Annotated in this window: 56 protein-coding genes, 1 other RNA gene and 1 riboswitch (2 of these 58 cut by a window edge); of the genes, 39 read left to right on the plus strand and 18 right to left on the minus strand. The window is 72.1% G+C overall.

The window, feature by feature from the left end:
* A protein-coding gene (paaD, locus tag CUC05_RS01910) for a 1,2-phenylacetyl-CoA epoxidase subunit PaaD (protein WP_157965106.1) crosses the window boundary here: on the plus strand, nt 1–67 show its 3' end. It extends 479 nt beyond the left edge of the window; the window shows 67 of its 546 coding nt (coding positions 480–546); its start codon lies off the left edge, out of view; its stop codon occupies nt 65–67.
* 21 nt (nt 68–88) lie between these two features.
* Here paaD and CUC05_RS01915 read toward each other — a convergent pair whose 3' ends face one another.
* Nucleotides 89–619 carry a redoxin domain-containing protein gene (locus CUC05_RS01915; protein ID WP_157965107.1) on the minus strand — a complete coding sequence of 177 codons (531 nt, stop codon included), beginning with the start codon at nt 617–619 and terminating at the stop codon, nt 89–91.
* A 154-nt stretch (nt 620–773) separates the two neighbouring features.
* On the opposite strand from CUC05_RS01915, the gene CUC05_RS01920 reads away from it, so the two are divergent.
* On the plus strand, nt 774–1,535 hold the full coding sequence (locus CUC05_RS01920) for a hypothetical protein (protein WP_157965108.1): 762 nt from the start codon (nt 774–776) through the stop codon (nt 1,533–1,535).
* Between the two features lie 7 nt (nt 1,536–1,542).
* Here CUC05_RS01920 and CUC05_RS01925 read toward each other — a convergent pair whose 3' ends face one another.
* Together CUC05_RS01925 and CUC05_RS01930 are read right to left on the minus strand one after the other, a co-directional pair.
* Complete coding sequence (locus CUC05_RS01925) at nt 1,543–2,457, minus strand: pirin family protein (RefSeq protein ID WP_108664404.1); 915 nt, start codon at nt 2,455–2,457, stop codon at nt 1,543–1,545.
* 3 nt (nt 2,458–2,460) lie between these two features.
* Complete coding sequence (locus CUC05_RS01930; RefSeq protein ID WP_108664405.1) at nt 2,461–3,096, minus strand: hypothetical protein; 636 nt, start codon at nt 3,094–3,096, stop codon at nt 2,461–2,463.
* Nucleotides 3,097–3,128: 32 nt separating this feature from the next.
* Between CUC05_RS01930 and CUC05_RS01935 the strand changes: the two genes are divergently transcribed.
* Nucleotides 3,129–3,881 carry a deoxyribonuclease IV gene (locus CUC05_RS01935; RefSeq protein ID WP_108664406.1) on the plus strand — a complete coding sequence of 251 codons (753 nt, stop codon included), beginning with the start codon at nt 3,129–3,131 and terminating at the stop codon, nt 3,879–3,881.
* A gap of 27 nt (nt 3,882–3,908) precedes the next feature.
* Here the strand turns inward: CUC05_RS01935 and CUC05_RS01940 are convergent, their stop codons facing one another.
* Nucleotides 3,909–4,598 carry an SIMPL domain-containing protein gene (locus CUC05_RS01940; protein WP_108664407.1) on the minus strand — a complete coding sequence of 230 codons (690 nt, stop codon included), beginning with the start codon at nt 4,596–4,598 and terminating at the stop codon, nt 3,909–3,911.
* 159 nt (nt 4,599–4,757) lie between these two features.
* Here CUC05_RS01940 and ftsE point away from each other — a divergent pair, with 159 nt between their 5' ends.
* The 5 genes from ftsE (at nt 4,758) to smpB (ending at nt 9,643) form a co-directional block, all read left to right on the plus strand.
* Nucleotides 4,758–5,444, plus strand: a complete 687-nt coding sequence (gene ftsE, locus CUC05_RS01945) for a cell division ATP-binding protein FtsE (RefSeq protein WP_108664408.1) — start codon at nt 4,758–4,760, stop codon at nt 5,442–5,444.
* Nucleotides 5,445–5,448: 4 nt separating this feature from the next.
* The gene (gene ftsX / locus CUC05_RS01950; RefSeq protein ID WP_108664409.1) at nt 5,449–6,327 is read left to right on the plus strand and encodes a permease-like cell division protein FtsX; all 879 of its coding nucleotides are present in this window, start codon (nt 5,449–5,451) and stop codon (nt 6,325–6,327) included.
* A 73-nt stretch (nt 6,328–6,400) separates the two neighbouring features.
* Entirely contained in the window at nt 6,401–7,732 is a 1,332-nt protein-coding gene (locus tag CUC05_RS01955) for a murein hydrolase activator EnvC family protein (RefSeq protein ID WP_157965109.1), read from the plus strand.
* Nucleotides 7,733–7,900: 168 nt separating this feature from the next.
* Nucleotides 7,901–9,139, plus strand: coding sequence for a S41 family peptidase (locus tag CUC05_RS01960; protein ID WP_157965110.1), 1,239 nt, complete (start codon nt 7,901–7,903; stop codon nt 9,137–9,139).
* Between the two features lie 36 nt (nt 9,140–9,175).
* On the plus strand, nt 9,176–9,643 hold the full coding sequence (smpB, locus tag CUC05_RS01965; protein WP_108664412.1) for an SsrA-binding protein SmpB: 468 nt from the start codon (nt 9,176–9,178) through the stop codon (nt 9,641–9,643).
* A 63-nt stretch (nt 9,644–9,706) separates the two neighbouring features.
* Here smpB and CUC05_RS01970 read toward each other — a convergent pair whose 3' ends face one another.
* Nucleotides 9,707–11,893, minus strand: coding sequence for an EAL domain-containing protein (locus tag CUC05_RS01970; protein WP_108664413.1), 2,187 nt, complete (start codon nt 11,891–11,893; stop codon nt 9,707–9,709).
* 182 nt (nt 11,894–12,075) lie between these two features.
* Here CUC05_RS01970 and ssrA point away from each other — a divergent pair.
* Nucleotides 12,076–12,430: a transfer-messenger RNA gene (gene ssrA, locus CUC05_RS01975) on the plus strand.
* 44 nt (nt 12,431–12,474) lie between these two features.
* Here ssrA and CUC05_RS01980 read toward each other — a convergent pair.
* A complete protein-coding gene (locus CUC05_RS01980) occupies nt 12,475–12,687 on the minus strand; it encodes an HNH endonuclease (protein WP_205712088.1) in 213 nt (70 codons plus the stop codon).
* Between the two features lie 391 nt (nt 12,688–13,078).
* On the opposite strand from CUC05_RS01980, the gene heR reads away from it, so the two are divergent.
* On the plus strand, nt 13,079–13,882 hold the full coding sequence (gene heR / locus CUC05_RS01985) for a heliorhodopsin HeR (RefSeq protein WP_157965111.1): 804 nt from the start codon (nt 13,079–13,081) through the stop codon (nt 13,880–13,882).
* Between the two features lie 24 nt (nt 13,883–13,906).
* On the opposite strand, the gene CUC05_RS01990 is transcribed toward heR, so the two are convergent.
* The 4 genes from CUC05_RS01990 to CUC05_RS02005 form a co-directional block, all read right to left on the minus strand.
* A complete protein-coding gene (locus CUC05_RS01990; protein ID WP_108664415.1) occupies nt 13,907–15,460 on the minus strand; it encodes a DEAD/DEAH box helicase in 1,554 nt (517 codons plus the stop codon).
* Between the two features lie 11 nt (nt 15,461–15,471).
* Entirely contained in the window at nt 15,472–16,158 is a 687-nt protein-coding gene (locus tag CUC05_RS01995) for a metal-dependent hydrolase (RefSeq protein ID WP_108664416.1), read from the minus strand.
* Between the two features lie 62 nt (nt 16,159–16,220).
* Entirely contained in the window at nt 16,221–16,853 is a 633-nt protein-coding gene (locus CUC05_RS02000) for a hypothetical protein (RefSeq protein WP_157965112.1), read from the minus strand.
* Between the two features lie 103 nt (nt 16,854–16,956).
* A complete protein-coding gene (locus CUC05_RS02005) occupies nt 16,957–17,835 on the minus strand; it encodes a thioesterase family protein (RefSeq protein WP_157965113.1) in 879 nt (292 codons plus the stop codon).
* A 133-nt stretch (nt 17,836–17,968) separates the two neighbouring features.
* Here CUC05_RS02005 and CUC05_RS02010 point away from each other — a divergent pair, with 133 nt between their 5' ends.
* From CUC05_RS02010 to CUC05_RS02030, 5 genes are all read left to right on the plus strand, one after another.
* Entirely contained in the window at nt 17,969–19,348 is a 1,380-nt protein-coding gene (locus CUC05_RS02010; RefSeq protein WP_157965114.1) for a sensor histidine kinase, read from the plus strand.
* An 11-nt stretch (nt 19,349–19,359) separates the two neighbouring features.
* On the plus strand, nt 19,360–20,421 hold the full coding sequence (gene selD / locus CUC05_RS02015) for a selenide, water dikinase SelD (RefSeq protein ID WP_108664420.1): 1,062 nt from the start codon (nt 19,360–19,362) through the stop codon (nt 20,419–20,421).
* A gap of 10 nt (nt 20,422–20,431) precedes the next feature.
* The gene (locus tag CUC05_RS02020; RefSeq protein WP_205712089.1) at nt 20,432–20,884 is read left to right on the plus strand and encodes a M67 family metallopeptidase; all 453 of its coding nucleotides are present in this window, start codon (nt 20,432–20,434) and stop codon (nt 20,882–20,884) included.
* A 73-nt stretch (nt 20,885–20,957) separates the two neighbouring features.
* Nucleotides 20,958–21,236, plus strand: a complete 279-nt coding sequence (locus tag CUC05_RS02025) for a ubiquitin-like small modifier protein 1 (RefSeq protein ID WP_108664422.1) — start codon at nt 20,958–20,960, stop codon at nt 21,234–21,236.
* A 25-nt stretch (nt 21,237–21,261) separates the two neighbouring features.
* Nucleotides 21,262–22,200, plus strand: a complete 939-nt coding sequence (locus CUC05_RS02030) for a PLP-dependent cysteine synthase family protein (RefSeq protein WP_240606179.1) — start codon at nt 21,262–21,264, stop codon at nt 22,198–22,200.
* Between the two features lie 13 nt (nt 22,201–22,213).
* Here the strand turns inward: CUC05_RS02030 and CUC05_RS02035 are convergent, their stop codons facing one another.
* The 4 genes from CUC05_RS02035 to CUC05_RS02050 form a co-directional block, all read right to left on the minus strand.
* A complete protein-coding gene (locus CUC05_RS02035; protein WP_157965115.1) occupies nt 22,214–22,687 on the minus strand; it encodes a hypothetical protein in 474 nt (157 codons plus the stop codon).
* A gap of 49 nt (nt 22,688–22,736) precedes the next feature.
* Nucleotides 22,737–23,645, minus strand: coding sequence for a MaoC/PaaZ C-terminal domain-containing protein (locus CUC05_RS02040; RefSeq protein ID WP_108664425.1), 909 nt, complete (start codon nt 23,643–23,645; stop codon nt 22,737–22,739).
* Between the two features lie 7 nt (nt 23,646–23,652).
* Nucleotides 23,653–25,002, minus strand: coding sequence for a 3-oxoacyl-ACP reductase (locus tag CUC05_RS02045; RefSeq protein WP_108664426.1), 1,350 nt, complete (start codon nt 25,000–25,002; stop codon nt 23,653–23,655).
* 151 nt (nt 25,003–25,153) lie between these two features.
* The gene (locus CUC05_RS02050; RefSeq protein WP_240606180.1) at nt 25,154–26,449 is read right to left on the minus strand and encodes an acetyl-CoA C-acetyltransferase; all 1,296 of its coding nucleotides are present in this window, start codon (nt 26,447–26,449) and stop codon (nt 25,154–25,156) included.
* A 148-nt stretch (nt 26,450–26,597) separates the two neighbouring features.
* Here CUC05_RS02050 and CUC05_RS02055 point away from each other — a divergent pair, with 148 nt between their 5' ends.
* The 7 genes from CUC05_RS02055 (at nt 26,598) to CUC05_RS02085 (ending at nt 36,424) form a co-directional block, all read left to right on the plus strand.
* Nucleotides 26,598–27,905, plus strand: coding sequence for an acyl-CoA dehydrogenase family protein (locus tag CUC05_RS02055; RefSeq protein WP_108664428.1), 1,308 nt, complete (start codon nt 26,598–26,600; stop codon nt 27,903–27,905).
* A 60-nt stretch (nt 27,906–27,965) separates the two neighbouring features.
* Nucleotides 27,966–29,174 (plus strand): acyl-CoA dehydrogenase family protein, encoded by a 1,209-nt coding sequence (locus tag CUC05_RS02060; RefSeq protein WP_108664429.1) that lies wholly within the window; start codon nt 27,966–27,968, stop codon nt 29,172–29,174.
* A 68-nt stretch (nt 29,175–29,242) separates the two neighbouring features.
* Nucleotides 29,243–29,372, plus strand: a riboswitch (cobalamin riboswitch).
* 117 nt (nt 29,373–29,489) lie between these two features.
* On the plus strand, nt 29,490–31,754 hold the full coding sequence (locus CUC05_RS02065) for a cell wall-binding repeat-containing protein (RefSeq protein ID WP_157965116.1): 2,265 nt from the start codon (nt 29,490–29,492) through the stop codon (nt 31,752–31,754).
* 17 nt (nt 31,755–31,771) lie between these two features.
* Nucleotides 31,772–32,839, plus strand: coding sequence for a hypothetical protein (locus tag CUC05_RS02070; RefSeq protein ID WP_108664431.1), 1,068 nt, complete (start codon nt 31,772–31,774; stop codon nt 32,837–32,839).
* 5 nt (nt 32,840–32,844) lie between these two features.
* Nucleotides 32,845–33,897: a CbiQ family ECF transporter T component gene (locus CUC05_RS02075; protein WP_108664432.1), complete on the plus strand. Its 1,053-nt coding sequence runs from the start codon at nt 32,845–32,847 to the stop codon at nt 33,895–33,897.
* On the plus strand, nt 33,894–35,588 hold the full coding sequence (locus CUC05_RS02080; RefSeq protein ID WP_108664433.1) for an ABC transporter ATP-binding protein: 1,695 nt from the start codon (nt 33,894–33,896) through the stop codon (nt 35,586–35,588). Before CUC05_RS02075 ends, CUC05_RS02080 begins: the two co-directional genes overlap by 4 nt.
* Complete coding sequence (locus CUC05_RS02085; protein ID WP_240606181.1) at nt 35,585–36,424, plus strand: ECF transporter S component; 840 nt, start codon at nt 35,585–35,587, stop codon at nt 36,422–36,424. The genes CUC05_RS02080 and CUC05_RS02085 overlap by 4 nt, the downstream gene beginning before the upstream one ends.
* 52 nt (nt 36,425–36,476) lie before the next feature.
* Here CUC05_RS02085 and CUC05_RS02090 read toward each other — a convergent pair whose 3' ends face one another.
* Together CUC05_RS02090 and CUC05_RS02095 are read right to left on the minus strand one after the other, a co-directional pair.
* Nucleotides 36,477–37,400 (minus strand): metal-dependent hydrolase, encoded by a 924-nt coding sequence (locus CUC05_RS02090; RefSeq protein WP_108664434.1) that lies wholly within the window; start codon nt 37,398–37,400, stop codon nt 36,477–36,479.
* Nucleotides 37,397–39,163, minus strand: coding sequence for an SDR family oxidoreductase (locus CUC05_RS02095; protein WP_205712091.1), 1,767 nt, complete (start codon nt 39,161–39,163; stop codon nt 37,397–37,399). The genes CUC05_RS02090 and CUC05_RS02095 overlap by 4 nt, the downstream gene beginning before the upstream one ends.
* Before the next feature lie 190 nt (nt 39,164–39,353).
* Here CUC05_RS02095 and CUC05_RS02100 point away from each other — a divergent pair, with 190 nt between their 5' ends.
* The 13 genes from CUC05_RS02100 (at nt 39,354) to CUC05_RS02160 (ending at nt 51,600) form a co-directional block, all read left to right on the plus strand.
* Nucleotides 39,354–39,644 carry a winged helix-turn-helix transcriptional regulator gene (locus CUC05_RS02100; RefSeq protein WP_205712092.1) on the plus strand — a complete coding sequence of 97 codons (291 nt, stop codon included), beginning with the start codon at nt 39,354–39,356 and terminating at the stop codon, nt 39,642–39,644.
* Nucleotides 39,645–39,700: 56 nt separating this feature from the next.
* On the plus strand, nt 39,701–40,183 hold the full coding sequence (locus tag CUC05_RS02105) for a hypothetical protein (RefSeq protein WP_108664437.1): 483 nt from the start codon (nt 39,701–39,703) through the stop codon (nt 40,181–40,183).
* A 129-nt stretch (nt 40,184–40,312) separates the two neighbouring features.
* Nucleotides 40,313–41,113 (plus strand): glutamate racemase, encoded by an 801-nt coding sequence (murI, locus tag CUC05_RS02110; RefSeq protein WP_108664438.1) that lies wholly within the window; start codon nt 40,313–40,315, stop codon nt 41,111–41,113.
* A 196-nt stretch (nt 41,114–41,309) separates the two neighbouring features.
* A complete protein-coding gene (locus CUC05_RS02115; protein ID WP_157965117.1) occupies nt 41,310–42,065 on the plus strand; it encodes an MBL fold metallo-hydrolase in 756 nt (251 codons plus the stop codon).
* Between the two features lie 68 nt (nt 42,066–42,133).
* Nucleotides 42,134–42,796 carry a ribonuclease PH gene (gene rph / locus CUC05_RS02120; RefSeq protein ID WP_170127900.1) on the plus strand — a complete coding sequence of 221 codons (663 nt, stop codon included), beginning with the start codon at nt 42,134–42,136 and terminating at the stop codon, nt 42,794–42,796.
* Complete coding sequence (locus tag CUC05_RS02125; protein ID WP_108664441.1) at nt 42,793–43,419, plus strand: XTP/dITP diphosphatase; 627 nt, start codon at nt 42,793–42,795, stop codon at nt 43,417–43,419. Before rph ends, CUC05_RS02125 begins: the two co-directional genes overlap by 4 nt.
* A gap of 11 nt (nt 43,420–43,430) precedes the next feature.
* On the plus strand, nt 43,431–44,930 hold the full coding sequence (locus CUC05_RS02130; RefSeq protein ID WP_108664442.1) for an AAA family ATPase: 1,500 nt from the start codon (nt 43,431–43,433) through the stop codon (nt 44,928–44,930).
* Between the two features lie 97 nt (nt 44,931–45,027).
* Complete coding sequence (locus tag CUC05_RS02135; protein ID WP_157965118.1) at nt 45,028–45,804, plus strand: sigma-70 family RNA polymerase sigma factor; 777 nt, start codon at nt 45,028–45,030, stop codon at nt 45,802–45,804.
* A 37-nt stretch (nt 45,805–45,841) separates the two neighbouring features.
* Entirely contained in the window at nt 45,842–47,128 is a 1,287-nt protein-coding gene (locus tag CUC05_RS02140) for a DUF5667 domain-containing protein (RefSeq protein WP_108664444.1), read from the plus strand.
* 51 nt (nt 47,129–47,179) lie between these two features.
* Nucleotides 47,180–50,209 carry an ATP-binding protein gene (locus CUC05_RS02145; protein ID WP_108664445.1) on the plus strand — a complete coding sequence of 1,010 codons (3,030 nt, stop codon included), beginning with the start codon at nt 47,180–47,182 and terminating at the stop codon, nt 50,207–50,209.
* 2 nt (nt 50,210–50,211) lie between these two features.
* Nucleotides 50,212–50,634 carry a roadblock/LC7 domain-containing protein gene (locus tag CUC05_RS02150; RefSeq protein WP_108664605.1) on the plus strand — a complete coding sequence of 141 codons (423 nt, stop codon included), beginning with the start codon at nt 50,212–50,214 and terminating at the stop codon, nt 50,632–50,634.
* Nucleotides 50,631–51,011 carry a DUF742 domain-containing protein gene (locus CUC05_RS02155; RefSeq protein WP_108664446.1) on the plus strand — a complete coding sequence of 127 codons (381 nt, stop codon included), beginning with the start codon at nt 50,631–50,633 and terminating at the stop codon, nt 51,009–51,011. The genes CUC05_RS02150 and CUC05_RS02155 overlap by 4 nt, the downstream gene beginning before the upstream one ends.
* Nucleotides 50,992–51,600, plus strand: coding sequence for a GTP-binding protein (locus CUC05_RS02160; RefSeq protein ID WP_108664447.1), 609 nt, complete (start codon nt 50,992–50,994; stop codon nt 51,598–51,600). Before CUC05_RS02155 ends, CUC05_RS02160 begins: the two co-directional genes overlap by 20 nt.
* Before the next feature lie 121 nt (nt 51,601–51,721).
* On the opposite strand, the gene CUC05_RS02165 is transcribed toward CUC05_RS02160, so the two are convergent.
* Nucleotides 51,722–51,940 carry a hypothetical protein gene (locus tag CUC05_RS02165; protein WP_108664448.1) on the minus strand — a complete coding sequence of 73 codons (219 nt, stop codon included), beginning with the start codon at nt 51,938–51,940 and terminating at the stop codon, nt 51,722–51,724.
* Nucleotides 51,941–52,079: 139 nt separating this feature from the next.
* Nucleotides 52,080–52,286, minus strand: a complete 207-nt coding sequence (locus CUC05_RS02170; RefSeq protein ID WP_108664449.1) for a hypothetical protein — start codon at nt 52,284–52,286, stop codon at nt 52,080–52,082.
* Nucleotides 52,287–52,448: 162 nt separating this feature from the next.
* Here CUC05_RS02170 and CUC05_RS02175 point away from each other — a divergent pair, with 162 nt between their 5' ends.
* The 4 genes from CUC05_RS02175 to CUC05_RS02190 form a co-directional block, all read left to right on the plus strand.
* Complete coding sequence (locus CUC05_RS02175; protein ID WP_108664450.1) at nt 52,449–53,732, plus strand: dihydroorotase; 1,284 nt, start codon at nt 52,449–52,451, stop codon at nt 53,730–53,732.
* 121 nt (nt 53,733–53,853) lie between these two features.
* The gene (locus CUC05_RS02180) at nt 53,854–54,336 is read left to right on the plus strand and encodes a hypothetical protein (protein WP_108664451.1); all 483 of its coding nucleotides are present in this window, start codon (nt 53,854–53,856) and stop codon (nt 54,334–54,336) included.
* A 96-nt stretch (nt 54,337–54,432) separates the two neighbouring features.
* A complete protein-coding gene (locus CUC05_RS02185) occupies nt 54,433–55,719 on the plus strand; it encodes a cell wall-binding repeat-containing protein (protein WP_157965120.1) in 1,287 nt (428 codons plus the stop codon).
* Nucleotides 55,716–56,578 carry the 5' portion of a GH1 family beta-glucosidase gene (locus tag CUC05_RS02190; RefSeq protein WP_108664452.1) on the plus strand. It continues 532 nt past the right edge of the window, so 863 of the gene's 1,395 nt are visible here — the first part of the coding sequence; its start codon is at nt 55,716–55,718; the stop codon falls past the right edge of the window. Before CUC05_RS02185 ends, CUC05_RS02190 begins: the two co-directional genes overlap by 4 nt.

Consider the following 56,578-nt stretch of genomic DNA (forward strand, 5'->3'; position numbering starts at 1 on the left):
GCCGTGCCGCTCGACCCACTCGTGCCGGTCCTGCAGGACCCCCTTCGACGCGATCAAGGACTTCTGACCGCGCCCGTCGGCGTGGCGATCAGCGGCCCGCGGGCGTCGTCGCGACCGAGAGCAGCTGCTCGACCGTCGGGTAGTCGCCCAGCCGTTCGCCGCGGTGCACCCAACGGACCGCGAAGTCGGGTTCGAAGACGGCCACTCCCGGGGCCTTCGTGGCGTCCCCGGTGACCTTCTGTGGACGCAGCCCCTTGCCCAGCAGCGCCCCGGCGTAGCTGGCCAGTCCCTTGCCGGACAGCAGCTGCGTGGCCGACAGGTCGCCCAGCTGGACCAGGTCGCGGACCTGCTGCTCAGGGTCCAGCAGCAACGGCATGCCGACACCCTTCTCCCGCTCCAGCCATTCGGCCTGGAAGTCCGCGGAGCCACCGACGGCCACGACGCTGGCGCCGGGTGGGAGCTGGTCGCGTGCTGCGTCGAGCTCCTGGACGAACGCCTGGCAGGGCAGGCAGCCGAAGTAGCGCACGAGCACGACCACGAGCGGATCGGCGGCCAGGTCGGCGAAGGGCACGGCGGTGCCGTCGTGGGTGTGCAGGACGATGTCGTCGATGTCGGTCATGCCGCCCACAACCCGGTCCTGCTGCGTTGTGTTCCCGAACCCAGGGAATCGCGCGTTCCACGAGAAGTCGTGCAGGAGTCCGGGCGAAGACCGCGAACAGGGCACCAGCGGGATCGGACGGGTCGGTCCCGACGACGAGGATGGTGGGACGTCTATGGCTGTTGGACGAACGATGCTGGCCGTGCTGCTCCTGACGGCCGTGGCGCTCCCGGCGGGGGCGGTGGCGACGAGCACGGCGACGATCGAGGACGACTGCGCGGGTGACCCGATCCAGGAGGGATGGACCGAGGTCGTGCTGGAGCCCGTCGACATCTGCGCAGGCACCCTGACGCTGTCCAGTGTCGACGGTGAGCTGGTGGCCGAGGTGGTCATCGACGTCGTCGGGGGGCTCGAGGCCGGGATGCCGACAAGCCACCGGTTCGGCTGGACCGGCGAGGACGGCTGCGAGCGCTACGTCGAGGTCCGTGACGAGGCGCCCACCGCCGACGGCAGCGCCGCCATCGCGAAGGTCGACTGCGAGCAGGACCTGCAGAACGTCGGCAGCACCACCCTGTCCCCGGACGCCTGCCCGGGCGTGCTGGACCGTCGGCGCGACTGCGTCGGTGACCCGGGCACCGTCGTGGCCATCGCCGACACCGCAGTCCAGCGCACCGACAGCCGCATCACCGTGACCTGGGACGTCACCGCGACCCTGCCCTCGACCGTCGAGGACGCGACCGTGGCCGCGTTCGCGCCCGGGGCGGAGCTCGCCGACCTCGAGGTGCGGGCCAGCCTGCGGGCCGGCCACGCCAACCAGCTCGGTCCGATCTCCTCGGGTTCGAGCTGCGTGCTCGGCTACTGCCACCGTCCGCAGGGCACCACCGACACGCTCACCTCGACCATCGGTATCGTCGTGCCCCAGCCCGAGGAGGGCTGACCGCGGGTCAGCGCACCCAGGGTGGCTGGGGAGCGTCGATGCGGGCCAGGTCGGAGGGGACCTCGGGGAAGCGGTCGGTGTCGTGGGCCTGCCAGTCGCGCCACGCCTCGGTGATCTCCTCGCGGGTGCGGGCGACGAAGTTCCACCACATGGTCACGGTCTCGAAGGGCACGCCGCCGAGCAGCAACATGCGGCCGCCGGACTCGCCGGCCTCGAGGTGCACGTGGTCGTTGCCCGGCGGGACGTAGCCCAGCCAGCCGGGCTCGACGATGGCGTCGCCGACCTTCACCGGCGTGTCGAGGGGCACGACGGCGTACTCGAAGGTCCGGTCGGCCTCCAGCTCCATCGCGCCGGCCCGCAGCGACAGGTCGATGCCCACCATCTCGCTGTCCCGTCGGGCCGGTGAGGTCTGTCCGAACATCGAGCCCATCAGCACCGTCGCCGGGCCGAGTGGCGTGTCGGCGACGGGCAGCTCGGCGAGGTGCTGGAACGCCGCGTCGCCGTGGCGGGTCTCCTCCGGCTGGGCAACCCACAGCTGCACGCCGCGGATGCCGGGCGCGAGCCCGAGCTCGGCGTGCGCGATGCCGGCGCCCGACGTCATCAGGTTGAGCTGTCCCGGGCGGATCACCTGCTCGGTGCCCAGCGAGTCGCCGTGCACCGCCTCGCCCTCGAACAGCCACGTGACCGTCGACAGTCCGATGTGGGGGTGCGGCCCGACCTCCATGGGGTCGGGATCCTCGGCGTCGGGCGGCAGCATGCAGTCCACGAAGCACCACGCCCCGACCGTGCGACGCCCCTTGGTCGGCAGCACGCGGACCACGTCGACGCCGGGCAGGGTGGCCCGTCGGCCCTCGCGGACCTCGATGCCGGTGTGGGGGTCCTCGGCCGGGACAACGTCCTGGGGCTCGACCGGTCCGCTCATGGCCTACTCCTGTTCGGGGGTGTCGGGGGTACCTCGTCGACGTCGAAGGTCGATGACCGCCCGGGGGTGGTGGGGGTCCTCCAGCACCCGACGCCGTTGCCCGACGTCGGGCACGTCGTCGGCCCCGACGGTCAGCAGCGCGGTGGCGACCCGGCCGGATGGGTGCCGGACGTCGACCTCGAGCACCTCGCGGGCGGCCTGCCAGGTGCGGTGCGTGCGCAGGTGCCGGACCGCGGTGACCGTGCCCGTCCACGACCGCCAGATGGGGTCGAGCGCCGCGAAGCCCTCCGGGTGCTGGACGGCCGCGATCCGGTGGGTGCCGCTCAGCCCACGGACGTACACGGCCTGCCGACGCGTCGCTGGGTCCAGTCGCCGTTCGGCGTTCTTGACCGCGATGGTCCGGGTGATCCAGCGCACCCCGATCCAGCCGGCGAACAGCGGGATCATCCCGGGGAAGAGGAGGGCCAGCCAGTCGCCGCCCGCCACCTGCACGACCGTGACGTAGCCGACCAGCACCGCGACCACGACGGGCACGGCGGTCAGCAGCGTCGTGGACCACCACCCCTGCCTGAGCTCGCCCTCGACCCGCTCGACGACCTCGGCTGGCGCGGGCGTGGTCACGGGCTGGGTGGCAGGCACCCGACCAGCGTAGGCGACCTACGATCGACGGCATGTTGATCGGTGCCCACATCTCGCCCTCCGACCCGCTCGCCACCGCCGAGGCCATCGGCGCGGACTGTGTGCAGGTGTTCCTCGGCAACCCGCAGAGCTGGAAGAAGCCGGCCCCGCGCGACGACGCGGCGGCGCTGCGGGCGGCCGAGCTGCCCATCTACGTGCACGCGCCGTACCTCGTGAACGTCGCGTCGGCCGAGAGCCGCATCCGCATCCCCAGCCGCAAGATCCTGCAGCAGACCTGCGACGCCGCCGCGGAGATCGGGGCCGCCGCGGTGATCGTGCACGGGGGCACCGTCACCGGTGACGAGGACGTCGCCGAGGGATTCGGTCGGTGGCGCAAGGCGTTGCAGCAGCTGGACAGCGACGTGCCCGTGCTGATCGAGAACACCGCGGGCGGGGACAACTCCGTGGCCCGGCAGGTCGAGTCGATCCGACAGCTGTGGGACACCATCGGCGACCTCGACCCCGGGTTCTGCGTGGACACCTGCCACAGCTGGTCGGCGGGCCTCGACGTCGTCGACGCGGTGGCGGCCTTCGCCGAGATCGCCGGGGGCATCGACCTCGTGCACTGCAACGACTCCCGCGACGAGCAGGGGTCCAGCCGCGACCGCCACGAGACCCTCACCAAGGGGCAGATCCCCGACGACCGGCTGCTGGAGGCCGTGCGCCTGGCCGACGCCCCGGTGATCTGCGAGACCCCCGGCGACACGGTCGCCGACGACATCGCCTGGCTGCGCGACAACCTGTAGCCGCGACGACGTCGATGTCGGACGAGGTCAGCCCTCGACCAGCGCGAAGCCGACCTCGACCGTCACCGCCACGGTGATCGGTTCGGGGTTGACCCGGACCAGCAGGGGTTCGTCCTCGTCCTGCCCGGCGCCGCCGCGCTTCATCGCCCGCGGTGACGCGGCCGACATCGTCTCGGGACGACCGATCCCGCCGGAGTCCCCACCGATCCGCAGGCCCGGCTCGGCGATCCACAGCAGCGAGCCGACGCGGCTGCCGAGGCCTGCGGCGTAGGACTCGGCCTTGCGGCGGGCGTCGCCGGCTGCTGCCTCGCGCAGGGCGTCGTAGCCCGGCGCGTCGGGGGCGATCGCCCAGCGCGGACCGTGGACCTGCACCTCCTCGATCTCCCCGACCTCCCGGAGGAAGGAGGTCAGCCCCTCGCCGTTGGGCTCGCACTCCACCTCCGTGGACCGGGTCGCGAAGTAGCCGATGAGCCGTCGGCCCTTCTGGCCGGAGTAGTCCCACTCCTGCCCGGTCCGGACCGAGTAGTCCACCGCCCCCCTGACGAGGGAGTCGCGCCGGCCGTCGACGGCGGCGTCGACGGTCCGGCAGCGGATGGCCGCGCGGTCGACCGCCTCGGCTTGCGTACGGGCCCCGGCGACCTTCACGGTGATGGTCATGTGGGCAGCGGTGGGGGCCAGCCTGGCTTCGGCCTGGCCCCGCACGAGGATGTCGGCCATGTCCGCAACGCTAGACCGCGTGCCCCTCGGCGGGCACCGGAACCGCAGAAGTTGCCGCCCGAGTGGCCAGTGCACGCCTCACTGCCGGGGGAGGGGGGCGGTGTTACGTTCGGCTGGCGGGCCGCTCTTCGCCTCCACCCGGGCGCTCCGTCCTCTCCGATGATTCGTTTCGACCACGTCTCGAAGACCTACAAGAAGACCATCCATGCCCTTGACGACATCTCCGTGGAGATCGGCAAGGGTGAGTTCGTGTTCCTCGTGGGGTCCTCCGGGTCCGGCAAGAGCACGTTCATCAAGCTGCTGCTCAAGGACGTCGACCCCGACCGCGGCGACATCTTCGTCGCCGGCAAGCGGGTCAACAGCCTGCGGTCGTGGCGCGTCCCTGCGCTTCGTCGCGAGCTCGGCTGTGTCTTCCAGGACTTCAAGCTGCTGGACAACAAGACGGTCTTCGAGAACGTCGCGTTCGCCCAGGAAGTGACCGGGCAGCCCCCGGCGCAGATCCGGGTCGACGTGCCCGACGCCCTGTCCGTCGTGGGCCTGTCCCACAAGTCCGACGCCATGCCCCACGAGCTGTCCGGCGGTGAGCAGCAGCGTGTCTCCATCGCGCGCGCCATCGTCAACCGGCCGCGGATCATGCTGTGCGACGAGCCGACGGGAAACCTCGACCCCGAGACCTCCGTGGGGATCATGAAGCTGCTGGACCAGATCAACCGCACCGGCACCACCGTGCTGATGGCGACCCACGACTCCCACATCGTGGACTCCATGCGCCGCCGCGTCATCGAGCTGCAGCACGGCCAGATGGTCCGCGACCAGGCCCGTGGCACCTACGGGTACGCGGGGTAGCGGCATGGCATCACGCTGGCGGTACCTGATCGGCGAGGTCGGCATCGGCCTGCGCCGGAACCTCGTCATGACCATCGCGACCATCCTCACCGTCACGGTGACGCTGACGATGGTCGGGACCAGCCTGCTCGTGCAGCGGCAGATCGACCTCGCCCAGCGCGTGCTGTACGCCGACGTGGAGGTCTCGATCTTCCTGACCGACACCATCACGCCCGAGCAGCAGGCGGCCCTGGAGTCCGACCTCCGCGACCAGGCGGTCGTGGCCGAGGTGCTCTACGAGTCCAAGGAGCAGGCGTTCGCCAACGCCCAGGAGATCTTCGCCGACGATCCGCTGATCCTCGACGGGTTGACCGCCGACGTCCTGCCGGCCTCGTTCCGCGTCAAGCTGACCGACCCGGAGGAGTTCGCGGTGATCTCCTCGTTGTTCACGGGTCGCCCCGGCATCGAGGACATCCGCGACCAGAGCGAGATCCTCGACGGCTTCTTCACCGTCATGGGCAAGATCCGCGGGTTCGCCATCGCGCTTGCGGTGGTCAACGCCATCGCCGCGGTGCTGCTGGTCGCCACGACCATCCGCCTGACCGCGTTCGCCAGACGCGAGCAGATCGGCATCATGAAGCTGGTGGGTGCCTCCAACACCTACATCCGGCTGCCGTTCGTGCTCGAGGGTGTCGCGGCGAGCTTCATCGGTGCGTCGCTGGCCAACCGCCTGCTGCGTGTCGGCATGGCGTTCTACCTGCCCGACCTCAAGGCCGAGGTGGCGTTCCTGCCGTTCATCGACGCCGGTGACGTGCTCGCGATCTACCCGTTGATGGCGATCGCGGCCGTGCTGGTCGGTGCCGTGACGAGCGTCGTGGCGATCCACCGGTTCCTGTCGGTCTGAACCCTCGACCCGTACTCGACCCGTACGTCGGTTCACCGCAGATGGGTGTCAGAAGGGTTACGGTTCGTACACCGTGACGCACCTTCCCCCCTCGCGTGCCGGTCGTGCCGTTGTGGCGCGCTGGCGTCTGCTCATGTCCCTGATGGCCGTGCTGGCCATCCTGGTCCCGACCGTCGTCCCCGGAACTGCCACCGCGCAGAGCCAGGACGACCGCCTCGACGAGATCGACGAGGAGATCGACCAGGCCGAAGACCGGATCGGCGAGATCGACGCCCAGGTCGACATCTCCCTCGAGGAGCTCGATCGGATCCTCGCCGACCTGCAGGTCCTGCAGGAGGAGCTGAACGCCCGTACCGCGGAGCTGCAGTTGTCGGAGGCCGAGCTCGCCGACCGTGAGCGCATCCTCGTCGCCACGACGACGGAGCTGGACCGGACCGCCGAGCGGCTGGAGGCCACCCGGACGACGCTGGACACCCAGCAGGCGACCTACGAGGCCCGGGTTCGCCAGTCCTACATCACCGCCCGGCCCGACCAGACGCTGCGGGTCTTCAGCTCCAGCGACGTCGCCCAGTTCACCCAGGCCAGCCGTTACGTCGAGGCCATCGTCGAGCGCGACCGTGCCGACTTCGAGCAGATCGACGTGCTGCGTCGCCAGATCGAGGCCGACGAGGCCGAGCTCGAGCGCCTTCGTGGCCAGCAGGCCAGCGACCGCGAGGCCGCGGAGTCCGAACGCAACCGGGTCGCCGACCTCGTCGCCCAGCAGGAGTCCCTGGTCGCCCAGGTCGAGTCGCGTGCCGCCGACAAGCAGGCCGTGCTCGAGGGCCTGGAGGCCGACCGTGGTTCTGCCGAGGCGCTGATCGCCAACCTGCAGGCCGAGTCCGACCAGATCGAGGCCGAGCTGCGCGCCGCCGCCGAGGCCGCCGCGGCCCGTGCCGCTGCCGAGGCCGCCGCCGCGCAGGCAGCGTCGGGATCGTCGGGGTCCTCCGGTTCCTCGGCGTCGCCCGCGCCGGCCGTCAGCGGGTCGGGACGGTTCATCTACCCCGTCAACGGCCGGATCTCCTCCAACTACGGCTACCGCGTCCACCCGATCTCGGGTGCGCGTCGGCTGCACGCCGGCATGGACATCGCCGCCGGCACCGGCACCCCGATCGGGGCGGCCGGCAACGGCACCGTGATCTTCGCCGGCTGGCGTGGCGGCTACGGCAACTGCATCATGATCGACCACGGTGGCGGGATCGTGACCCTCTACGGGCATCAGAGCAGCCTGGCCACGAGCGTCGGCCAGTCGGTGTCGACGGGGCAGACGATCGGCTACGTCGGCTCGACCGGTTACTCCACCGGCCCGCACCTGCACTGGGAGGTCCGTGTCAACGGCTCCCCCGTCGACCCCCGCGGGTACGTGTAGGGCGTCAGCCCGTGTAGCGCGAAGCGCGTCCAGGGCGTCAGCCCGTGTAGCGCGAAGTGCGTCCAGGGCGGCAGCCCGTCCAGCGCGAGCAGCGGTAAAGAGTCCTTCAACGATCCCGCGGGTCCGCTCGTGGATCGCCGAGGGCTGGCAGGCTGGGAGATCCACCTCATGGACGTACTGCCCTCCACCCCAGCCGACGCGCCGGTCACCCCCGACGCCCCTTCCGCCTCCACGGACTTCCTGCGGCAACCCGGACGGTTCACCACCGTCCTGGCCATCGGGGTCGCCGCGCTTCTCATCGCGGCCACCGGCATGGCGGGCTATCGGCTGGGCTCCGACAGCGCCGTCCGTGGCCTGCCAGAGGAGTTCGCCAACGTCGAGCTGCTGTTCGACGCGGTCGGCAACGACGCGGTGGACAGCCCCGATCCGGACGCGCTGGTCACCGGCGCCATCACCGGGCTGCTCGCAACCCTCGAGGACCCCTACGCGGTCTACTACGACCCGGAGCGGTACTCCGCACTCACCGCCGACCTCGACGGCGAGTTCGTCGGCATCGGCGTCACCATCGAGGAGCGCACCGACGGCATCTACGTCATCGGCGTCGTCCCCGAGTCGCCGGCGGAGGAAGCCGGCGTCATGGTGGGGGAGCGCATCACCAGCGTCGACGGGGTCAGCGCCCTCGACGGGGCCACCTCGCGCGACGTGGTCGACATGATCGCCGGTGAGGAAGGCGGCATGGTCACCGTCGGCTTCGACATGGGCGAGGACGGGCCCCGCGAGCTGACGCTGGTCCGCCGCGTCCTGAACCTGCCGGACGTCCGGTCGCGCGTGCTCGACTCCGGCCATGCCTACGCCCGGATCTCCCAGTTCTCCCGCCAGGTCGACACCCAGCTGCAGGAGCAGGTCGAGGACCTGCTCGCCTCCGAGGACGTCAACGGCCTCGTGCTGGACCTTCGAGGCAACCCCGGCGGCCTGCTGTCGGAAGCCGTGGAGGTCGTCAGCCTGTTCGCGGAGGAGGGGCTGGTGGTGCGGGTGGACTCCCGTGACTCCAGCGTGGAGCGGGAGGTGTCGGGCGAGGCACCGTTCGCCGACATCCCCCTGGTCGTCCTCGTCGACGGCAACTCGGCCTCGGCCAGCGAGATCGTGGCCGGCGCCCTCCAGGACCTCGGGCGGGCCGAGGTGGTCGGCACCCAGACGTTCGGCAAGGGGACCGTGCAGACGATCCGCGACCTCGACCTCGGCGCCGGGGTCAAGTTCACGACCGCGGAGTACTTCACCCCGAGCGGTGACTCCATCGAGGGGGTCGGTGTGACACCGGACGTGCCGACCGACGAGGATCCGGAGGCCCAGCTGGCCGCGGCCGATGACCTCCTGACCCAGCTGATCGCGGAGAGCCCCGGCTTCTGACCGGCCGGGCTGGACGGCACCGTCTACCGTTGGACCATGGCCAAGAAGACCAAGTCCGACGCGAACACGATCGCGGTCAACCGTCGTGCACGCTTCGACTACGACATCGACACGACGGTTGAGTGCGGCATGGTCCTGGTCGGGACCGAGGTGAAGAGCCTGCGTGCGGGCAAGGCCTCGATCGCGCAGGCGTTCGCGACCGTGCGCGACGGCGAGCTGTGGCTGTACCAGGCCGAGATCGCCGAGTACGAGTTCGGCAACCGCAACAACCACGAGATCCAGCGTCGCCGAAAGCTGCTCGCCAACCGTCGTGAGATCGCGGCCATGGAGATCTTCACCCAGGAGCAGGGCCGCACCCTGGTCCCGATGAAGATGTACTGGAAGGACGGCAAGGCCAAGATCCTCATCGGCCACGGCGTCGGCAAGGCCCAGCACGACAAGCGTCGGGACCAGGCCAAGAAGGACGCCCAGCGCGAGATCGACCGGGCGCTGCGCCACCGGTGACCGACTCGCCCACGGCACCCATCCGATGGTGCCGGCGGGATGACGCTGGTCAGATCACGCTGGTCAGATGACGCTGGCGCGGGCGTCGAAGCCGGCCACGAAGTCCAGCAGCGCCTCGGCCTCCATGGGCCTTGCGAACAGGTACCCCTGCACGGCGCGGCAGCCCAGCGCCTGCAGCTGCGAGAGCTGCTCGGGTGTTTCGATCCCCTCCGCGACGCAGTCGAGGGAGAGCGTGCGCGTCAGGTCGATGATGGTCTTGGCCACCGCTGCGTTGCGCTGGTCGTGCAGCTCGTTGATGAACGAGCGGTCGATCTTGAGGATGTCGATCGGCAACCGGCGCAGGTAGCTCAGCGAGCTGTAGCCCGTGCCGAAGTCGTCGATGGCCACGGTCACGCCGATGTCGCGCAGCCGGCCGATCAGCTTGATGCGGTTGTCGTCGTCGACCAGGCCCGACTCGGTCAGCTCCAGCACCAAGCTGGCGGGTTCCAGCCCGCTGGACTCCAGCAGGGCACGGACGGTCTCGACGAAGGCCGGTCGCAGCTGCAGCCCGGAGACGTTCACGCCGATCTTGAGGTCGCGTCCGCTGACGTCCCAGGCGACGGCCTGGCGGACGACCTCGCGGATCGCCCAGTCACCGAGCTCGATGATCTGGCCGGACTCCTCGGCGACGGGGATGAAGTCATCGGGCCCGACGTTGCCGCGGGTCGGTGAGCACCAGCGCATCAGCGCCTCGGCACCGATGACGGTCCCGCGGCCGGTGTCCACGAGGGGCTGGTAGACCATCCGCAGCTCGCCGTTGTCGATCGCCTGGGCGAGGTCGGCGGTCATGCGTGCACGATCGACCTGCGCGGCGCCCATGGCGGCGGTGAAGACCTCCACCCGGTTGCGGCCCTTGCGCTTGGCGGCCTGCACGGCGAGATCGGCTTCGCTCAACATGTGGTCGTGGGTCATGTCGAGCCGCAGCTGGTCCAGCGTCCGGTGGCTGACGCCCACGCAGACGCTGATCCGTTCGCTCCGGGCCGCGTACCGCAGCCGCTCGGCGAGCTCCGCGACGTCGTCCGGGTCGTCGGCCGGGACGATCACGGCGAACTCGTCGCCCCCGACCCGGAACAGGGTGTGGGTGCCGACCGCGGCTTCGAGCCGACGGGCCATCGAGCGCAGGACCTGATCGCCCACGGCGTGGCCGTCTCGGTCGTTGATGCGCTTGAGGTGGTCGACGTCGAGCAGCACGATGCCGAGGCCGGAGGAGGGCGTGGCACGCAGGGCGGTGAAGGTGTCGTGGAAGGCCGACGCGTGCTCGAGCCCGGTCACGGAGTCCCGTCGGGCCCTGAACCGCAGCTCGTCGAACGCATCGGTCATGCGGAGGGCCGACGCGACATGTGCGGCGTAGACCTCCAGCACCTGCACCAGGGTCGGGTCGGTTTCGATGGGGGCGGTGTCGGCCAGCAGCAGCACGTCGCCCGGGTGGCCGCTCCGCAGGGGAACGGCGATCCACGACCGGAGGCCCGCATGGGCCAGGCCGGCATCGTCGGCCCTCGTCGACGGGGTGCCGTGTGTGTAGACGCTGACGGTGCCGCCGGTCCATCCGACGATCACGTCCAGCTGCGAGTCGTCGAGGTGGTCCAGGATCGGCGATGCCGGCCCCCAGCTCGCGGTTCGTGTGCGGCCGCCCTCGACGCGCCGGATCAACGCCGAGCTGGTGCCGGCCAGGCCGGGGGCGCGTTCGACGGCGAGGTGCAGGATCTCACCGGGGTCCCGTGCGGTCGCGAGGTCGGGGGTCTCCCGCGCCAGGGCCTGCCACGGCGAGTCCGCGCCGGGGCCACCGATGGCGTCGATGGACGCCTCGAGGTCGGCGGCGATCGCCATCAGGTGGATCAGGTCGTCGTCGGTCAGGCCGACGGCGGACTCGATGTTGAGCACCCCGATCACCCGGTTGCGGTACCGCAGCGGGATGCAGACCTCGGCGCCGGTCGTGTCGCCGACCGACAGGTGGCGGGGGTCGGTGGACACGTCACGGACCACGGTCACCTCGCCACGGGCGAACGTGGTGCCCAGGATCCCGACCTGTGGGGGGATGCCGTCGTGCACCTGGTCGAACCCGCGCTGGGCCAGGCAGCGCAGTCGCTTGGCGCGCTCGATGTAGAGGCCTGCCCGCGGGAAGCCGGCGTCGACGACCCGGTCGACGGCGTCGCCGGCGATGGCCTCGATGGTGGTGGCGACCGCGATCGGCGGCAGGGGGAGGTGGGTCATGGTGCGTCACCTCGCACATCGGCCCGTCGGCGTGGAACTTGAGCCCCACCCGGACGCGGTCTGATCGTGGGTCCGGTCGACGACCGCCGCGGGTTGCAGGACGGCCAGCACCTGCTACGTTGAGTGGCTCCCGCCATACCCGGGCGGGACGATCGACAACTGCATAGCGACCTTCGATCTCCGGGGGCGACTGGTTTCGACGGGTGTCGGTCGACTTCGAGAGAGCGAGCCGAGGATGTAGGGCTGCCTCGTTAATCCGCTCTGCAACCTATTAGGTGCCGAAGACAACTTCGCCCTGGCTGCTTAACTAAGCGCCTGTCCGCCCGAGCCACCGCCTGAGGCAAGGGGTCGGACATCGCAATCAGGCTCCACCGCACAGCCGTCTCCATGGGCTGAGCGGGACACCTAACCGTGGGGTACGGCGGAAGGCAGATCTGGACCAAGGAGGCCTCCGCCCGACAATATTCTTGGTCCTACGCTCGTAGCGCTCTCGAGGACGAGACATTCGGACGGGGGTTCGACTCCCCCCGCCTCCAAGACGACTTGATGGACCACCGGTTCACGAGGCGTCTTGCGGGCGTTCAGCTCTGACTCGGCAGATCGTATTTCTGGAGGATCTCCTTCGCCCACGCGACGGCATCCTCCACCCGGATTCCCGAGGGGTGTGGCTTCGTCCACAGCTCCAGGTTCTCCACTCGGTTGTCATCCTTGACCCCGTTGAGGTGATGCACGTTCTCCTCGTCGGTCAAGTATCGACCGAGGTGTTCCTCCATGACGAGGATGTGCTCGAACACGTAGGGCGAGGACCGTGCACGTGGATGCTCAGGCGCCCGCCGCATGACGTATCCCTTCTTGTGATACGTGACTCCGCCCTTCCAGTTGCCGTTGTGCTGGCCCGAACTCCGTCGGCATCCCGTGCACACCGCAGAGCGTCGCTGCTTCGGGGCGCCGCATTCGCACCGGTCGCGTGAGCGACAGGACGGGCAGTCACGATGTCGCGAGGACGGCACGAAGACTCGGCTGCACGAGCGGCACCCTCGAGGTTCGGGGACGTTGGCAGGTTCGGGGACGTTGGCATCGTTGATCGCGGCCATCCGGCGATGATGGTCCATGGGTGTGACACCGGTTCGTGCGACCCATCGCTTGCGCGGTTGATCACCCGCCGCCAAGGGCACCCTCGGATGCATGTCCGTGGAACCGCTCGTTGACCAGTCGATCTCGACGGACGAGCTGGTTGTTCCCAGCAGCGCGCTGGGGGGCCTGCGACGGCTCAACCTGCTCGTGGGGTTGCTGCATGCGGGGTCGGCGGCCGCGATGCTCGCGTTGTCCAACGACTTCGCCGTGCCGATCACGGCGACGTTCCCCGATGGTCCGCCGGGCAGCCCGCTGCCGGCTGCCGAGACGCTGTTCGAGCTGCCCCTCGGGCCCGCGGTCGCAGCCTTCCTGATCCTCTCGGCGATCGCCCACTTCGTGGTCGCCTCACCCCTGTGGTTCGGCCGCTACGCCCGCGACCTCGCCGGCGGCATCAACCGTGCCCGCTGGGTGGAGTACTCCCTGTCGGCGTCGTGGATGATCGTCCTGATCGCCCTCCTGCCCGGCATCACCGACGTCGTGGCCCTCGGGGCACTGTTCGCCGTCAACGCCGGCATGATCCTCTTCGGCTGGATGATGGAGCTGCACAACCGGCGGCTGGCCGAGACCCGCTGGACGGCCTTCGTGTTCGGCTGTGTGCTCGGCATCGTCCCCTGGGCGCTGATCGGGTTCCAGGTCATCGGCGCCGGCTCGGCCGTGCCCACGTTCGTGTACGGGATCTTCGTCAGCCTCTTCGCCTTCTTCAACTGCTTCGCGGTCAACCAGTGGCTGCAGTACCGCCAGGTCGGCCGCTGGCGTGACTACCTCTTCGGCGAACGGGTCTACGTCTGGCTGAGCATCACGGCAAAGAGCGTCCTGGCCTGGCAGGTCTTCGCCAACACGCTGGTCCCGACCTGATCCCGGTCGGGCGTCACGGGTCGCTCAGCGGCCAGTCCCGCCCAGGTCGGCGAGGCCGATCGTCCGGACCGACCGTGCGACGTCGATGACCTCGTTGATGAAGTCCTCCTGCGCCCCGTGCGCTGGGTCCTCCCGGGTGTCGACGGCGAAGGCCACCAGCAGCCGGGCCGCCCGGCCGTCGTCCTTCAGCCGGAGGACCCGACCGAGCCGCTGGATCATCTGCCGGCGTGTCCGGAACGCGGCCAGCACCAGCGCGAGCTCGGCGTCCGGCACGTCGACCCCCTCGTCGAGGACCCGCGGCGCCACCACGACCTGGAGGTTGCCGTTGCGGAACTGCGCCAGGCGGATGCGGCGCTTGTCCTTGGGCAGGTCGCCGTGGATCTCCTCGGCCGGCACGTCGTGGCGGCGCAGCGCGATGGCCGCGAGCTCGGCCTGCTCGACGGTGTCGGTGAAGACCAGCCCTCGCGTGCCCTCGGCGGCCAGCGACGGGGCGAGGGCATGGACCACCTGCAGCTTGGCGTCGGCCTGGGCGGCGACGTCGCGTCGTCGGCGCAGCGCCGACAGGAACGCCCGTGCGGCGACGACCTCACGACGCACCCTGGTGTTCGGCTTGCCCTCCGCCCCCGCGGACAGCGCCGCAGCAGCCGCGATCAGCTCCAGTGGCGACTTCGGCAGCCCGTGGGCGACCAGCTCCTTGCGGTGCTGCCGGACCTGTCCGTCGGCGTTGTCGTAGGCGGACCGTTCGCCGTCGGTCAGCGGGACACCGACGAAGGTGACGTCGAACGGGGCGATGACGCCGTCCGCCGCGGCGTCGGCGAAGGAGTACGACTGCACGACCCCGCCGAAGTAGGGCGCCAGCACCTCCACCAGCCCCTCGTCGTTGCGTTCGTAGGTGGCCGTCAGCGCCAGCCGCATCGCGAACGCCGGCTTCAGCGCCTCGCCCCAGGTGGGGGCGCCGTAGCGATGGGCCTCGTCGGCCACCAGCAGCCCGACGGCGCCTGCCGGCAGGTCGACGGGCAGCGACGCAGCCGAGTGCGGCGTGGCGATGACCACGTGGTGCTCGTGCAGGTCGTCGGCCCGACCGCCGCCGAGCTGGCCGACGCGTGCGCTCGGGACCAGCTCGTGCAGCTGGCGTTGCCACTGCGTCAGCAGGTCCAGGGTCGGCACGATGACCAGCGCCCGACCGTCCTGGGCCAGGCACGCCCGGATCGCGGCGATGGCCAGCCGCGTCTTGCCGGTGCCCGTGACCGCCTCGACCACACCGCGACAGCCGGCCTGCGCCCACGACGCGAAGGCCGCGATCTGCCAGTCGCGAAGGGCGAGGCCGTCCAGGGGGCTGGTGGACGGCACGACCGGCGCGTCCGGGGCAGCGGTGACGGGCTCGTCCAGGAGGATCCAGGTCGGCTTGCCCAGCACGTCCTCGCGATGGAACCGGGCGTCCCTGACCAGCGCCCGCTCGAGCGCCGGACGCGAGGCGGGCACGCCCGAGGCCTTCACCGCCCTGACCAGCCTGGGCGTGGGCAGGCCATCGGGGTTGTCGGCCAGGACCTCGGCGGCCACGTCTTCCACGGTTCGCATCCCGGAGGACGCTACCCGGGGCCTGCGACATCGACGCCGTGTGCCCACAGCAACGCGCGGACCGCCAGCCCGAACGTCGCCAGGGCCAGGGCAACGGTGACGACCTGCTCGGCGATCCCGGCGGTCCGGAACAGCCCGACCCCGAACCGACGGCGCCACGGCCACAGGAGCGGCACACCCTCGGGCGTCAGCATGTCCCCGACGACGTGGACCAGCAGGCCGCCCGCCACGGCGACGGTGAACCAGTCATTGATCGGGACGCGACCGCCGAGGACGAGCCCGGCGCACCCGGCCGCGGCCACGACGAAGCCGAGCAGCGACACGCGGCCACCGAAGGACGCCGCGAGCAGCGGCCCCGCGACGGCGACGAGGCCGCCCACGATGGCGGCAGCCGGCACGACGGCAGGTGGGCCGACCACGAACAGGTGGACCGCCGACGCGGCGGCTGCGACGAACAGCAGGCTGTGGGTCGCCTGCCGGTGCCCTCCGGCGAGCGCCCGGATGGCGACACCCACGGCCCGCGTGGCCAGTCCACCGGTTCGGGTGATCGTCGATCCGGGATGGTCCAGGTCCGGCGCCGTCGCCGCCCCGGCGCACAGCAGCGTGCCGACCAGCACCGCCGCTGGAGGGATCGACAGCGTCGGGGCGACGGCGAGGAAGGTCGCGGCCCCCGACAGCGCATGCCCCTTGGCCTGCATCAGCGGGCGCCGGGGTGGGGGTCGTGGATCACGTCGCCCAGTGTGGAACCGGGGTGTGACGTTCAGCTCGCCGCCGGCAGCGACCAGGTCGTGGGCGGGTCGTCGTCCGGGAGGCCCGACGGATCGCCGGAGGGGGTGCCTCCGCCGGACCTCGACGACCGCAGGCGCACGATCTCCACCGCGAGCACCGCCACGGCGCCCAGCCACAGCACCAGCCCGGACCCCCACGCCAGCCGTGCGAGGTCGTCGGCGGCCCACATGGCGTCCAGGTGACGCGGACCGAGCAGCGTGCCCCAGTCGTGGACGCCACCGATCAGCGGCAGCCGCTGGACGGGGGCGTCGGCGATGTAGACCGAGGCGTCCTGGGCCGACGTCGAGGCCCACCCGAGGGCCAGCGCCGCCCCCAGCCGATCCCGGGACCTCCACCACAACCCGGCGGCCACCACCAACGGCACGAGCACCTGCGTCCCGCTGCCCATGGTCAACATCCCCGCCCGCGGGAGCCACGCGAAGGCGACATGGCCGAACTCGTGCACGGCCAGGTCGATCCAGCCGAGCACCGGGACGCGGGTGCCCCGGACGAACGCGTACCACCCGAGCAGCAGCACGACGGGCAGTCCGATGGCGTGGTGCCACCACTCCCGTTCGGGTGCCGTCGGCCAGAAGCCCCCACGACGTGTCGTGGTGGCAGTCACCGGGCTGGAGAGGCTCACGTTCCCTGTATCGGCACGCCGGCGCCCGACGTTGAACGAGCGGTTCTCGTTGGTCGGTCCTGCCGTTGGGTGCCGACGGGCCGCGTCAGCCGGGACGGTCGACGATCAACGACTGGCTGGCACGGCCGACGGGACCGTCCAGGTCGTGCAGGACGGAGTGGGCGTGGCCGACCCCGTGGTCGGTGAGCACCGTGTGGGCGTCCAGCCCGATCCACTCACCCCGGGGTTCGCGGGTCAGGTGCACCGTCAGGTCGACGTTGACGAACAGCCCGTCCTCGCCGAGGGCGGTTCCCGGGCCGCTGCGGGCCGACACCCCGTTGCCGGAGTCCGCCGACACGAGCAGGCGATCCACCCCGGTCAGGTCCTCGTCGTCGAGCAGTCGCACCGGCATGCGCATCCACGCCCGGGCCGGGCCGGGCACCTCCCAGCCGCCCTCGACGAACCGTGACTCCATCGTCGAGACGTAGCCACCCTCCGGGACCTGCTTGAAGAAGCCGACCGATGCGGGCAGCCCGTCGGGGCCGGGCATCGGCTCGCCCTCGATCCCCACGCCGAGGTCCAGCGGCGTGGTGCGGATCCGCCACTCCGCCGCCGTCATCACGACGGTCCCGTCGTCGTCGGCCAGCTCGGCTGCGACGAGCTCGACCTTCCTGCCCGGTCGCTGGACGTGTGTCCGGACCGAGAGGCGTCCGAGGGGCACCGGGCGGAGGATCTCGTAGCTGACCCGCGTGGTGATCCGGCCCTCGGGGTCGTGGTGCCGTCGCATGGCCGCGTGCAGCAGCGCCGACGGTGGGCCGGCGTGCAGGGCGCCCGGGTCCCATGGGCCGACCGCGATCTCGTTGGCGGCCACGACGAGGATCGCGGCGTCACGCCCGGCAGGCCCACTGCTGGGACGGGCACCTCCGGGGCGGTCGCCGTCGGGGATGCGGTCGTCGATCGTGGTGAAGAAGGCGTCTGCGGTCACCGGCGGATCGTAGCCACCGGCCCCCGGACCGGTGGAACTAGTGCGAACAGGCAGCTTGCTCGTGCGTGACTTCACCGCTGCGGTGGGTGAGGATGGCAGGGTGCAGCGGCCTGCGTCTGCTCGCGCGACCCGCATGCGCGACACACGTCGACGTCTGGGGGAGCTCCTTCCCCGAGGCGCGACGCTGGACGTGCGCCGAACCGGACGACGACATCGTGCCGTGCTCCTCGTCGGCATCGTCTGTGCGGCGGTGCCGCTGTTGTCGGGTCTCCTCGTCGGGGCGGACCCGGCCCCGGCGCTGACCGCCAGCGCGGTCGTCGGCGCCATGGTGACGGCCGCGACGGCGATGGGCGACCGGCTGGCTGCCCGGACGCTCGCCGCGACCGCCCTGGGCATCGTCCCCGTCGCCGCCTGGGTCGCCACGGACGGCGCCGACGGGATCCTGCTGAGCAGCGCCATCCTCCTCGGCGTCGTCGCGCTGTACCAGGAACGCCGCCCCTACGCCGGGGCTGCTACCGCCGCCCTCGTCGGCGTCGGCGTCGCAGCGGTCGGCCCCGCCGTGGGCCTGGTCTCCTCCTCCGCGACCATGGCCGCCACCCGGCCGACGGCGTTCGTCGTCGGGCAGCTGCTGCTCCTCCTCGCCGCCATGGCCCTGCACCTCCTCTGGTGGCGCTTCAGCGAGGCCGACCAGCTCGTCGGTGAGGCCTCCATGCAGGAGATGGTCGCCGTGCAGCGCACCATGCTCTCGCGCATGCAGGACACCGAACGGCTGAAGGACGAGCTGCTGGCGGTCGTCAGCCACGAGTTCCGCACCCCCCTCACCGCAATCATCGGGTTCTCCCAGACCCTGCGCCGATCGGCGTCGATGGGTCAGCTGCCCGCGGAGATGGTCGAGCTGTCGGCGGACAGGATCGAACGCAACGGCCTGCGACTGTCACGGCTGATCGGCAACATGCTGGCCGCCACGATGGACGTCGAGCCACACACCGAGCGGTACTTCCCGATCCGTGCGACCATCGAACGGCTGGTGGAGGAGTTCGCCGGCGGGGAGGACGGCGCGACCGACGTCGAGGTCGACGTGCCCGAGGACATGACGGCCCGCATGTCGCGCGAACACCTGCGGCTGCTGCTCGGCAACCTCGTCGACAACGGGATGAAGTTCGCCGACCCGGGGACCGCGCTGCGCATCCGCGGCCGCACCGCGGGGGAGGAGATCGCCCTGGTCTTCACCAACCACGGGCCCGAGGTCCCCGAGCACATGCGCGAGCAGATCTTCGCCCGGTTCGTGCAGGTCGACCTGTCCGACACACGCCCCCACGACGGCATCGGCCTGGGGTTGCACGTCGTCCGCAAGCTCTGTGACGCCCACGGGGGGTCGCTGGAGCTGCGCTGCCAGGACGGCCTCGTCGTGCTCGGCGTGACCCTTCCGGCAGGACCCGCGCGGGTCGTGGGCGTGGTCGGTGAGTCCGACGAGCCGGCCGTCGATGCACGGACGGCGCCGCACCGGGCATAGGCTCCCACGCCATGACCCGCCGCCTGACCGAGTTCAGCCACGGCGCCGGGTGTGGATGCAAGATCGGCCCAGGCCAGCTCGCCGACATCCTCGCCCGCGTCGCCCCGCCCCGCCACCCCGACCTGCTCGTCGGCACCGACGCCGGTGACGACGCCGCCGTCTGGCGCCTGACCGACGACCGAGCGCTGGTCGCCACCACCGACTTCTTCACCCCGATCGTCGACGACGCCCGGACCTGGGGCCGCATCGCCGCGACCAACGCGGCAAGCGACGTCTACGCGATGGGTGGACGCCCCCTGTTCGCCCTCAACCTCGTGGCCTGGCCCACCGACGCGCTCGGCAACGACCTGCTGGCGGAGGTGCTGGCGGGCGGCGCCGACGCGGCGGCCGAGGGAGGGTGGCTCGCCGTGGGCGGCCACTCCATCGACGACGCCGAACCCAAGTACGGGCAGGCCGTCATCGGCGAGGTGCACCCCGACCGGGTGCTGACCAACGCCGGCCTGCGGACCGGCGACCACCTCGTGCTGACCAAGGCGCTGGGCACCGGGGTCATCACGACCGCGGTCAAGCACGGGCAGCCGGCTCCCGGGGCCCTGGAGGCCGCCGTGGCCTCGATGTGCACGCTCAACGCCGACGCCGCCACCGCGGCCCGGGACGCCGACGCGTCGGCGTGCACCGACGTCACGGGCTTCGGGCTGCTCGGCCACCTGCGCAAGATGCTCGACGCGAGCGGGGTGGCGGCGACCGTGTGGGCCGACCGGGCGCCGGCGCTTCCGGGCGCCGTCGAGGGGATCGCGGCCGGCATGGTCTCCGGCGGCACCCGACGCAACCACGAGTGGGTGGAGGAGCGCCTCGTGGTGGATGACGGGGTCACCGGCGACGCGGTGATGCTGCTGGCCGACGCCCAGACGTCCGGCGGCCTGCTGTTCGGTGCCACGCCCGAGCGCGCCGACGAGGCGGTCCGCTGGCTGGTCGAGCGGGGCCACCCGGCGGCCGTCGTGGGCGTCGTCACCGCCGACACCGTCGGCACCATGACCATCAGCCGCGGAGGCCCGACCGACGTCGCCGGGTAGCCTGCCGTCGATGACTGTTGCGCCCATGCACGGCACCCTGGAGCTGCCGCCACACATCCGCGACGAGATGGTCGCGCATGCCCGCAGCGACACGCCGTTCGAGACCTGTGGCCTGCTGGCCGCCGACGACGAGGGACGCCTGGTCCGTCACTGGCCGATCCCCAACGCCGACCGCTCGATGACGTGGTTCCGCATGGAGCCGAAGGCGCAGCTGAAGGCGATGCGGGAGATGGACGACGAGGACCTCGAGTGGGCGGCCATCTGGCACTGCCACACCCACACCGAGGCCTACCCCTCGCCCACCGACATCGAGCAGTCGGCGTACTGGCCGGGGATCGTCGCGATCATCGTCAGCCTGCAGGACCCCGACCCGGTCATCCGGGCATACGACATCACCGATGGACAGGTCAGCGAACGAGTTCTCACCGTTGCGCAGGAAGCCCAGCCCCAGGGCCCGCGTTAACGTCGTAAACCGTTCACCACGCAGGCCCGCCGCACCCTCGGCACGGGCCGCGCGACCACGAAAGGCACCCCCCATGGCCGTCACGGTCCGCATCCCCACAGTCCTCCGCAAGCACACCGGTGGCGAGAAGGCCGTCGAAGGCGACGGCGCAACCCTCAAGGCGCTCATCGACGACCTGTCGACCCGCTACGAGGGCCTGACCGACGCCGTCACCGCCGACGACGGACAGCTCGCGAAGTTCGTCAACGTCTACCTCAACGACGAGGACGTCCGCTTCCTCGACGGGGCCGACACCGCCCTGGCCGATGGTGACGAGATCGCGATCCTGCCGGCCGTCGCGGGCGGCTGCTAGCCCGCAGCTGCTGGCCCCTGCCCTCGTGCTCGCCCGTTCGATCGCCGACGCCGTCGGCCGCACCCCCTTGGTGCGGCTGCCGAACCTGTCCCCGGACGGCTACGAGATCCACCTCAAGCTGGAGGGGCACAACCCGACGGGGTCCATCAAGGATCGCGTCGCCAAGTACCTGATCGAGTCCGCCGAACGGCAGGGGCTGCTCCACGAGGGCTCCCGCATCCTCGAACCGACGTCGGGCAACACCGGCATCGCCCTGGCCGCCCTCTGCGCCCCGCGTGGCTACAAGCTGACCTGCGTCATGCCGGAGAACACGTCCGAGGAACGTCGGCAGATCCTCGAGCTGTTCGGCGTCGACATCGTCCTGTCGCCGGCCAACGAGGGCTCCAACGGCTCGGTCCGGGTGGCCCGCGAGATGGCTGCCGCAGACCCCGACCTGTACATGCCGTTCCAGTACGGCAACCAGGCCAACCCGCAGGCGCACTACGAGACGACCGGCCCCGAGATCCTGGCGGACCTGCCCGACATCACCGCCTTCGTGGCGGGCCTCGGCACCGGCGGGACCGTCACCGGCGTGGGTACCCGGCTGAAGGCCCACGACCCCGACATCAAGGTCTACGCCGCCGAACCGCAGTACGGCGACCTCGTCTACGGGTTGCGCAACCTCGACGAGGGCTACGTGCCCGAGGTCCTGGACCAGTCGGTGCTCGACAGCCGCATCAAGGTCGACTCCCTGAAGGCCCTGCGGGCGACCCGTGCGCTGGCCGCCGAGGAGGGCATCTTCGCCGGCGTGTCCACGGGGGCGTCGCTGGCCGTCGCGATCCGCGTCTGCGGCCGCCTGCCGAAGGGGTCGAAGATCGTCGCCATCTCACCCGACGGCGGCTGGAAGTACCTCTCCACCGGCGCCTACGCCGGCGGCAACGTCGAGGACATCGCCGAGTCGATCGCCGACACCCTCTGGGCCTGAGGGGCCGAACAGGTCACCCGGTCACGACGCCGGCGTCACGCAACCGCTGGTCGTACCCGGTCCGGTCGGAGTCGCTCGCCGGATAACGAGTCAGGCGCACACGCCGATCCCCGCTGATGGCGTGGAGCAGGTGCGTGGTCACGGGTCTGCGTCCACCACCACGGACGGTCTCCCATCGCAGCTCGTCGACCTCTGCCCACGCCAGCACGCGTGGCCCACCCGACGGCGGCCGTGGTCCCGGGCGTCGCAGGGCGTCGGGGTCCAGCACGATGGCGGCCGAACGCCAACGCGCCGCCAACCACGTCCAGATGACCACGGCCAGCGTGACCGCCAGCCATCCCTCTCGTGGGTTCTCCGGGACCAGCACGATGGCGATCGTGCCGGGGATGGCCATGGCGACCAGGACGATCAGGGCCGAGGCGCCAGCGGACCGGATGGCCCACGGCTGCCGCAGCACCACACGACGGTCGAGCGGGGGAGGACGCATCGCCCCGAGAGCCTGCCAGCCCGTCCGCTCGACCGCCGCGTGTGGTGCCTCAGCGGGGTGTGACGGTCCCCGCCAGGTGCGGCTTGCCGTCGCGGCTGCGGACGCCGAACGTCCAGCCGCCGTCGTCGGTGCGCTGGGTGGCGTACTCCACGGTGCGGGGCAGCAGCAGCGGCAGCTTGAAGGCCACGTCGATGTCGCAGGCCGCGGGGATGCCGCCCTCGAGGCCCGCCAGCGCCCGGGCCTTGGTCCACATGCCGTGGGCGATGGCCTTGGGGAAGCCGAACGCCTTCGCGGTCAGGCCGGACATGTGGATGGGGTTGCGGTCACCCGAGACGGCGCCGTACCGACGACCGATGTCGCCGGGGACCCGCCACAGGCCCGTGAGGGGCAGGGTGGCGACCTCGACGTCCACGCTGCTGCCCTTGGCAGCCTCGTCCGCGCCGGACCCACGCGTGAGGTAGGTGCTGGTGGACTCCCAGACGGTCGCGCCGTCGACGGTGGCGACGACGACGTTGTCCATCTGCCTCCCCTTCGGGTGGGGGCGCAGGTTGGTGACCGATGCGGTCAGCTCCAGCGTCTCCCCGACACCGACGGGACGGTGCTGGGTGATGCGGTTGGCGACGTGCACCATCCCCATCAGTCCGAACGGGAAGTCGTCGCGGGTCATCAGCTGCACCGACAGGGGGAACCCCAGCATGTGCAGGTAGGTGGGGGGCAGGGTCGACCCCAGGCGGAACCCGCACACCTCGGCGTAGGACGCCAGGTGGTCGAGGTCCACGGTCGCGTCGTGCAGCACGACGGTGGTGTCGGGCAACCCCGCGTCGCCCTTCCCGCCGCCGCGACCGGGCAGCGGGAGGGCCCCCGCCGCCACCTTCGCCAGCATCGGCGTCAGGTCGGGCGGGCTGTCGAGCTCGATGACCGTCGGTGCGGTCTCGGGCCGGTCGGTGGTGTCGGCCATCAGCGGATCACGCCCCCAGCAGGTTCTGCCCGCACACGCGGACGGTAGTGCCGTTCAGCCATGCGGCGTCCGGTCCGGCGAAGAAGCCGATCGTCTCGGCCACGTCGACGGGCTGGCCACCCTGCGACAGGCTGTTGAGCCTGCGGCCGACCTCGCGGGTCGCGACCGGCATGGCGTCGGTCATCTTGGTCTCGATGAACCCGGGGGCAACCGCGTTGATGGTGATGCCGCGGTCGGCCAGCGTCGGGGCCAGCGCGGCCACGTGGCCGATGACCCCCGCCTTGGACGCGGCGTAGTTGGACTGGCCACGGTTGCCGGCGATGCCCGACATCGACGACACGCACACGATTCGCGCGCCGGCCTCGAGGACGTCGGAGGCCAGCAGGGCGTCGTTGATGCGCTCGATGGCCGACAGGTTGATGTCGAGGACCATGTTCCAGCGCTTCTCGTCCATGCCCGCCATGGTCTTGTCGCGGGTGACCCCGGCGTTGTGGACCACGATGTCGATGCCGCCGTGGCGCTCGGTGGCGTGGTCGATGATCGTCCGGGCCGCGTCGTCGGCGGTGATGTCGACCTGCAGGGCCGTGCCGCCCACGTCGTTGGCGACCTTCGCGAGGTCGTCACCGGCCGACGGCAGGTCCAGGCAGACGACGGTCGCGCCGTCGCGGGCGAGGGTGCGGGCGATGGCCGCGCCGATGCCACGGGCCGCACCGGTGACCACGGCGACCTTGCCGTCGTGGGGCCGGTCGGTGTCGGTGGGGACGACCGGCGGGTGCTCGGTCCGCGGGCCGACGGTGAACCGCTGGCCGGACACGAAGGCCGACCGGCCGCTCAGCAGGAAGCGCAGCGGGGCACCGACGCCGGCCTCGGCGCCCGGGTGCACCTCGACCAGGTTGGCGGTGCCCCCGGCACGCAGCTCCTTGGCGATGGAGCGGACGAAGCCCTCCAGGCTGCGCTGCGCGGTGTGCTCGGCCGGGGAGTCGGTTGCGGTCGGCACGGTGCCGAGGACCACGACGCGGGCGCTGGCGCCGAGCCGGCGGATGGTGGTGTGGAAGAAGTCGTACAGGGCGACCAGCTGGTCGCTGCTGGTCAGGCCGGTCGCGTCGAACACCAGCGCGGCGTAGCGCGGGGTGTCCTCGGCGTCGGCGAGCTCGGTGTGCACCTCGACGTCGGCGGCGGCCAGCGCCTTCGCGACGGTCTCGCGCAGCCGGCCGTCGCCGCCGAGCAGGACGGCACCCTCCAGGAGGGGCTGGCCGGGCTCGTGGCGGCGCAGGGTCGAGGGCTTGGGCAGGCCGACGAGGTCGGCCAGCTTCTCACCGATCTGGGAGTTGACGAACTGGGTGTAACGATCTGCCATGTTGGGGTGCTCCTCGGGTGGAGAGGTGTGTCGCCCGATCGCGTCATGTGGCCGGTTCGGCGACACAGGGGGTGTTGGGGGAGGGCTGGTCAGGCCGGTGTGTCGCCCAGCGGCGTCATGCGGCCGGTTCGACGACACACCGTGGGAGGGGTTACGCGCGCTCGACGATGGCGACCAGGCCGTTGCCGCCGGCCGCACAGACGCTGATCAGCGCACGGCCGCCGTTGGTCCAGTCGTCGCGCTCGGCCAGCAGCTTGGCGGTGGTCGCCACGATGCGGGCACCGGTGGCGGCGAAGGGGTGGCCGGTGGCCAGCGACGACCCGGCGACGTTCAGCTTGTCCATGTCGATGGTGCCGAGGGTGTCGTCCAAGCCGAGCTTCTCGGTGCAGAACGTCTTGTCGTCCCAGGCGGCCAGCGTCGACAGCACGGTGGAGGCGAACGCCTCGTGGATCTCGTAGAGGTCGAAGTCCTGCAGGGTCAGGCCGTTGCGGGCGAGCATGCGGGGCACGGCGTAGGCGGGGGCCATCAGCAGGCCCTCGTGGCCGTGCACGTAGTCGACCGCGGCGGACTCGGCGTCGACGAAGCGGGCCAGCACCGGCAGGTCGTGCTCGGCCGCCCACTCGCGGGTCGACAGCAGCACGGCTGCCGCACCGTCGGTCAGGGGAGTGGAGTTGGCGGCCGTCATGGTGCCGGTCTCGCGGTCACCGAAGACGGGCTTCAGGGTCGCCAGCTTCTCCACGTTGCTGTCGGGCCGCAGGTTGTTGTCCTTCGACAGCCCCAGGAACGGGGTCATCAGGTCGTCGAAGAAGCCGCGGTCGTAGGCGGCTGCCAGGTTGCGGTGGCTGGCCACGGCCAGCTCGTCCTGCGCCTCGCGGGAGATGCCCCACTCGGCGGTGGTGATGGCCTGGTGGTCGCCCATCGCCATGCCCGTCCGGGCCTCGGCGTTGCGGGGGATCTCCGGCACGATCTGGTCGGGCCGCAGGCTGCCGAGCAGCTTGACGTAGTCCATCGGACCCTTGGCGCGGTTGGCCTCCATGAGCACGTGGCGCAGGTCCTCGTTCAGCGCCACCGGCGCGTCGGAGGTCGTGTCGACGCCGCAGGCGATGCCCGAGTCGATCTGGCCGAGGCGGATCTTGTTGGCCACCGCGATGGTGGCCTCCAGCGAGGTGTCGCAGGCCTTCTGGATGTCGAAGGCGGGCGTCTCGGGGGACAGCGCGCTGCCCAGCACCGACTCGCGGACGAGGTTGAAGTCGCGGGCGTGCTTGAGCACCGCGCCGCCGGCCACCTCACCGAGGCGCTGACCGGCCAGCCCGAAGCGGGCGACGAGGCCGTCGAGGGCCGCGGTCAGCATGTCCTGGTTGCTGGCCTTGCTGTAGGCCGTGTTGGAACGGGCGAACGGGATGCGGTTGCCGCCGACGATCACGGCGTCCCGGGGAGTCTGGCTCACGGGTGTGCTCCTTGACTTGACATGGGGTGGATCTGTTGCTGTAACCTGCGGTAACGCTACCGTTGGTAGCACCCTTCGACCAAATCGGGGTCGGGGTGCATGTACCCGGCCCTCTGGAGGATCCCACATGAGCTTGGCAGGAGATGGAATGGGCTTGGCCCTCGGCGGGCTTCGCCGTCTGGCCAGCAGCGAGCTGCTCGACCGTTACGGCCTGCGCGAGCGCGTCGAGGCGCTGGTGCAGTCCAGCACCCGCAACGGCTTCACCGCCGCCGTCGGCGCCGGCCGGCAGTTCGCGAAGGCCAGCAAGGCGATCAACGGTGGCAGGGCTGCCCGGCAGGCCCCGGTCGAGGGCGGCGCGACGCTGTTCGACCTGACCCCCGACGAGGAGCAGCAGATGCTCGTGGAGGGGTTCGGCGACTTCGCCGAGACCCACCTGCGTCCCGCGGCGCGGGAGGCCGACGACACGTGCACCACCCCGGACAAGCTGCGGGCGATGGCCAACGAGATGGGCGCCATGGTCCTGGGCATCCCCAGCGACCTCGGCGGCGTCGTCGACGAGCGGTCCGCCGTCACGAGCGTCCTGGCGCTGGAGGCCATGGCCGCCGGCGACATGGGCCTGACCGCCGGCATCATGGCCCCCGCGGCCGTCGCCTCGGCCCTGTCGCTCTGGGGGGATGCCGACCAGCAGGCCCGCTTCCTGCCGGCGTTCACCGAGGACAACCCGCCGACCGCGGCGCTGGCGATCAGCGAGCCGCACCCGCTGTTCGACCCCACGGTGCTGCGCACCACCGCTCGCCGGGAGGGTGACGAGCTGGTCCTCGACGGCGTCAAGGCGTTGGTCGCCCACGTCGACCGCTGCGACCTGTACCTGGTGTCGGCCGACCTCGAGGGATCCGGCCCCGCGCTGGTCCTGGTCGAGGCCGGCACCGCCGGGCTGGCCGTCAAGGCCGAACCGACCATGGGCGTGCGCGCGACGGCGTCCGGCGAGCTGCTGCTGGAGGGCGTGCGCGTGCCCGCCGCCAACCTGCTCGGCGACGGTGCCCCCGAGGTCCACAGCGAGATGATCGCCCGGACGCGCATCGCCTGGGCCGCCCTTGCCGTCGGTACCGCGCAGGCGGTCCTCGACTACGTCATCCCCTACGTGAAGGAACGCCACGCCTTCGGCGAGCCCATCGCCAACCGGCAGGCCGTTGCCTTCACCGTCGCCAACATCGGCGTGGAGCTGGAGGGCATGCGCCTTGCCACCTACCGCGCCGCGTCGCTGGCCGACCAGGGCAAGCCGTTCGCCCGTGAAGCCGCCGTCGCGGCTCGCCTGGCCGAGGAGAAGGGCATGCAGATCGGCTCCGACGGCGTGCAGCTGCTCGGTGGCCACGGCTACGTCAAGGAGCACCCGGTGGAGCGGTGGTACCGCGACCTGCGCGCCGCCGCCGTCGTCGACGGGATGGTCCTGGTCTAGCACCGGACCACGACCACACCCCGACCGCGACCACGACACCAGGATCCAAGGGAGCACACCGTGATCAACCTCGAAGTCCCCAAGAAGTTCACCCCGGCCATCGACCAGGCCAAGGCCGTCGCCGAGCACGTCCTGCGGCCGATCAGCCGCCAGTACGACCGTGACGAGCACACCTACGCCAAGGAGCTCGACATGCTGGCCGCCGCCATGGCCGGCATGGAGGAGTCCGGGTCCATGAAGGGCACCGGCGCCACCGGTGTGAAGCGCGAGAAGCCGACCAACGGCGAGAACCGCAACGCCTCGAACATGTCGACGGTGCTGTCCATCAAGGAGGCCGCCAAGGGCGACCTCGGCCTGATGCTGACCATCCCCGGCCAGGGGCTGGGCAACTCCGCGATCGCCTCGGTGGCCTCGGAGGAGCAGATGGAGCGGTTCAAGGGCAAGTGGGCCGCCATGGCCATCACCGAGCCCGACGCCGGGTCGGACTCCTCCGCCATCAACACCACGGCGGTCCGCGACGGCGACCACTACATCCTCAACGGCACCAAGATCTTCATCACCGCCGGCGAGCGGGCCGACCTGCTCGTCGTCTGGGCCACGCTGGACAAGGACCTGGGCAAGGCGGCGATCAAGAGCTTCGTCGTCGAGAAGGGCACCCCCGGCCTCAACTTCGTGCGGAGCGAGGACAAGCTCGGCATCCGTGCCTCCGACACCGCCCAGTTCGTCCTGGAGGACTGTCGGGTGCCTGCGGAGAACCTGCTGGGTGACCCCGAGGTCAGCGTCGAGTCGGGCTTCGCCGGGGCGATGCAGACCTTCGACAACACCCGTCCGCTGGTCGCCAGCATGGGCATCGGTGTCGCCGAGGCCTGCCTGGAGCGCACCCGTGAGCTGCTGGCCGAGGCCGGCGTCGAGGTCGACTGGGACAAGCCCGCGCACAGCCAGTCCGCGGCCGCCCAGGCGCTGCTGGACATGGAAGCCGACTTCGAGGCCGCCCGGCTGCTGACGCTGAAGGCTGCCTGGATGGCCGACAACGCCAAGCCCAACTCGCTGGAGGCCAGCTACGCCAAGGCCAAGGCCGGCCGCATGGTCGTCGACGTCGCCCTGCGCTGCGTGCAGCTGTGCGGTCCCGTTGGCTACGGCGAGACCGAGCTGCTGGAGAAGTGGGCCCGTGACGCCAAGATCCTCGACATCTTCGAGGGCACCCAGCAGATCCAGCTGCTGATCATCGCCCGCCGCCTGCTCGGCCTGTCGTCGGCGGAGCTGCGCTGACCGTTCGTCGGGAGCTCCCCGTCCCGATGCCGAGTTGACCGGCGTGGGGGCGGGGACCTACCGTTCGTGGTCGTCCCGCCGTCTGCGGTGGGACGGTCCTGCAAAGGGGAAGCCGGTCCGAGTCCGGCGCTGACCCGCAACCGTGGGCACCATCGAACGTGGTGCAAGCCGGAATGCCTGCGCAGGTGACAGGCTCCTCACACCGTCGTGGTCTGCGGACGGAGCCCATGCCGGCCCCGACGCCACAGGTGGAGCCGCCGGTGATGGGCCCGCTGGGCCCCCACCGAGAAAGCAACTCCCCGAATGACGTCCGTCGTGTCGATCCGTACCCGGGTCACCGTGGTGGCCGCGCTGTGCGCGCTCGTTGCCACCCTTCTCGCCCTTCCCGCCGCGCCCGCCGAGGCGCAGGACGCCAGCGATCAGCAGGCCGCCGCATCGGCTGCCGCCGCGTGGCTCGTCGACCAGCACGCCGAGGGCAGGGTCACCAGCCCCGGTGGCATGGCCGACGTGATCTTCGCGCTGTCCGGTGCCGGCCTCCACGGTGACACCGTCGCCACCATCCGTGCCGAGCTCGAAGCCGCCGTCGTGGCCTACCTCGACGAGGTCGAGACGCCCGACGAGGGCCAGACCGCCAAGGCCATGCTGGGCCTCCGGGCCAGCGGTGGCGACTACACCGACGTCGGGGGAACCGACCTCGAGGCCGAGCTGCGCGCCCTGATGGCCACCGACGGCGGAGACGCCGGCCGGTTCGCCGACGCCACCGTCTTCACCCAGTCCCTGGCGCTGCAGGCGCTGGCCACCACCGCTGGTGGCGTGCCCGAGGCCGCCGCGACGTGGCTGGCGGACCGCCGCTGCCCCGACGGCGGCTGGGAGAACGGGCTGACGGAGATGGCTGGCGTGTCCATGCCGTGTCAGACCCCCGCGGGCGGCGACATCGACACCACCGCGATGGCCGTGCAGGGCCTCCTCGACATCGAGCCGACCGCCGACGAGCGCGATGCCGCCGCGACATGGCTCGCCGACCAGCAGGCCGATGACGGCTCGTTCGGTGGCAACGCCAACTCCACCGGCCTTGCCGCCCAGACACTCCGGGCCCTCGACCTGACCGACGCCGCCGACGCGGCGGCCGAGTTCGTCATCACCCTGCAGAAGCCCGCCGAGGACCCCGAGGCCGGCGCCATCGCCTACACCGTCGACGACGACGGCTCGCTGCTGCTGGCCACTACCCAGGGGATCCTTGCCCTCGGGGCCCCCGCGTTCCCGTCCATCGCCGCCCCTGCGATCGAGGAGCCCGTCAGCGGTGCCTGCACCGACGCCGAGGGCGTCACCGTCACCGTCGACCTGACCTTCTTCGACGGTGGCGAGGTCCTCACCGGCTGTGCGCCGGGGGATCCGGCGTCGGGCCTGGACGCCCTTCGCGAGGCGGCCTTCGACATCACCACGTCCTCCAGCGACTTCGGCGAGTTCGTCTGCGCCATCGAGGGCCTGCCCGAGCTGGCCTGCGAGCAGCCGTTCGAGGGGCAGTACTGGGCGTACTTCTTCGGCAACGCCGACGGATCGTGGACCGGCTACCAGGTCGGTGCCGACACCTCTGACCCCGCTCCCGGCGACGTCGAGGGCTGGGTCTACTCCGACGGGTCCGCCCCGTCGGTTGCCGCCGCCACCGACGGCACGCTGACGCGCGTCGCCGAGGCCGGCCGCATCGAGACCGCCATCGCGGTCAGCCGGGCCACCGTGGCCGATGGTGCGGCGACCGGGCTGGTCGTGGCCCGCGCCGACTCCTTCGCCGACGCGCTTGCCGGGACCCCGCTGGCGGTTGCCGTCGGTGGGCCGTTGCTCATCAGCGGCGCGGACGCGCTGGCCGACGCCGTGGCCGAGGAGATCCAGCGGGTCCTTCCCGCGGAGTCGACCGTGCACGTCCTGGGCGGCACCGCCGCGCTCGGGGACGACGTGGTCGCCGGAATCGAGGCGCTCGGCTACACCGTCGAGCGCGTCAGCGGTGCCGACCGCATCACCACCGCCACGGCCGTTGCCGACGCCGTCGTCGCCGTCCGTGGGACCGAACCCACCGACATCCTGCTGACCACTGCCTTCGACTTCGCCGACGCGCTGGCCGCTGGCACGGCCGCAGCGGCCACCGGCGAGGGTGTGGTCCTCCTGACCCCGTCCGGCGCGCCGCACGATGCGGTCGACGCTTGGATCGAGGCCCACGCCGACGCCACCGTGCATGCCGTCGGCGGCCCGGCGGCCACGGCCTACCCCGACGCCAACCCCATCGTGGGTGCCACCCGAGAGGGCACCGCCGTCGCGGTGGCCGAAGCGTTCTTCGACGGCCCGACCAGCGTCGGTATCGCCCGTCGCGACGACTTCGCCGACGCGCTGGCCGGTGGCCGGCACGCGGCTGGCCTGGGCGCCCCCTTGCTCATCACCCCGACAGACGGATTGTCCGCCGACGTGGCCGCCTACCTGTGCGGAACCGACAGCGTCGAGCAGGCCTTCGTCTACGGCGGCGAGGCCGCCGTGTCGGCTGGTGTGGCCAACGCGGTCGCCGACGCCATCACCGGGGAGGGCTGCGCCTGATGTCACGGGGCCGGCCGATGACCGTGACGTCGCTGCACACGTCGGCGTCGGTCGTGGCCGGCCTGTCGCTCGCCCTGCTCGTCGGCCTGCTCGCCCTGCTGGGCGGGCCCATGGCCGGGCCCGCGCGGTCGCAGGGCGGCGCGTGTCCCGACCAGACGGGGGTCACGGTCGTCGTGGACTTCCAGTCGCTGGGTGGTGGCACGGTCATCGGCTGTGCCCCCGGCCCGGTGGGATCGGGCTTCGATGCCCTCCAGCAGGCCGGATTCGGGTACACCACCGTCACCACGCAGCCGGGCTTCGTCTGCCGGATCGACGGACGGCCTGCCGACCGCGGGTGCGCCGATACCCCACCCGCCGATGCGTTCTGGTCCTACTGGCACGCCGACCGCGGTGGCGACTGGGCCTACTCCACGTCCGGCGCCGGGAGCCGTACCCCGGCCCCGGGAAGCGTCGAGGGCTGGTCGTACAACGTTGACCCGGCAGGCCCGGATCGCACGCCTCCACGCACGGCGCCGCCCGCTCGGGCAGCCGCGCCGGAGCCCACCCCCGGCCCGGACCCGACACCGACGTCGGCGCCGCCAGCGCCGCCCGCCGCGGCCACCCCCGCCCCTGCAACCGGGGGCGACGGACAGGGCGGCGGGCAGGACGGCGACGGGAACGGGCAGGGCACCGCCGACGGTCAGGCCAGCACCGACCCGCAGGGCACGCCCGCGCTGGCGCCTGCTGCCGCGACCGAACGGCCGGTCCCCACGGCCGCGCCGGCGAGCGCGGCGCCCGCTGAGGAGGCCAGCGCGACGCCGACCGCCACACCCACACGGACGGCCACACCCGCGCCCACCACCACACCGACGCCGACCGAGACCACCACCACGGCCCCGACCGGGCCGCCCGACGACGAGCTGGCGGAGGCCGAACCGACCGAGGCCGACCCGACCGGGCCGCCCACGACGCCCCCGGCGACCTCGACCCCGTCCGGGCTGGCCGTCGACGAGGGTTCGCCCGTCGGCACGGTCGTCGGCGCGTCGGTGCTCGTGGCCGTGCTCGGCGCCGCCGGTGTCGTGGTCGTTCGCCGCAGGGAGCCCTGATCGCGATGCACCCCGGCGCCTGGTGGCTGTGGGCACTGGGGCTTGCTGCTGCCGCCAGCCGCACGACCAACCCGCTGCTGCTCGGGCTTGTGCTCGCCGTGGCCCTGCTGGTCGTCGTCGCCCGCCGCACCGATGCGCCGTGGGCGCTGGGCCTTCGGACCTACCTCTTCCTTGCCGGCCTGGTCATCGTCATCCGCCTGCTCTTCGCCGTGGCCGTCGGCGGAGGGGCCGGAACCACCGTGCTGTTCGTCCTGCCCGAGATCCCGCTGCCCGATGTCGTCGCCGGGATCCGGCTGGGTGGCCCCGTCACCCGTGAGGTCCTGCTCGCCGCGTTCTACGACGCGCTGCGCCTGGCCACGCTGCTGCTGTGCATCGGCGCCGCGAACCTGCTGGCGGACCCCAAGCGGCTGCTGCGGCAGGTGCCGGCGGCCCTGCACGAGCTGGGGACCACCGTCGTCGTCGCCCTCACCGTCGCCCCGCAGCTGGTGGAGAGTGTCCAGCGGGTCCGCCGAGCCAGGCGGCTGCGGGGCGAGGACCCCGTGCGCGGCCTCCGTGGACTGCGTCGCGTGCTGGTCCCCGTGCTCGAGGACGCACTGGACCGGTCCCTGGCCCTGGCCGCCGCCATGGACACCCGTGGATACGGCCGGCGGGCCCACGTCCCTCCGGTGGATCGCCGACGCACCGCCCTGCTGCTGCTCGGGGGACTGGTCCTGCTCGTGGTCGGCACCTACGGCCAGCTCGACGCGGCCTCCCCCGCCGTGCTCGGGCTGCCCGCGCTCTTGCTCGGGGTCGGCATGGTGGCGCTCGGCCTCCGCTCCGCCGGCGCGCGCGTCCAGCGGACGGTCCACCGGCCCGACCGCTGGGGCCCGACCGAAACGGTCGTGGCCGCAGCCGGGCTGACCGCCGCCGTGACCGTGGTCGTTGCGGGAGGGCGCGCGCCGGACCTGCTGTTCCCGACCGTGCAGCCCTTCGCGTGGCCGGTCCTCCCGATCCTCGCCACCGCCGGCGTGCTGGTCGCGCTGCTCCCGGCCGCCCTTCCGAACGGTCGTCGCCGATGATCGACCTGCACCGGGTGACCATCACCCACGCCGGGTCGGACCGGCCCGCCCTCCGCGGGATCGACCTCCACGTCGAGGAGGCCGAGCTGTGCGTCGTCGTCGGGGCAACCGGCGTCGGCAAGTCCACCCTCCTCGGCGCCATCAGCGGCCTCGTGCCCCACTTCACCGGTGGGCTGCTCCAGGGACGCGTCGTCGTCGCCGGGCGCGACACGCGCGACCATCCGCCACGAGAGCTGGCCGACGTGGTCGGCACCGTGGGGCAGGACCCGCTGGCCGGGTTCGCCACCGACATCGTGACCGACGAGATCGCCTTCGGCATGGAGCAGCTCGGCGTCGACGCCGCGGCGATGCGCAAGCGGGTCGAGGAGATGCTGGACCTGCTCGGGCTGGCCGACCTCCGCGACCGTCCGCTGCGCACCCTGTCCGGCGGACAGCAGCAGCGGGTCGCCATCGGCGCCGTCCTGGCCGCAGGCCCACGTGTGCTGGTCCTCGACGAACCGACATCCGCGCTGGACCCCACCGCCGCGGAGGAGGTGCTGGCCGCCGTGACCCGCCTGGTCCACGACCTCGGGGTCACCGCCGTCGTCGCCGAGCACCGGCTGGAGCGGATCCTGCAGCACGCCGACACCCTCGTGGAGGTCCGAACGGACGGCACCATCCGCAGCGGCGAACCGGGCCGGATCGCCGCCGACGCCGCCGTCGCGCCCCCGGTCGTCCACCTCGGCCGCGCGCTGGGCTGGACGCCGGTCCCGCTGTCGGTGCGCGACGCCCGCCGCCGCGCGACCTCGCTGCGCGACAGCCTGGGGGCTTCGCCGACCGACTCCGCCCCCGAGGTCACGGTCACCGAGCCCGACACCGCCACCACCCCCCGTCGGTGGCTGCGGTCCGGCCGACGCGCATCCGCCGCCTCCGGCCCGCCTCCGGCGCTCCTCGCCCACGACCTGGTCGTTCGCCACGGCGACGTCCTCGCCGTCGACGGGGTCGACCTGGCGGTCCCCCCGGGACAGGTCGTCGGCCTGATGGGCCGCAACGGCTCGGGCAAGTCCTCGCTCCTGTGGGCCCTGCAGGGCAGCGGCACGCGTGATGGGGGGACGGTGACCGTCGACCAGCGCGATCCGGCCGAGCTGTCCCCGGCCGCCGCGCGACGGCTGGTGGCGTTGGTCCCCCAGACCCCCAGTGACCTGCTGTACGCCGCCACCGTGGGGGAGGAGCTCGCGATCGCCGACCAGCACGGCGAGGTCGCGCCGGGAACGTGCCGTGACCTCCTCGACCAGCTGGTCGGCGACGTCCCCGACGAGCGCCACCCACGCGACCTGTCCGAAGGGCAGCGCCTGGCCCTCGTCCTGGCCGTCCAGCTCGCCGCGGCGCCATCGGTGCTGCTGCTCGACGAACCGACGCGCGGCCTGGACTACGCCGCCAAGGACCGGCTGACCGGGGTCCTCGCACGGCTGGCCGCCGACGGGCTGGCCGTCGTGGTCGCCACCCATGACGTGGAGTTCGCCGCCGGCACCTGTGACCGGGTCGTCGTGATGTCACAGGCCCACGTGATCGCCGACGGTCCCGCGGCAACGGTGATCGGTGCCTCCCCGATGTTCGCCCCGCAGGTGGCCAAGGTCATGCACCCCCACCGCTGGTTGACCGTCGACCAGATCATGGCGGCGCTGCAGGACCGGGCGGGGGCGTCGACGTGAGCGAGACCGCGCTGCGGCCGGGTCCGCACCCAGCGACCACGCCGGTCGTCGGCCTGGGGCGCCGTACCGCGGTGCTGCTGGGTGTGGCGACCGTGCTGGGGCTCGCGTTGTTCTGCTGGCCGCTGCTGCTGCGACCGGGGCCCGGGTGGTCCCACACCACCGACGCCCCGTTCGTGTTCGTGCTTGTCGTCCCGATGGTGCTGGCCGTGGTGCTGGCCGACCTCGCCGACGGGGGCCTCGACGCCAAGTCGCTGGCCCTGCTGGGCATCCTGTCGGCCGTCGGGGCGGTGCTTCGCCCCCTCGGTGCCGGTACGGCCGGGATCGAGCTGGTGTTCTTCCTCCTCGTGCTGGGTGGCCGGGTCCTTGGGCCCGGGGCTGGCTTCGTGCTGGGGTGCACGACGTTGTTCGCCTCGGCCCTCCTGACCGGTGGGGTGGGGCCCTGGCTGCCCTTCCAGATGCTGGCGTCGGCGTGGATCGGCATGACCGCCGGGATGTTGCCCTTCCGTGGTCTCCGGGGGCGGGCCGAGATCGTGCTGCTCTGCGTGCACGGCGTCGTCGTGGCCTACGCCTTCGGGTTCCTCATGAACCTGTCGTTCTGGCCGTTCGCGCTGGGGGCGGACACGGGGCTGTCCTACGTGCCCGGGGGGGCGGTGCTGGAGAACCTGCAGCGGTTCGTGCTGTACACGATCACCACGTCCGCACTGGGATGGGACACCGGCCGGGCGATCACCAACGTGCTCGCGATCGCCCTGCTGGGTCCGGCCGTCCTGGTGGCGCTGCGGCGCGCCACCAGGCGTGCGGCCTTCGGTGCTCCCGTCGTCTTCGAGGACGCCTGACGCCCGGCCGGCGCAACCACAGTGCTCGACGGGAGCCCCGTGGCCACCCGGCTCACAGGGCGCGGATGTGTGATGGCGAGCGTGCGATGTAGTCCAGCGCCCGCTGCATGTCGCCCTCCAGCGATGGGTGGTACCCGGGTCGGACGTACCGGGGTCCCTGCATCGCCAGCCACAGCAGCTTGGGCAGGCGCCCCTTGTCCATGCCAGCGACGTAGCCGCCGATCGGGCGGAACCGCGGCGCGTCGGCGTCCTCGCCCATCAGCACCCGAGTCCCGTCCAGCATCAGGGCGAGCAGCACCGGGAAGACGACCTGCGCGACCGATGCTCGGAGTGCCCAGCTGCCGTTGAGGTGCTGGTAGAGGTCGAAGGCGACGGAGCGGTGCTCGACCTCCTCCGCACCGTGCCATCGCAGCAGGTCCAGCATCACCGGGTCCGCACCGGCCTCGTCGAGGGCGTCGGCCCTCAGGATCCAGTCGCCCAGGACGGCGGTGTAGTGCTCGATCGCCGCGATGATGGCCAGCCGCACGTCGAGCCAGGCCCGTTGCATCCGCCGTCCGGGCAGCCGGTGGTCGCCGAGCAACCGGTCGAAGACGACCTCCAGCCGACGGTCGTAGCCGGCGTGGTCCAGCCCGTGGGCCCGCAGGTGTGCAGCCGCGGTCCCGTGGGCCGTGGCGTGGATGCCCTCCTGGCTCATGAACGCGCGGACCTGGTCGTGCAGCAGGTCGTCGGTGACCAGCGGCAGGGCCTGCTTCATGACCTTGACGAACCAGCGTTCGCCCGCGGGGAGGAACAGGTGGAGGCTGTTGATGACGTGCGTGGAGTGGGCGTCGCCGGGGATCCAGTGCAGCGGGACGTCGGCCCAGTCGAAGCGGGCACGGCGCGGTTGGGGGACGTGCGCGTCGGCACGCGTCGGTGCGTCGGCCCGGGTCTGCGCGGACGCACGGGTGTCGACACGAGGGCGGGGCAGGGCGGTCATCGTGGGTCCTTGCTGCGCGAGCGGGACAGGCCGAGGGCATCGACGGCGGACAACCGCCGCGTGAGGGCGGGGGACAGGCGGGACAGGATCCAGCCGACGTGGGCCTCGGGGCTGACCGGCACGATCGCGCGGTCGTGGCGGATGGCGTCGACGATGGCGCTCGCCACCCGGTCGGGGGTGTAGGCGCGCCGGCGGTACATCGCCGACGCCGTGGTCCGCTTGCGGTCGGCTTCCGCGTCGTCCACGCCCACGAAGGCGGTGCGATCGGTGATGCCGGTGTCGACCACCCCCGGGCAGATGGCGCTGACGCCGATGCCGTGGTCGCCCAGCTCGGCGCGCAGCACCTCCGACAGGCGCAGGACGGCTGCCTTCGTGGCCACGTAGGCGGACATGTCGCGGGCCGGCGTGTAGGCCAGCCCCGAGGAGACGTTGACGATGTGCCCCGGGAGGCCAGCCGCCACCATCTCGGCGGCGAACAGCCGGCTGCCGTGGATCACGCCCCAGAGGTTGACCCCGAGGATGCGGTCCCAGTCCGCCGTCGTGGTGCCGAGGAACGGGCCGGACATGCCGATGCCCGCGTTGTTGACCACGACCGTGGGCACCCCCAGCTCGGCCACGACGTCCTTGACCAGCAGTGCCATGGCGTCGCCGTCGGCCACGTCGACCTCGTGGGTGGAGACCCCCACACCGACGGCGGCGACCTCCACGGCGGTGCGGGCCAGTCCTGCGCCGTCGAGGTCCGCCAGCGCCACGTGCGCGCCGACATCGGCCAGGGCGAGCGCCGTGGCACGGCCGATGCCGTTCGCCGCGCCGGTGACGACGGCGACACGTCCGCCGAGGGGTTGCTGCACCGGTGTGCCCGGGCACAGACGGCTGCGCTCCAGCCGGGGACTGGTCGTCCCGTCCTGAACGTGGCGGACCAGGTCGTGGACGGCGTCGGCGATCGCGGTCGGATGGGTGCGGGGCAGCCAGTGTCCGCCGTGGATCCGCTGGAGGAACGCCTCGGGGGCGAGCTCGGCCAGCTCGTCGAACAACCCCATGGAGACGAACGGATCCTCGGTCCCGATCACGACCTGGGTGGGCACGTGCACCGTGCTGCGCCGTGGACGCATGACGCGGTGCAGGTTGGCGCGGTACAGCTCGACCCCGTTGGCGCCGTCCTCGGCCAGGGTGTCGGCGGGATGGCCCGGGCGCGGTTCGAGGTGTTCCAGCGCCTCCAGGATCCGCACCCCGGTGCCGTTGCGGAACGCCCGTTCCGGCAGGACGGGCAGCTGGAAGGCACCGATGTACCAGGACTTGGCCAGCTGCCGCAGCGCGTTGCGGAGCAGCCGTGGGGATCCCCCGAGCGTCGCGCGCAGCGCCCGCCCCGCATGGTCGAACGACGCGCCCGAGACGCACGTGAACGAGGCGATCCGCGTGGCGATCTCGGGCAGGCACACCGCCTCGAACGCCTGGATGGCGCCCCAGTCGTGGCCGACGACGTGCACCGCTTCGTCGGGCTGGACGTGGTCGAGCACCGTGCGGAGGTCCTCGGCGAGCTGCGCGAACCGGAACCCGTCGCGGTGGTCGGGGCGTCCCGAGGCACCGGCACCGCGGACGTCGTAGGTGACCACCCGAGCCCATGGTGCAAGCGCCTCGACGACCTCCTCCCACACCCGTTGGGTGTCGGGGAAGCCGTGCACGAGGACCACGGTCGGCCCGTCGGTGGAGTGGTGTTCGACGGCCAGCCGGACCCCATCGGTAGCGGTCAGGGTCGTGCGCACGGGAGCGGCTCCTCGGTGTCTGTGATTCGTACCATCACAGAATGCTCCATCAAATGATGGCGCATGGCAAGATGTTCCGGGCGAGTGCCGTTGTCGCCTGTTCCGCAAACAGGGGCTGGTTCGAGCGGCGGCGAGGGCGCACACTGGGGGCATGGAGGCTGAGGGGCGTTCTGGTTCGACGGTGCCGCGTGTGCCGACCGCGCAGCCGATCGCGGACCTGCTCGACCTCTTCTGCCGCCGGTGGAGCCTGCGGATCCTCTGGGAGCTGCGGGACGGGGGCTCCATGACCTCCCGTGCGCTTCGCGCTGCCTGTGGAGGAGTGTCCGCGGGTGTCCTCCAGCAGCGCCTCGACGAGCTCCGGAGCGCCGGCATCGTGACCGTCAACGGGGGGTATCGCCTGACCCCCGACGGCCTCGACCTCCTGGCGCGCATGGCCCCGCTGGAGGAGTGGGCCGAGGCCTGGGCACACCGCTCGACCTGAGGCCACGTTTGCCTGCGCGCCGACCGGAAACGGTCATCGCGAGGAGGCGATCGTCCATGACAACCCGTTCGCGCGTCCAGCGCACCGTCGCTGGCCTCGCGCTGCTGGTCGGGGCGGGCTGGTCGGGGACCGCGGTGCTGGCTGGGCTCCTGCTCCAGGCGTTCTCGTGCCCCACCAGCTGCGCCCCGGACGTGGCCGCCCTGCTGGCCGGCACGGGCGTCCTGATCACCATCCTGGCCCTGGGCGGCTTGGGGCTGTACCTCGTCGTGACCGCCGTGCTCGGCCGGACCGACCCACGGGTCGGCTCGATGGCCACGGCCACGACCGCCGCCATCGTGCCGGTCGGCCTGCTGGTCGTCGCCGCCGACAGCACCGGCCTGGAACCCATCGCCGGTCAGCTCCTGGCGGCTGCGGTGCTGCTGCTCGGCGTGGCGGGGATCGCGGCCGCCCGAGCGCGCCGGCCCACCCTTCGGGCGACCGCCGCAGGTGCGGCGGGCCTCCTGGCGGTGGTCGTGCTGACCGTGCTGACGCTGATGTGAGGCTGGCCCGATCCGAGGCGGTCCCCGGAGGTGTGGTTGTCGCGGGACGTGCGGTAGCCCGGGGTCCCGCCCGACCGGCCGGGCGACGTCGAGGGTTGCGATCGAGGGGGTGGCTACCATTCGACGACGATGGCTGACCCTCGCCCCATCGGGGTGTTCGACTCCGGCGTCGGCGGGCTGACCGTGGCCCGGGCGCTCATGGACCTGCTCCCCGACGAGCGGGTCATCTACCTCGGTGACACCGCCCGCGGTCCCTACGGGCCCCGCACGGTGGAGGAGGTCCGGGCGTTCACCGCCGACGACGTCGGCTGGCTGGCCGAGCAGGACGTCAAGTTCGTCATCGCCGCGTGCAACACGGCGACAGCCGCCGCGCTGGAGCTCGACCCGCTGACGTTCGACCTGCCGGTCCTCGGCGTCATCGAACCGGCGGTCGAGACCGCGATCCGCGTCACCCGCAGCCGACGCATCGGCGTCATCGGCACGCAGGTCACGATCTCCTCCGGCGCCTACGACCGGGCGGTCGAGCGGCTGGGATCGGTCGACACAAAGCTGACGAGCGCTGCGTGCCCGCGCTTCGTGACCCTCGTCGAGCAGGGTCGGACGACCGACCCGGAGGTGCTGGAGGTCGCCGAGGAGTACCTGGCGCCCATGAAGGCCGCGCAGGTCGACACCCTGATCCTCGGCTGCACCCACTACCCGCTGCTGACCGGCGTGATCAGCTACGTCATGGGACCCGACGTCACCCTCGTCTCCTCGGCCGAGACCTGCGCACGGGCCGTGTTCGCCCACCTCGTCGACGCCGACCTGCTGGCCCACACCCAGACCCCCCAGCACCGCTTCGCCGCCACCGGCGACCCCGCCGACTTCGCCCGCCTCGCAGAACGGTTCCTGGGCCCGAGGATCAGGGACGCCGATGTCGAGCCAGCCTGAGGACCCGAGCGGAGCGAGGCCCGGAGGGCTGGCTCCGGGGGGTCGAAGGGGGGGTGGAGCGTCAGCGAGCCCCCCTGGGTGAACATGTCGAGCCAGCCTGACCCGAGCCCAGCGCGGACGGGCGTGGACCGCATCTCCTAGACTCCCCGGCCATGAGCCGCACCACCACCCCGCCGCACCGCCGGGACCGCCACCCGTGACGGTCACCGTCACCGTCATCGGCAGCGCCGGGACGCACTCCTCCGCCGAACGGGTGTGCTCCTCCTACCTCGTGACCCACGAGGGCACCGACCTCCTGCTGGACATCGGGTCGGGTGCGCTGCACAACCTGTCGAAGGTCCGCGACATCGCCGACCTCGACGGGTTGGTCATCAGCCACATGCATCCCGACCACTACATGGACGTCTTCGGGCTGAACTACGCGCTGCGCTTCCACCCCGCGACGCCCGACCCGATCCCCGTGTACGGACCGGCCGACATGTACCCGGTGGTCAGCACCACCCTGCCGGAGGAGTCGGTGGAGAAGATGGCCGACCTGCTGCACTTCCACACGGCCGCGGCCGGGGACCGTGTGCACGTCGGGGACATGGCCATCGAGCTGTTCGCGATGAACCATCCGACGGAAACCCTCGGCAGCCGCATCACGATCGGGGACACCGTCGTGGCGTTCACCGGCGACACCGCCCCGACCCCCGAGATCGACCGGCTGGCCGCCGACGCCGACCTGCTGATCTGTGACGCCACGTGGCTCGAGTCCCAGCGGCCCCTGCCCGCTGACGTGCACTGCACCGGCGCCGAGGCCGGTCGGGCAGCCGCCTCCGCCGGGGCTCGCCGTTTGCTCATCACCCACGTCTCGCCCTACAACGACCCACAGGCGGTCGCCGACGAGGCCGCCACCCACTACGACGGCGAGGTCATCGTCGCCGTCGACCTCATGGAGATCGACCTTTGACCGACCAGCCCGCACGTCCCGACGGCCGTGCCACCGACCAGCTCCGCCCCCTCACCATCACCACCGGCATGCAGGCCTACGCGGAGGGATCCGCCGACATCACGATGGGGGAGACCCGTGTCCTGTGCTCGGCGAGCATCAGCGACGACGTGCCCCGCTGGCTGCGCGAGTCCGGGTCGGGCTGGATCACCGGTGAGTACTCCATGCTCCCCCGCGCCACCCGAGAACGGACCGACCGCGAGGCCACCCGCGGCAAGCAGAAGGGCCGTACCGTGGAGATCCAGCGGCTCATCGGCCGGTCCCTCCGTGCGGCCGTCGACCTCGACCACCTCGGTGGGGTGTCGATCACGCTGGACTGCGACGTCCTGCAGGCCGACGGCGGCACACGAACCGCATCGATCAGCGGCGCCTGGGTGGCGCTGGCGGTCGGGCTGCGCACGGCGGCCGAGCGGGAGATCATCACGGCCGTCCCCGAGCTGACCCAGATCGCCGCGGTCAGCGTCGGCATCGTCGACGGCGAGCCGCGGCTGGACCTGTGCTACGACGAGGACGCCGGCGCCGAGACCGACATGAACGTCGTCATGTCCGGCGACGGCCGGCTCATCGAGGTGCAGGGCACCGCCGAGGGCGTGCCGTTCAGCCGCGAGGAGCTGACCGACATGCTCGACCTGGCCGCCGCGGGCTGCGAGCAGCTGTTCGCCGCGCAGCGCGACGCGGTCGCCGCCGCGTGACCGCCCGGCTGGTCCTGGCCACCCACAACGCCGGCAAGGTCGCGGAGCTTCGTGACATCCTGACCGGCCTCGACGTCGAGCTGCTCGGTGCCGACGACGTCGACCTGCCCGACGTGGAGGAGACCGGGGAGACGTTCGCCGCCAACGCCGTCCTCAAGGCGACCGTCTGCGCCGCTGCGGTCGGGCTGCCGTGCGTGGCCGACGACAGCGGACTGGTCGTCGACGCCCTCGACGGTGCACCCGGGGTGTACTCCGCCCGCTACGCCGGCCCCCAGCGCGACGACGAGGCCAACCTGCAGCTGGTGCTCGACCGCACCGCGGGGGAGGAGGCCCCGACCGCACGGTTCGTCTGCGCCGCGGCCATCGCCATGCCCGACGGCACCGTGAAGGTCGTCGAGGGCACGATGGAGGGCACCATCGTCCGTCCCCCGCGCGGCGACAACGGCTTCGGCTACGACCCGATCTTCCAGCCCGAGGGACACGACCGCACCTCCGCGGAGATGGCCCCCGAGGAGAAGCACGCCATCAGCCACAGGGGGAGGGCGTTCCGGGCGTTGCGGCCGCACATCCACGCGATGCTCGCCGCGGCACCGTCGAGCGAACCGCCCACCGAGCAGGGCTAGGGACACCGGCCATGGAGGACGCCCGGGCCGCGCTGGCCTTCGCCGACCACCTCGCGATCCAGCTGCGCGCGGACTTCCCGCTGATCGTCGTCGACTCCCTGGAGGAACAGCGCGTCGTCGCCCGGGCCGCCGAGGTGTGTCGCACCCTCCACGTGCGCTGCCTGACCTGGGACGTCATGACGGGGTTCACCTCGGTCACCGAGGGGCGGCCGATGGCCCCGGCGACCGACGCCATCGACGTGTTGTCCCGCCTGCGACAGATGAGCAGCGACACCCTGGTCGTCCTGAAGGACTTCCACCACGAGTGGGAGGACCACCGGATCCTCCGGGCCGTCCGCAACTACGCCCAACGCGGCGGCGCGGCCGGGCCGACCGTGCTGGTCGTCGGGGCCGGCGCGACGGTGCCGGAGGCGCTGCGGGACACCGCGGTCACCCTCACCCTCCCCCCGCCGAGCCGCAGCGAGCTCCAGGAGGTCCTCAGCGAGGTCTGCCGCACCCGCTGGGCGGAGTCGCGACTGGACGCCGCTGGCCTGGAACACCTCGTCGACTCCGCGCTGGGGCTGACGCTTGAGCAGGCACGACGGGTCTTCACCAAGGCCGTGGTCAACGACGGCGTGCTGGACCTGCGCGACATCGAGCTCGTCCTGGAGGAGAAGAAGGCCGTCATCGCGTCCTCCGGGGCGCTGGAGTACGTCGAGCCGACCGTCCGCCCCGAGGACGTCGGTGGCCTGGATGCCCTCAAGGAATGGCTCCGCCTGCGCGAGCGGACCTTCAGCGCGGCCGCCCGGGACTTCGGGCTGCCCCCGCCCAAGGGGGTCGCCCTGATCGGCCTCCCCGGCACGGGCAAGTCGTTGACCGCCAAGGCCATCGGTGCCCTCTGGGGGGTCCCGCTGCTCCGCCTGGACGTCGGCGCCATCTACTCCTCCTACATGGGCGAGTCCGAACGTCGGGCCCGCCACGCGCTGCAGGTCGCCGAGGCCATCGCGCCGTGCGTGGTCTGGATCGACGAGATGGAGAAGGCGCTCGCCCACGGTGGCAACGACACGGGCACCTCCACCCGGGTCATGGGGACGCTGCTGACGTGGATGGCGGAGAAGACCTCGCCCTGCTTCGTGGTGGCCACCGCCAACGACGTCGGCGCCCTTCCCCCGGAGCTGCTGCGCCGCGGACGGTTCGACGAGATCTTCTTCCTCGACCTGCCGAGCCGGCAGGAACGAGCCGAGATCCTCGCCGTCCACATCCGCCGCAGCGGACGGGACGTGACCGGGTACGACCTGGACGCCGTCGCCGACCGGACGGAGGGGTTCGTCGGCGCCGAGCTGGCCCAGGTCGTCCACGACGCCCTCCTGACCGCCTTCGATGCCAGCCGGGAGCTGTCGACCCCGGACCTGGTGGCGGCGGCCGGCCGTGTCGTGCCCCTCTCGGTCGCCCAGCGCGAGCGGGTCGGGGCGCTGCGGTCGTGGCTGGCGGAGGGACGGGCACAGCCGGCGTCGGGCCACCGCCCCTGGTGACGGCAGCTCGACGAACGCCTCCCGACGAGCGCGAACGCGCCGAAAATAGTCATTTCGAGCCATGTCGAGGGCACGGCGACGCGTCGACACTGAGGACATGCAGTCTGCTGGCTCCTCCGTTCGGGGCCACCGCGACACCGATACGTACACGACCTGGTTGGTCGGCCTCCTGGCCGCCCTGTTCAGCCTGCCCGTGCTCCGGATGGCCGCGGTGGGTACCCCTCGGCTGGGCCTGCCGGTGCACCTTGCCGCCGCGTCGATCGCCGGCACCCGCGGGGGTGTCGGTCCGCCGCACGCCGACGGTGAGGTCATCGATCCCGAGATCGTCGAGCACGTCCGCGCCGCCCAGCAGGGCAACGCCTACTCCTTCTCGGTGCTCTACGACACCTACGTCGACAAGGTCTACGCCTACTGCTACCACCGGGTCGGCGACCGCCAGACCGCCGAGGACCTGACCTCCGACGTCTTCATGCGCGCACTCAAGCGCATCGACAGCTTCTCCTGGCAGGGCAAGGACTTCGGGGCCTGGCTGGTCACGATCGCCCGCAACCGGTGCCACGACCACTTCAAGTCGGCCCGCTTCCGCATGGAGAACGCGGTGGCCGAGGTCTACGACTCCGTGGACGACCAGCCGACCTACGACGCCCGTCCCGAACGCAACCTCGAGGTGCAGGAGATGCGCCGACAGGTCCACGAGGCGCTGGCCAAGCTGAAGAGCGAACAGGCCGAGGTCCTCTACCACCGCTTCCTGCAGGGCTACGACGTGGAGACCACCGCCAAGGTGATGGACAAGAACGAGGGCGCCATCCGCGCGCTGCAGTACCGCGCGCTCAAGGCGCTCGCCAAGCACGTCGACGTCGAGGCGCTCCTGTGACCGCCGCCGTGGACCAAGCCGTGGACGGGGGCCAGCCGTGAGCCGCCGCGACGAGATCGACCGCCTCGCACGCCTGCTCGAGGGGCAGGACGTGCCTGCCGGCACCGTCGGTGAACAGGCCGAACGGCAGGAGCTGAGCGCGCTCGCCACCCTGCTGCGGGAGGCCGCACCGGAGGTGCCACCGATGCGGCCGGAGTTCAGGGCCGAGCTGCGCGCCCAGGTCGTCGAGGCCGCCCGTGAGCAGCGCCGCGAGGCGCCGTTCCTGACGCGCCTCCGCGAGGGGGTGCAGCGCTTCCGCTACTCCACCGGCCTCGCCGGCGCGACCGGCTTCGCGTCGATGGCGCTGGCTGGTGGCGGCGTCGCCGGTGCGGCCGAGCGAGCCCAGCCGGGCGACGTGCTGTACGGCACCAAGCTGGTCATCGAGGACGTCCGGCTGTCCGCGACCTTCGATCAGGTCGCCCGTGGCCACAGGGCCATGTCCTACGCGCTCGACCGCCTGGACGAGGCCGCGCTGGCGGCTGCCGACGGCGACGGCGGCGGGGCTGCCGTTGCGCTCCGCGGCGCCAGCGACCGCACCGAGGAGGGGCAGCGGCTGGTCACCGAACACGGCGAGACCGGCGACCTGCTGGACCTCGCCGACGTGCTGGTGGAGGAGGAGGAGCGACTTGCCGCCCTCGCCCCGCTGCTCGACGGTGCCGCCCTCGACGCCGCCGACGAGCTCCGACAGGTGCTGGCGGACGCCCGTGACGCGATCGCCGACGCGCTGCCGACCGGCGTGGAGATGCCCGATGGCCCGGCCCCGGTCGACGTGACGACCACCCCACCGACCGTCCCGTCCGTCGACGACGTGACCCCGACGACCCCGCCGACCCCCGGCGCCCCCACGACCACCCCGCCGTCGGAACCCGTCATCCAGGATCCGACCGGCGACCTGCCGGACCCCGGCCTGCCGGACCTTCCCGTCCCGCTGCCCGATCCGGGGGACGTCCTCCCGCCACCGGACCTGCCGATCGAGGTCCCCACGCAGGTTCCGACCGGCGTGGTGCCCGACGCCGTCGACGGGGTCCTGGACGCCGTCGACGGTGTGCTGGACACGGTCGATGACACCGTCGACCAGGTCGATGGCACGCTCGGCGACGTCGTGGACACCGTGGACGCCGTGCTGCCGGACCCGCTCGACGACGTCGTTCCCGACGTGGGGCAGGTCCTCGACGGGGCCGGCGACGTGGTGGATGATGCAGGCTCCACCGTGGGCGACGTGCTGGATGCCGTGTCAGGCAACAGCGGTTCCGGCACCATCGGTGGCATCCTCGGAGGAGGCTAGGTTCCGCTGGACCGGGTGAGACCTCCCGGCAGCAGGGGGCCAGGAGGAACGATGGAGCACACGGCAGAGCTGCGCACCGCCGACGACACGAGTCGTGATGGCGTCATCGACGTGTCCGCGGACCCCACGTCCAGCGGGCTCGGCCTGGCGTTCACGACCTGGCACCGCTTGCTTCGCACCCTGCTGCTGGTCCACGTGCCGCTCCTGGCGATCTTCGCCTACTTCCGCGAGGTCGACACCGTCGTGTGGGCACCCCTGGTCGCCGTTCCTGCCCTGCTCGTCCTCGCGGCCAGCACGGTGGGGTCCGAACGGTTCCGGGCCGCCCTGATCAGCATCGGCTTCGTCTGGTGCTCGTGGTTGCTGATCTTCTGGTCGGGTGGGGCGATCGAGGCCCACTTCCATGCCCTCATCGTGATCGGGCTCGTCGGCCTCTACCGCGACTGGCTGGCGCTCGGCCTCGCCGTCGCCGCGCAGCTGGTCCTGCAGCTCGTCGTCGGCAACGTCGATCCGACACTGATCTACAACCACCAGGCCGCGGTGAACGCGCCGTTCGCGTGGAGCTTCGTGCACGTCTGCGCCGTGCTGGGGGCCGCGGCCGTGCCGGTGTTCTCGTGGCGCGGCACCCGTCAGGCCGAGGACGTCTCCGCCGAACGTGCCTCCGAGGCCACCGCGCAGAAGGCCGAGGCCCGTCGCCAGCGCGAGGTGTCGAAGGTCTACGCCACCGTGGCGCGCCGCAGCCAGACCCTGCTGGAACGGCAGCTCGACCTCATCGAGAAGCTGGAGCAGGACGAGAAGGACCCCTCGACGCTGCAGGACCTGTTCAGCCTCGACCACCTCGCCACGCGCATGAACCGCGAGGCGGCGTCGCTGCTCGTCCTCGCCGGTGGCGAACCCAACCGGCGTGTCGCCGGCCGCCCGCCGCTGTCGGAGGTCGCCCGCGGTGCGGTCGGCGAGATCGAGGACTACACCCGGGTCGACCTCGAGCTGGCCGACGACCGCACGGTCGAGGGCCGGGTCGTGGCGCCGCTGGTGCACCTGCTCAGCGAGCTGATCGAGAACGCAGCGAGCTACAGCCCGCCCGAGGCCCGTGTCCGGGTCGTCGGAGGCACGACCGCAGACGGGTCCTACCTGCTCCGCATCGTCGACCGTGGCATCGGCATCGACGCGGCCAAGCTCGAGCAGTACAACCACCTGCTCGCCAACCCGCAGACGATCAGCCCGAGCGACAGCCAGCGGCTGGGCCTGGACGTGGTCTCGCGCTTGGCAGGACGCCACGGCCTGCCCGTGCAGCTGTCCCACAACACCGACGGACCCGGCATCACCGCGACCGTCAAGGTCCCCGGTGAGCTGCTCAGCGAGCCGGCGTCCACGGTGCTCGAGCACGCGCCACCGGCCGCCGACATGCCCACGCCAACGGCGTTGGACGACGCGGGCGACCTCGACGCCGATCGTCCACGCGACGAACCCGCCCTGCCCACCACCGAACCGGCGCCACCCGTTCCCGTCCCGAGCACGGCCACGGAGCCGGACGCAGGGCCAACCCCCGTCCCGGTGGGCGGCGCCCCCGCCTGGGCGCAGGCCGTCGTCCGTCCGCCGAGCACCGCCGCGGCTGCCCCGACGACCCCGGCACCCGCCACGACCGCCCGCGGGCGCGGACGGTCGAGCAGCCCTGCCCCGACGCCCCCCGCCGCAGCCAGCCCACCAGCACCCGCCGCCACGGGCCCGGCGGCCCCGGCGACGACGGGCGGCGGATCGTGGTCCTACAGCGGTCACCTGGGCGGTCAGGACACCCCGTCGACGGCCCCGCCGAAGAAGCGACGCGGCATGTTCGGGCGCAAGAAGGACCAGGAGTCCGCCCCCGCCGCACCCCCGGCCGACCTCGCGCCCTCACCCATCGACGACGACATGGTCCCGGCCCGCGACGACCTCGATGCGCTGCTGAGCGCCAGCCGTCGCACGCCAGCGACGCCGGCCACGCAGCCCGCCGCGCAACCGCCGGCAGCGAGCCCCGCATCGCAGTCGCCACCCCCAGCGTCGACGGCGCCGACGCCGCAGGCGTCATCGATGCCGACGCCGCAGGCGTCATCGACGCCGACGCCGCAGGCGTCATCGACGCCGACCCCTGCAGCCCGTCCCGCGACGCCGGTCGAGTCCGACGCGGCCGCCGGCAACACCGGCGATGCGCCGGCCGCACCACAGCGACCTGCCGCCGGGTCACAGGCCGAGGCGGCCGCCCGCCTGCTGCAGGACCTGCCCGGTATGGGTGATCCCGTGACCCCGGCCCCCGTCGCCCGTCGCAAGCCCGTCGAGGGCGTCGGGATCCCCGGCCCACAGGGTGGGCGCGGACCTGCGGTACCGCCCCGGCAGGCCGACACCCCCGCGGACCAGCCGCCGTCGAGGCCATCGATCGGCGCCACCGCCCCGGAGGCGCCGCCGCTGCCACGACGCTCCACCGTGGGCCAGCCCCTCGACGAACCCGGTCGGGGCCTGTTCACCTCACGCGGTGGGGACCAGTCCCAGGACGCCGCCTCGGCCCCAGGGGCCACCGCGGCCCCGGGATCCACCGCACCCTCGGGGGCTGGCACGGCCTCGGCGGCTGCACCGGATCAGCCCGCAGCCTCGGAGCCCTCGCCCGAGGGACCAGCAGCGGCATCCCAACCGCGACCGACCGCGCCCGCCGTCGACGCCCAGGCCACCCAGTCGCCCACACCGGCGCTGCCGACGCGGCCCCGTCCCGGGGACCCCGCACCGGCGCCGTCCACCCCGTCCTCCGAGCCGGCAGATGCGTCCCCGGCCCCCTCGACCGAGGACAGCGGAGACCGCCCGACGTCGGAGATCGGGACCCCGCTGCCGCAGCGGCGTCGGGGGGCATCGCTGCCGGCCGCGCTGAAGAAGGGCGACGACGACGCCCGCCCGGCAGCAGCCGCGGCGGCGCCGGTCAGCCGTGAACAGTCCCGCAACTTGCTGTCGTCGTACCAATCACGACTTCAGGCCGGGCGCAGGGCTGCCGAGGAACAGGTAACGACAGACGACGCCCCGCCTGCCGATGGCGACGGTGCGGAAAGCGGCGATGACTCGTGAACGTGAACCATCTCTCCGACGACGCGCGCAACCTGAACTGGCTGGTGGCCAACTTCACCTCCAAGGTCCCGGGTGTGGCCAACACGCTCGTGCTCAGCGCCGACGGGCTGCCCCTCGCCCTGTCCGACAACCTCGACCGCGACGCGGCGGACCAGCTGAGCGCCATCGCCTCGGGACTGTCCAGCCTCACCCAGGGTGCCGCGCGCTGCCTGGCGGCCGGTGCGGTCAAGCAGGCGATCGTGGAGATGGAAGCGGGCTTCCTGTTCGTGCAGACGATCTCCGACGGATCGATCCTGTCGGTCCTCACCACCACCGACGCCGACCTGGGCCTCATCGGCTACGAGATGGCCCTGCTGGTCAGCCGTGTGGGCGATGTCCTCACCCCGGCGCTCCGCGTCGAGCTGCAGGCGGCACTTCCGTCGTGAGCGTGCCCGAGACCGATCCGCCGGAGCGGCCGTACACCCGGCTGACCCGGCCGTATGCGCTGACGGGCGGCCGTACCGAGCCGCCGGACGCCAGCCTTGCCATCGAGGCGCTGGTCGAGATGAGCTGGCGCGGCTACGACGCCCGTGACGACGTGCGCTTCGAGAAGGCCGAGATCCTGGACCTGACGCAGCGGACCATCAGCGTCGCCGAGGTCGCCGCACACCTCGACGTGCCGCTCGGCGTGGCGCGCGTCCTGGTCGGGGACCTTGCCGAGGAGGGGCTCGTGATCATCCACCCGCCACCGGACGCCGACACCGGCGGCGCCCAGGACCCCAAGCTGCTGGAGAAGGTGCTGCATGGTCTCCGCACGCTCTAGGAGTGCACGTCCCGCCGGCACCCGAGCGGTGTTGACCCCCACCAAGATCGTGGTGGCGGGCGGCTTCGCGGTGGGCAAGACCACGTTCGTCGGGTCCGTCTCGGAGATCGATCCGCTTCGGACCGAGGCGGCGATGACCGTTGCCTCGACTGGGGTCGACGACCTGTCCAAGGTCTCGCAGAAGCGGTCGACGACCGTCGCCATGGACTTCGGACGCATCACCCTGTCGGAGGACCTGCTGCTGTACCTGTTCGGCACACCCGGACAGGACCGGTTCTGGTTCATGTGGAACGACCTGTGCAAGGGCGCCATCGGCGCCATCGTGCTGGTCGACACCCGCCGGCTCGACGACAGCTTCGGGCCCATCGACTACTTCGAGGACCGCGGCCTGCCGTTCATCGTGGCCGTCAACGCCTTCGAGGGCATCATGCGGCACGAGCTCGAGGACGTTCGTTCAGCGCTCGACCTGCCGCCCGACATCCCGGTCGTGCGCACCGACGCACGCCTGCACGACTCCGTCCAGCAGACCCTCGTCACGCTCGTCGAACACGCCCTGCGGCGTGCGCGCGCCAAGCGATCCGCTCGCTGAGCCGGCCCGACGCCGCCGCGCGTGCGATCCGGACACACTGAAGGCCCGCCCCACGGCGGGCCTTCGGTGCATCATCGCGTCTGGGTGGGGGAGTCCCCGGGGGAGCGTGGTCGGTCTGCCGTCAGTCCAGCAGGAGCCAAGAGAGGACGCTCGGCATGACGGCGCCCGCGCGGGGGTGCGGGCTGGCGGCGAGGGCGGTGATCGTCGCGTCGAAGCCGACGAGTGCGATCAGGAGGTCGCCGACCTCGTCGTCGTGAACGTCCATCTCGAGGGCGCTCGCGACCACGTCGGGGGCGGGCCGGACGAGGCCCGGTTCGAACGTGTCGTGCTGGCCGATCATCTCGCGGATCCTCCTGGTGGTGGTGGGGTGTGACGCTGGCCAACACCGATGGTGGGACGCTGCGTCCCGAGGATCCCCGACTTGGTGCAGTCTTTGCCGACCCCAGACCGTTACCGGGCCGGGGCAGCCGATCGGTGGGTCACTGGGCGTCGGCGATGAAGAGGCCGCACACCAGCGAGTACAGGCCCATGGCCGCCTTCGGTTCCTCCATCGAGGCCAGGGTCAGGAAGGCCGCGTCCCACCCGATGCGCTCGACCAGCTGATCCACGGCGTCGTCGATGTGGCTGTTCTCGGCGATCAGGGCGTACGCGGTCAGGGTGTTGGCCAGGGCGTGCGGGTTCTTCATCGTCGGGCTCCGGGATCTGCGAGAGGGGGGTCTGCGGGTCTTGTCTGCGGGTGTGGTCTGCGGTGCCGCCGGTTGCGGCGTCTCGGGCAGGACAACGATCGGAAATCCAGAGCGTGACGGTCCGTGACCGATATTTCCCGCGACCCCCGTACGATCCCTGTCATGAGCGCGCAGATCCTCCGTGGCGGAACAGTGGTCAACGTCGACGGGCAGCGTCGAGCCGACGTCGTCGTCGACGGGGACCGCATCGTGGACGTCGTCGCATCCGGTGTCGACGTGGCCGGGGCGACCGACATCGACGTCTCCGGCTGCGTGGTGATGCCCGGCCTCGTGGACATCCAGGTGCACTTCCGCGAACCCGGCGGAACCGAGGCGGAGGACATCAGCTCGGGTGCGGCAGGCGCGGCCCGCGGTGGCATGACCGCGGTGGTGATGATGCCCAACACCACGCCAGCGATCGACCGCGTGGAGGTGGTGCGCGACGTGCGCGCCGCCGCGGCAGGTGCCCCCGTGGACGTCCACACCTCCTCGTGCCTGTCGGTGGATCGACAGGGCGAGCGGCTGGTCGACTTCGCGGCGCTGTACGCCGAGGGCGTCCGGGTCTTCACCGACGACGGCGACGTCCTCGCCGACGCGGGACTGATGCGACAGGCCCTGGAGGCCACGCTGGCCCTGCCCGGCATGGTCGTCAGCCAGCACTGCGAGGACCCGTCCCTCGTGGCCGGCGGCGCCATCAACGAGGGAGCGGTGTCGGCAGCGTTGGGTGTTGGCGGCCGGCCACGCGAGGCCGAGGAGGTCATCGTTGCCCGTGACGTGGCCCTCGCCCGGCTCACCGGGGGGCGCTATCACGTCCTGCACCTCTCGACGTCCCTGGCGCTGGCGCACGTGCGCCGGGCCAAGCGCGACGGCGCTCGCGTGACCTGCGAGGTCACGCCGCAGCACCTCGTGCTCACCGACGCCGACGTCGAACGCCTGGGCACCAACGGCAAGATGAACCCGCCGCTGCGGACCCACGTCGACGTGGCGGCGCTGCGCCAGGGACTCGTGGCCGGGGACGTGGACGCCGTGGCCACCGACCACGCCCCCCACCCGCCGGCGGCGAAGGCCCGCGACCTCGCGACGGCCCCACCGGGGATGCTCGGCGTGGAGACCGCGGTGTCGGTGGTGTGGACCCACCTCGTGTCGCGTGGCCTGATGAGCCCCTCACGGGCGGTGGAGGTGCTGTCGGCCTCGCCCGCCCGCATCGCCGGGCTCGAGGGCCACGGCCAGCCGGTCGCCCCCGGCAGCCCCGCGAACATCTGCGTGCTGGACCCCACCGAGACGTGGCGGGTCGAGCCGGCCACCATGGCCAGCAAGTCGCTGAACAGCCCCTTCGCCGGCGACACCCTCACGGGTCGGGTGCGCCTGACCATGCGACGTGGCGTGATCCAGCACCAGCTGGGCTGACGGGCCCGGCCAGAACTGGGCATGGACCGCCTGCTGCTACCAGTGGTAGCCTGAAACGCACGTTCAGTAGTGTGTGTCCGCGGTACGGCGGCCACACGCCACGAGGGTGGGAAGAGGGTCCATGCAGGTGGAGCAGACGACGGCCTCGATGACGCGGTACGTCGAGCACGGTCGCTACCTCGACGACGAGGTCGACCTGGTCGTCGCGCGGGTCCGAACCGCCTCCTACCCCACCCACACGCTGGCCGGGCGGCCGTGGCTGGCGGTGTCCCTCCCCGGTGCCGCGATCGCCGGGATGGGCTCCGAGGTCATCTTCGGAGCACCGCGAGCAGCCATGACCGACGACACCATCCGTGCGGCAGCCGCTGCCTGCGCGGACCTGTGGCTGGACGCGCGGTGGTACCCCGCCGACGTGCGCGGCTACGACCTGGTCCTCGCCACGACCATCACCGTCTCGGAGCCCGCAGGCATCGACCCGGTGGTCGCGAGCCTGCTGGACGTGCAGGCCGACGACGTCCGCCGTGCTCCCGCAGGTGGCGACGGCCCGCTGCGGTTCGTCCGCCTGTCCTGGCGCCCCGGCCGCCAGTCACGCACCGCGCGCTGACGTCGACGACGCCCGGCACCCCTCTCACCGGCAGGGCACCCGACCTCGAGGTCGAACGCGGCGCGCAGCGGCGAGCCCGGGCAGTAGTGTGCAGGCATGCGCCGGGCCGCCTCCTTGATGCTGCTGGTCGCCCTTGCCGCGTGTGGCGGGCCGCCAGCCGTCGACCCGACGCGTGGGCCGGTCCCCGCCGTCGGCGGCAGCGTCGGCGGGTGCGCGCTGTTCCCCGCCGACTCCCACTGGTACGCCACGGTCGCCGACCTGCCGGTCCATCCCTCCTCCGACGACTGGGTGGCCGCGATCGGCCGGGACGCGGGAATCCATCCCGACTTCGGCTCCGGAACCTTCGAGGGGCAGCCGATCGGCATCCCCATCACCCTCGTCGACGACGACGTGCCCGAGGTCGAGGTGACCTTCGACTTCGCCGACGAGAGCGACGCGGGTCCCTACCCGATCCCCGATGACGTGCTCGTCGAGGGCGGACCCGACGCCGACGGGGACCGCCACGTCCTGCTCGTCGACACCGACCGCTGCACGCTGTACGAGCTGTACGACGCACGACCCACCGACGGCACCGCGTGGACGGCAGGGTCCGGCGCGATCTTCGACCTCGCGTCCAACGCGCTGCGTCCGGATGGCTGGACGTCCGCCGACGCCGCAGGGCTCCCGATCCTTCCCGGGTTGGTCCGCTTCGAGGAGGTACGGACCGGGGTGGTCGACCATGCGATCCGGATGACCGCCCCCCGCACCGATCGAAGCTGGATCTGGCCGGCCAGGCACCAGGCCGGCGCGGCCGACGACCCGTCGCTGCCGCCGATGGGTGCATGGTTCCGCCTCGACCCGACCATCGATCCGACCGATTTCCCCGCGCAGGCGCGGCCCATCGTCGTCGCGCTGCAGACGCACGGGGCGATCCTCGCCGACAACGGCTCGGCGTGGTTCATCAGCGGTGTGCCCGACGACCGCTGGGACAACGACGCGCTCCGTGCCCTGCGGGACATCCCGGGCGACCGCTTCGTCGCCGTCGACACCGCCGGGCTGGTGGTCGACCCGGACTCCGGTGCCGCCCGCGGACCGGGGTCGGCCGCCGGTCGCGAGAGTGGCCGCCTGTCGGGCGCCAGCCGGATCGACACGGCCGTGGCCATCTCGCGTGCACAGTTCCCTGCCGGCGCCGATACCGTCTACCTCGCTCGGGCCGACAACACCGTCGACGCCGTCGCCGGCGGCGTGCTGACCGACGGCCCCATCCTCCTCGTCCCGCAGTGCGGCGAGCTGCCCGCCGTGGTGGCCGAGGAGATCGCCCGACTCGACCCCGCCCGCGTCGTCGCACTCGGCGGCACTGGCGCCGTCTGCGACACGATCCTGGAGGACGCACGAACCGCATGACCGACAACCACACCATCATTCCCCCGGCCGAGCTCGCCCAGCGGCTGCCCGCCAGCCTCCGGCTCGGGACCGCCACGTCCAGCTACCAGATCGAGGGTGCGATCCACGAGGACGGTCGGGGACCGTCCATCTGGGACGTCTACTGCACCCAGCCCGGGGCGATCGACGACGGGTCGAGCGGGGCGGAGGCCTGCGACCACTACCACCGCTGGGCAGACGACATCGCCCTGATGGCGGAGCTGGGCATGGAGTCCTACCGCTTCTCCATCGCCTGGCCACGGATCCAGCCGGAGGGACGAGGTCGGGTCGAGGACCGCGGCCTGGCCTTCTACGACCGGCTGGTCGACGGCCTGCTGGCCGCCGGCATCGAGCCCGTGCCGACGCTGTACCACTGGGACCTGCCCCAGGCCCTCCAGGACGAGGGAGGGTGGCCCGACCGTGACACCGCCGGGCGCTTCGCCGACTACGCCCACATCGTCGCCGAACGGCTGGGGGACCGGGTGACCCGCTGGGCCACGCTCAACGAGCCGTGGTGCACCAGCCATCTCGGCTACCACGCGGGCGCACACGCGCCCGGCCACACCGATGCGGCCGAAGCGATGGCAGCCGCCTACACGCTGCTTCGTGCGCACCACCTCGCGGACGCGGCCATCCGGGCTGCCGCGTCAGGGGCCGAGGTCGGCGCCGCCCTGAACGTCACCACCATCCACCCGCGCAGCGACAGCGAGGGTGATGCCGACGCGGCCAGGGCCCTCGATGCGGTGCGGAACCGCTGGTGGCTCGACGGGATCATCAACGGGACGGTCCCGACCGATGCGGTGGCCGCGTGGGAGGCCGCCGGCGGCACCCCGGACATGCG

The organism is Euzebya rosea, from assembly GCF_003073135.1.
Classification (GTDB): domain Bacteria; phylum Actinomycetota; class Nitriliruptoria; order Euzebyales; family Euzebyaceae; genus Euzebya; species Euzebya rosea.

Coding starts and splice junctions, on each gene's coding strand:
- CUC05_RS01995 (WP_108664416.1), bottom strand. CDS start 16,158: ATGCAGGCCAAGGGGCATGCGCTGTCGGGGGCCGCGACCTTCCTCGCC.
- CUC05_RS02090 (WP_108664434.1), bottom strand. CDS start 37,400: ATGACCGCCCTGCCCCGCCCTCGTGTCGACACCCGTGCGTCCGCGCAG.
- CUC05_RS02070 (WP_108664431.1), top strand. CDS start 31,772: ATGACCGTGACGTCGCTGCACACGTCGGCGTCGGTCGTGGCCGGCCTG.
- CUC05_RS01925 (WP_108664404.1), bottom strand. CDS start 2,457: ATGAGCGGACCGGTCGAGCCCCAGGACGTTGTCCCGGCCGAGGACCCC.
- CUC05_RS02165 (WP_108664448.1), bottom strand. CDS start 51,940: ATGATCGGCCAGCACGACACGTTCGAACCGGGCCTCGTCCGGCCCGCC.
- CUC05_RS02175 (WP_108664450.1), top strand. CDS start 52,449: ATGAGCGCGCAGATCCTCCGTGGCGGAACAGTGGTCAACGTCGACGGG.
- CUC05_RS02180 (WP_108664451.1), top strand. CDS start 53,854: ATGCAGGTGGAGCAGACGACGGCCTCGATGACGCGGTACGTCGAGCAC.
- CUC05_RS02025 (WP_108664422.1), top strand. CDS start 20,958: ATGGCCGTCACGGTCCGCATCCCCACAGTCCTCCGCAAGCACACCGGT.
- CUC05_RS02160 (WP_108664447.1), top strand. CDS start 50,992: ATGGTCTCCGCACGCTCTAGGAGTGCACGTCCCGCCGGCACCCGAGCG.
- CUC05_RS02040 (WP_108664425.1), bottom strand. CDS start 23,645: ATGGCCGACACCACCGACCGGCCCGAGACCGCACCGACGGTCATCGAG.
- CUC05_RS02045 (WP_108664426.1), bottom strand. CDS start 25,002: ATGGCAGATCGTTACACCCAGTTCGTCAACTCCCAGATCGGTGAGAAG.
- CUC05_RS02010 (WP_157965114.1), top strand. CDS start 17,969: ATGCGCGACACACGTCGACGTCTGGGGGAGCTCCTTCCCCGAGGCGCG.
- ftsX (WP_108664409.1), top strand. CDS start 5,449: ATGGCATCACGCTGGCGGTACCTGATCGGCGAGGTCGGCATCGGCCTG.
- murI (WP_108664438.1), top strand. CDS start 40,313: ATGGCTGACCCTCGCCCCATCGGGGTGTTCGACTCCGGCGTCGGCGGG.
- CUC05_RS02035 (WP_157965115.1), bottom strand. CDS start 22,687: ATGCGTCCTCCCCCGCTCGACCGTCGTGTGGTGCTGCGGCAGCCGTGG.
- CUC05_RS01920 (WP_157965108.1), top strand. CDS start 774: ATGGCTGTTGGACGAACGATGCTGGCCGTGCTGCTCCTGACGGCCGTG.
- heR (WP_157965111.1), top strand. CDS start 13,079: ATGTCCGTGGAACCGCTCGTTGACCAGTCGATCTCGACGGACGAGCTG.
- CUC05_RS02075 (WP_108664432.1), top strand. CDS start 32,845: ATGCACCCCGGCGCCTGGTGGCTGTGGGCACTGGGGCTTGCTGCTGCC.
- CUC05_RS02020 (WP_205712089.1), top strand. CDS start 20,432: ATGACTGTTGCGCCCATGCACGGCACCCTGGAGCTGCCGCCACACATC.
- CUC05_RS01960 (WP_157965110.1), top strand. CDS start 7,901: ATGGACGTACTGCCCTCCACCCCAGCCGACGCGCCGGTCACCCCCGAC.
- CUC05_RS02080 (WP_108664433.1), top strand. CDS start 33,894: ATGATCGACCTGCACCGGGTGACCATCACCCACGCCGGGTCGGACCGG.
- smpB (WP_108664412.1), top strand. CDS start 9,176: ATGGCCAAGAAGACCAAGTCCGACGCGAACACGATCGCGGTCAACCGT.
- CUC05_RS01970 (WP_108664413.1), bottom strand. CDS start 11,893: ATGACCCACCTCCCCCTGCCGCCGATCGCGGTCGCCACCACCATCGAG.
- CUC05_RS02105 (WP_108664437.1), top strand. CDS start 39,701: ATGACAACCCGTTCGCGCGTCCAGCGCACCGTCGCTGGCCTCGCGCTG.
- selD (WP_108664420.1), top strand. CDS start 19,360: ATGACCCGCCGCCTGACCGAGTTCAGCCACGGCGCCGGGTGTGGATGC.
- ftsE (WP_108664408.1), top strand. CDS start 4,758: ATGATTCGTTTCGACCACGTCTCGAAGACCTACAAGAAGACCATCCAT.
- CUC05_RS01935 (WP_108664406.1), top strand. CDS start 3,129: ATGTTGATCGGTGCCCACATCTCGCCCTCCGACCCGCTCGCCACCGCC.
- CUC05_RS01990 (WP_108664415.1), bottom strand. CDS start 15,460: ATGCGAACCGTGGAAGACGTGGCCGCCGAGGTCCTGGCCGACAACCCC.
- CUC05_RS01940 (WP_108664407.1), bottom strand. CDS start 4,598: ATGGCCGACATCCTCGTGCGGGGCCAGGCCGAAGCCAGGCTGGCCCCC.
- CUC05_RS02135 (WP_157965118.1), top strand. CDS start 45,028: ATGCAGTCTGCTGGCTCCTCCGTTCGGGGCCACCGCGACACCGATACG.
- CUC05_RS02170 (WP_108664449.1), bottom strand. CDS start 52,286: ATGAAGAACCCGCACGCCCTGGCCAACACCCTGACCGCGTACGCCCTG.
- CUC05_RS02055 (WP_108664428.1), top strand. CDS start 26,598: ATGGGCTTGGCCCTCGGCGGGCTTCGCCGTCTGGCCAGCAGCGAGCTG.
- CUC05_RS01915 (WP_157965107.1), bottom strand. CDS start 619: ATGACCGACATCGACGACATCGTCCTGCACACCCACGACGGCACCGCC.
- CUC05_RS02145 (WP_108664445.1), top strand. CDS start 47,180: ATGGAGCACACGGCAGAGCTGCGCACCGCCGACGACACGAGTCGTGAT.
- CUC05_RS02130 (WP_108664442.1), top strand. CDS start 43,431: ATGGAGGACGCCCGGGCCGCGCTGGCCTTCGCCGACCACCTCGCGATC.
- CUC05_RS02185 (WP_157965120.1), top strand. CDS start 54,433: ATGCGCCGGGCCGCCTCCTTGATGCTGCTGGTCGCCCTTGCCGCGTGT.
- rph (WP_170127900.1), top strand. CDS start 42,134: ATGCAGGCCTACGCGGAGGGATCCGCCGACATCACGATGGGGGAGACC.